This is a genomic window from Thermomonas sp. (genome assembly GCF_020850895.1).
Taxonomy (GTDB): domain Bacteria; phylum Pseudomonadota; class Gammaproteobacteria; order Xanthomonadales; family Xanthomonadaceae; genus Thermomonas.
This window is the reverse complement of sequence record NZ_JADZDS010000144.1, coordinates 1-43,556: the sequence shown is the minus strand read 5'-3', so window position 1 is coordinate 43,556 and position 43,556 is coordinate 1. Positions and strand designations below refer to the sequence as shown.

Here is a 43,556-nt window from a genome sequence, read left to right as displayed (position 1 = left end):
GTGCGCGATGCGCTGCGCCCGATCGGCCCGCTGCCGCTGCGGACCTGGGGCGAGCGCAACACCGCCGCGATCTGCCATCCGCTGGCCGCCGCCATTCCGCTGGTCGGCAAGCGCTGGCTGTGCATGCCGCACCAGCCACTGGCCGGCGACGACAACATGCCGCGCGTGGTTGGCCCGGACTTCGGTGCCTCCGAACGCATGGTGGTGGCACCCGGCCACGAAGCCGACGGCTATTTCCACATGCCCGGCGGCCAGAGCGACCACCCGCTGTCACCGTTCTGGGGCGCGGGTCACGAAGCCTGGGTCAACGGCACGCCGACGCCGTTCCTGCCGGGATCGACGCGGTACACGCTGCGGCTGCAACCCGCGACGCGATGAATCAGGCCAGGAGTCGTTCGATCAATGCACCATAAAGTGCAGGCAGCGCTTCCAGCTCGGCCACGCGCACATGCTCATCGACCTTGTGGATGCTGGCATTGACCGGGCCGATCTCGATGCAGTGCGCGCCCAGCGGGGCGATGAAGCGGGCGTCCGAGGTGCCGCCGCCGGTGCTTTCTTCCGGCGCTTTGCCCGCAAACTGCGTCAGCACGGCGCGCGCGGCCGCGCGCAGCGGGCCTTCGGGCGTGTAGAAGGGTTCACCGCTGCGGTGCCAATGGATGGCGTAGTCGAGCGCGTGCCGGCGCAGGATCGATTCGCACTCGGCTTCCAGTTTTTCCGCCGCCCAATGCGGGTTGTAGCGCAGGTTGAACAGCACCTGCAGCTCACCCGGGATCACGTTGTTGGCACCGGTGCCGGCGTGGATATTGCTGATTTGCAGCGAGGTTGGCGGGAAGCTCTCGAAGCCTTCATCCCACCGCCGCGCGACCAATTCCGCCAGTGCCGGTGCCGCCTGATGGATGGGATTGCAGGCCTTGTCCGGATAGGCGACGTGGCCTTGCACGCCGCGAACGATGAGCGTGGCCGACAGGCTGCCACGACGGCCGACCCGCAACAGGTCGCCCAGCAGGTGTTTCGATGACGGCTCGCCGGTGATGCACCAGTCGATGCGCTGGCCGCGCTGACGGAATACGTCCGCGACCTTGCGCACGCCGTCGATGGCATCGCCTTCTTCGTCCGAGGTCAGCAGCAGGGCGACGCTGCCGGGGTGATCCGGGTGCGCGGCAACGAATCGTTCCAGTGCAATGACGAACGCCGCCACGCCGGCCTTCATGTCGGCCGCGCCGCGCCCGTACAGCACGCCATCGCGGAGCGTGGGCGTGAACGGATCGCTGGCCCAGGCCTCGCACGGCCCCGGCGGCACCACGTCGGTGTGGCCAAGCAGGACCAGCACCGGACCATCGCCGGAACCGTGGGTGGCCCACAGGTTGTCGACCTCACCAAAGCGCAGGTGTTCGCAGGCAAAGCCCGCCGCCTGCAGGCGCTGCGCGATCAACGGCTGGCAGCCGGCATCGTCGGGTGTGATCGACGGCAGGGCGATCAGGTCGCAGGTCAGTTGCAGGACATCATTGGTCATCGGCACGCTTTGTTGCAGTGGATCGGGGCATTGTAGGGACGCGGGAGGGGAATAACGCCAGGACCTGGGCCGTGTCCGTTCATGGTTCGACAAGCTCACCACGAACGGGGAGTTCGACAGGCTCACCACGAACGGGGGAAATTGGCTCGCAGTGGATGACCTGATAGCTGCCCAGCTTGCATCGCAAATTGCAGCGACGACTTACGGCACCCCGAACAGCTTCTTGAATCCGTTGTCGGAAAATCCCTGCGTCACCGTGCCATCGCCTTGCACCACCACCGGGCGACGGATCAGCTGCGGGTATTCCTTCAGCAGCAGCGTCCACTCGGCGTCGCTGCCCGGCGTCTTGCGATTGGGCGGCAGTTGCCGCCAGGTGGTCGAGGACTTGTTGATCAGCGCGTCCCAGCCGCCCGCTGCGGCCTTCCACGCCAGCAGGATGTCGGGCGGTTGCCGCACATCGCGGTAATCGATGAAAACGTGTTCGATGCCGAAGCGTCGCAGCCAGTTGCGCGCTTTCTTGCAGGTGTCGCAGTTGTTGAGCCCGTAGAGGGTGGTCATGCGCAACTACTCCAAAGGGATGGCCTGCGGATGGTGTTCGCGACCATCGGCGACAGGGACGTCGCCGATGAGCCTACAGGGATGTATTCACGGCGTGTCGCGAACACCGTTCGCAGGCCATCCCCACGTCGAAATCCAAACTCAACCCGCCAACCCGCGCAACAGTTCATTCACGCTGGTCTTGCTGCGGGTTTTCTCGTCCACCTGCTTGACGATCACCGCGCAATACAGCGAATGGCTGCCGTCGGCCGCGGGCAAGGACCCGGACACCACCACGCTGCCGGGTGGCACGCTGCCGTAGCTGACTTCACCGGTCATCCGGTTGTAGACGCGGGTGCTCTGGCCGAGGAACACCCCCATGCCGATCACGCTGTGATGACCGACCACGAAGCCTTCCACCACTTCCGAACGCGCACCGACGAAGCAGTGATCCTCGATGATGGTCGGGCTGGCCTGCAGCGGCTCCAGCACGCCGCCGATGCCGACGCCACCGGAGAGGTGGCAGCCCTTGCCGATCTGCGCGCAGGAGCCGACCGTGGCCCAGGTATCGACCATGGTGCCAGCCCCGACATGGGCACCGATGTTGACGAAGCTCGGCATCAGCACCACGTCCTTGCCGATGTGGCTGCCGGCGCGCACCACCGCACCCGGCACGACGCGTGCGCCCAGCTTGCGGAAATCGTTCTCGCCAAAGCCATTGAATCGTGCCGGGACCTTGTCCCAGAACGGAGCAGGGTAGGCTTCCACCAACTCCATCTCCTGGGTGCGGAAATACAGCAGCACCGCCTTCTTCAGCCATTCGTTGACCTGCCAGCCACCCGTGCCGTCCGGTTCGGCCACGCGCAGCCAGCCCTGTTCCAGCGCTTCGATTGCGCGATCCACCGCCGGCTTGGTGGAACCGTCGATTTCCTCGGGCGTCAGCGTGGCGCGCCGTTCCCAGGCGCTGTCGATGACGAACCGAAGTTCATCGGCCTGTGCAGCACGGGCGGGTGTCAGGGTCTTCTTTGCAGCAGGCTTGGCGGGCATCTCAATCTCCGTCGAGTACGGCCAGCAGCGCCTCGCGCAACTGCGCGCAACGCTCCGGCGAAAGCAGGGCATCGTGTTCATCGCTGACCAGCAGCAGGTCTTCGGCACGCTCGCCGAAGGTCGCGATGCGCGCATCATGCACGCGCAGTCGCTGTTCGCGCAGCACGCCTGCGATATCGGCCAGCAAACCGGGGCGGTCATTGCAAACCAGGCCGATCCGAGTGCCGCCCTCGATGTCGGTGAAATCGAGTTGGGGCGCGACGCGGAAATGGCGCAGGTGGCTGGGGCGGCTGCGGCGCGCAGGGCGCAAGGCGGCCAGGTCACCGCTCAACGCCTGCACCAGTCGCGCCTCCACGCGTTCGGGTTCCAGCACGCTGCGAGCGTCGCCGGGCTGCACCTGGAAGGTATCGAACACGGTGTCATCCGGCCCATCCAGCACGCGCGCATGCAGGATGCCGAGGCCCATCCGGTCCAATGTGATCACGATCGCCGCGAACACGCCGTCGCGGTCATGGGTGTGCACGAACAGTTCCAGCCGGTCACGCCCGGCCGGAGCGCGTGCCGCGACCACGGGCATCCGGCCCTTCGCATCGGCCAGCGCCGTGGCCTGCCAGGCGATCTGCTCGGGACGACCACGCAGGAAGCCCTCCTCCGGCATCCGTGCAAACAGCGCGTCGATCGCTTCTGCAGGAAGCCCGTCCTCCTGCAACAGCGCGCGTGCTGCCGCACAGTTCTCGGCAATGCGCTCGTCGGCCGCAACCGGATGCCCAAGCCCGCGCCGCAGCGCAAGCCGGGTGGCGGTGTGCAGGTCGGCCAGCAGGCGATCCTTCCAGCTGTTCCACAGCTTGGGCGAAGTGCCGGCGATATCGGCGCAGGTCAGCAGGTACAGGTAATCCAAACGCTGGCGGTCGGCCACCTCTTCGGCGAAACGCTGGATCACCGCAGGATCGGTGATGTCGTGTTTCTGCGCCGTCACCGACATCAGCAGGTGCTGTTGCACCAACCATTCCACCAGCGCGGTGTCCGCGTCCGACAAGCCATGCGCTTCGCAGAACGCGCGTGCATCGACCGCACCGAGTTTCGAATGGTCACCACCGCGCCCCTTGCCGATGTCGTGGAACAGCCCGGCCAGCAGCAACAACTCGGGCTTGCGCAGCGACGGCCAGACCTGGTGCGCAATCGCGAAACGTTCGTCCGGTTCCGGTGCGGCGAACGCCGCCATGTTGCGCAATACCGCGAGCGTGTGCTGGTCGACCGTGAACACATGGAACAGGTCGAACTGCATCCGCCCCGAGACCCGAGCAAACGCCGGAATCCAGCGCGCCAGCACGCCCAGCCGCGCCATCCGTTCCAGCGTGGCCACCGGCTGCGGGCCGCGCAGGAGATCGAGGAAGGCCTGCCGCATCGCCGGCGACGCCGCGGCGTAGTCGGGAAATCCATCCAGCGCCTCGGCCAGCGCGCGCGCCGTTTGTGAGTGCAAGCCGCGCAGGCTGGGATCCTCTGCCCATGCCGAGAACAGCGCGAAAACGTGGGCAGGATCCTCGCCCAGCCAATCGTTGCGACGAGCCGCAAGGTAGGCCCCGCGCCGTTCCAGCGCCGCATTGATCGCCTGCGGTTCGGTGGCGCCTTCGAAATATTCCTCGAAGCGCTGCAGCACCCGCTCGTTGATCCGCTGCACCACCGCCGCGCTGCGATAGAAGCCCTGCATCAGCTTCTCGACGCCGAGCGCGTCGGCATCGTCCCGTTCGTGCAAGCGCGCCGCCAAGGTCTTCTGGTGATCGAAACGCAGCCGTTCCTCGCGTCGGACGGCCACCAGATGCAGGCCAAAACGCAGGCGCGACAACGCGCCAAGTTCGCGCGCCAGCGCCGCCGCCTCATCCACGCCAAGGTGGCCAAGCGGGACCAGTCCGGCGACATCGCCCACGCCGAAACAACGCCGCGCCAGCCAGCCCAGCTGCTGCAAGTCACGCAAACCTCCCGGGCCTTCCTTGAGATTGGGTTCGAGGTTGTCCGCGGTATCGCCGAAACGCGCATGGCGCCGTTGCTGTTCCTCGCGCTTGACCGCGTAGTAGGCACGCGGCGGCCACACCCGATCGGGTGAAATCGCATCAGCCAATGCGCGTGACGTCGATTCATTCGCGACCAAGGGACGCGCTTCCATGATCGCGGTCAGCACGGTCGGGTCTTCGCTTGCCGCGGCCGTGCATTCGGCAAGTGCGCGCACCGACTGGCTGGCCGCCACGCCCGCATCCCACAACAGGGCCACGAACCGCGACAGCGCGGGGTGCAGGCGCACCTGCGCGTCCGGTTCAACCAGCGCCAGCAGGTCGACATCCGACTGCGGAAACAACTCGCCGCGCCCGTAACCACCGACCGCGAACAAGGCCACCTCGGCGGCATCCTGCGCGTCCGGGAAACAGCGCTGCCACGTCTTGCGCACCAGGAAATCGACCGCCCGCGCGCGCAACCGGACCAACTGTCGTGCCGCATCCCCCGCATCGAAGCGCTGCGCCAGGCGCGCATCGTTGCGCGCCAGCAGTGCGCGCACCAGCACACTCCACTCGGGATCGCCTTCGGGTCCGGCAGGCAGTCCGGCCAGCACCGCGCGCGGATCGGCCGGAAGCTCGGTATTCACAGGTCGTTGTCGTCGCCTGGCACCCGGGTCAGGATTTCCACACCATCGCGGGTGACGAGCACGGTGTGCTCCCACTGCGCCGACAGCTTGCGGTCCTTGGTGACCACGGTCCAGCCATCCGGCAGCACGCGGGTATGGCGGGCGCCTTCATTGATCATCGGCTCGATGGTGAAGGTCATGCCCTCGCGCAGCACCAGGCCGTCACCGGCGCGGCCGTAATGCAACACCTGCGGCTCGTCGTGGTAGACCTTGCCGATGCCATGCCCGCAGTATTCGCGCACCACCGAGAAGCGATGGCTCTCGGCGTATTCCTGGATCGCGTGGCCAATGTCACCCAGAGTCGCCCCCGGCCGCACCACCCGGATGCCGCGGAACATCGCCTCGCGGGTCACGTCGACCAAGCGCTGCGCCATCACCGACGGCGTGCCGACCACATACATGCGACTGGTGTCACCGTGCCAGCCGTCCTTGATCACGGTGACGTCGATGTTGACGATGTCTCCGTCCTTCAGCACCTTGGCCTCGCTGGGGATGCCGTGGCAGATCACGTTGTTGACCGAAGTGCACACGGTCTTGGGGAAACCGCGGTAACCGACGTTCGCCGGAATCGCCTTCTGCACCTTGACGATGTGGTCGTGGCAGATCCGATCCAGTTCCTCGGTGGTCACGCCCGCCTTCACATGCGGTGCGACAACCTGCAATACCTCGGCGGCAAGGCGACCGGCCACGCGCATCTTCTCGATCTCGGCCGGGGTTTTCAGATTGATAGTCATTTGCGGATTATCGCCCATTCCCGCGTGCCCCACGCGTCGCGGCATTCGAGCGTATCCGGAACGCCCGCAGCGGCTCAGCGACGCGGCGGCACCAACACACTCAGGCAGGTGACGCAGCCTTCGAGTTTTTCGAATTCGCTGATGTCCACCACGCGCGGGTCGAAACCGAGATCGGCCAATGCATCGGCGGTGCGCGGCGCCGAGGCCGCAATCAGGATGGCATCGCCGCCCAAGGGGACGACGTGGCAACCGCCCTCCTCGGCCACTGGCCGCACCACCGGGAACACGCCCGGCTCGAACAGTTCGGGCAGGGCGAGGAAGGTGCCGTCCGGCAACGCGGTCACCGCCGACTTCAGGTGCAGCACCGCGTTCAGGCGCACCGGCACCACCCGCCGCCCCAGCGGCGACACCGCCGCCCGCAACTGGCGAATGCCTTCGGCATTGGTGCGCCCGCTGCGACCGACATACAGGGTATCGCCGACCTGCAACACATCGCCGCCGTCCAGGGTGGCGGGCGCCGCAAGCCTGACGATGTCCAGTCCAGCCGTGCGCGCGGCTGCTTCCGCGCCCTCGGTTTCCGGGCGACGTGCCTCGGCGCCGGGCCGGGTGATGATCGCGGCATGCCCCACCACCACCATCGCATCCTCGATGAACACCGCATCCGGGCAGGCCGGCGCCGGTGCCACGTCGCGCAACTGCCAGCCGGCCTCCGCCAGTGCCCGGCAATAGGCCGCATGCTGCACCATCGCACGACCCACATCGACCACGCTGCGTTGCAGATGGGTCACGATGCCTTCGGCCAGATTGGCCGTTGGTGTGCGGACAAACGCAATCCCCGTCGCTCCCGCCATTTCACGCCCCCCGGATCGCATTCCGAGCCTTCACGATAGCGCAGGATCGATTCGAGCCACCGCGGTGGCGCCAGATCATCGCGGCCACCCAAGCCATGACGCCGCATGCGCAGCCTGACTGGGCGGGGGAAACCAGCGCATTGATCGCAGGCCTCCCGCAGCCCCAGGCAAGGGCCCGGGTGCAGAATCCGCACAGGCGGTTGAACGGGCCGCGCACCCGTGACGACGGGTGGATCGGAACGCCGACAGCCAGTCGCACGGAACGCATCGCACGGCACGCAGATTGCCTTTGCGCTGCCGATGCCGCATAATTGCAGGGCTTAGTTGCCGCCACGACGAGCGTATCGTCGAATCCACACCTGTCGACAACCCCTGCGCCGGGGTGTCCGATGCCGCAAGGCGGAGGATCTGGCCGCAGTGACGGCAGGGAGGCCCAACCCCGGAGCATTCGCGCGTCCCTGCGCAAGAGCCCGCACATCCCTGTGCGGACTTTTCACAGGAAAGCACCGCAACCCCAACCGGGTGCGACGCTGCCGATGTTCCATCACACAGGAAAACTCGCAATGCCCCAGATCACCATGCGCCAGATGCTGGAAGCCGGCGTCCATTTCGGCCACCAGACCCGCTACTGGAACCCCAAGATGGCCCCGTACATCTTCGGTGCCCGCGGCAAGATCCACATCATCAACCTGGAAAAAACCGTCCCGCTGTTCAACGACGCGATGAACTTCATCAGCGGCGTGGCACAGAAGCGCGGCACCATCCTGTTCGTCGGGACCAAACGCAGCGCGCGCGACGCGATCAAGGAAGAAGCCGAGCGTTGCGGCATGCCGTTCATGACCCAGCGCTGGCTGGGCGGCTCATTGACCAACTTCGCCACGGTGAAGAAGTCGGTCGCCCGCCTGAAGGAACTGGAGTCCGCGGAAACCGACGGCACCTTCCAGAAGCTGGTCAAGCACGAAGTGATGGGCCTGCGCCGCGAGCGCGACAAGCTGGAAGCCTCGCTCGGCGGCATCAAGGAAATGAACCGCCTGCCCGACGCCCTGTTCGTGATCGACATCGGCCATGAAGACATCGCCATCAAGGAAGCCAAGAAGCTCGGCATCCCGGTGATCGCGGTGGTCGATTCCAACTACGATCCGGCGCTGGTCGATTACCCCATTCCGGGCAACGACGACGCCATCCGCGCGGTGCAACTGTACGCCCGCGCCGCCGCCGACGCGGTGCTGGAAGGCAAGGCCGCCTCCCCGAACGCCGCCTCGGTGCGCGAAGAAGACTTCGCCGCTGCGGTCGACGGTGGCGAGGAAGCCGCCAAGCCGGCGCGTCGCAGCAGCAAGCCGAAGGCTGAGTAATCGCCCCGTCACGCGGCTGCGCCAAGCTGCGCAGTCGCAATTCATAGCTCGTCATTCCCGCGAAAGCGGGAATCCAGTGACATTGGGCTCGATCGAACAGGGCCCATGGATCCCCGCTTTCGCGGGGATGACGCTTCCACATTTCGAGAGGCAATTCATATGGCAGAAATCACCGCATCCCTGGTCAAGGAACTGCGCGAGCGCACCGGCGCCGGCATGATGGAGTGCAAGAAGGCGCTCACCGAAACCGCCGGCGACATCGAAGCCGCCGCCGAAGCCCTGCGCAAGTCGGGCCTGGCCAAGGCCGACAAGAAAGCCGACCGCGTCGCCGCCGAAGGCCGCGTGGCCATCGCCCACGACGGCGGCAAGGCCGCCCTGGTCGAGGTCAATTCGGAAACCGACTTCGTCGCCAACGACACCAATTTCAAGGCCTTCGTCGATGCCGTCGCCACCGCCGCGCTGGCCTCCGGCAGCGCCGATGTGGATACACTCAAGACCGCCAAGACCAGCGCCGGCAACACCGTCGAGGAAGCCCGCGCCGCCATCGTGCATACGCTGGGCGAGAACATCCAGGTGCGCCGACTGGTTCGTTTCGACACTGCCAACCACGTCGGCACCTACGTCCACACCAATGGCAAGATCGGCGTGCTGGTCGAACTGGCCGGCGGCAACGACGAACTCGCGCGTGGCCTCGCCATGCACGTGGCGGCAATGAACCCGCCCTACAACAAGGCCGCCGACGTGCCGGCCGACTTCATCGCCAAGGAAAAGGAAATCGAACTGGCGAAGATGAGCGAGAAGGACCGCGCCAAGCCGGCCGAGATCCTCGAGAAGATCATCAGCGGCAAGATGAACAAGATCGTCAGCGAAGTGACCTTGACCGGCCAGAGCTATGTGCTGGACGGCGACAAGACCGTCGAAGCGGTGCTCAAGGGCGCCGGCGCCGACGTGATTCGCTTCCAGCGCCTGGTGGTCGGCGAAGGCATCGAGAAGGTGCAGGAAGACTATCTGGCCGAAGTCGCCAAGGCGATGCAGGTCTGAGTCATCGCGTCAATCGATTGACGAAAAACCCGCCGGCAACGGCGGGTTTTTTTCATGCCCGCGATCAAGCGCGGTGGTAGGGATGATTGGCCAACAGCGCCGCCGCCCGATACAGCTGCTCCGCCAGCACCAGCCGCACCAGCATGTGCGGCAGGGTCAGCGGACCGAGCGACCAGCATTCGTCGGCGCGCGCCAACACCTCGGCCGCGTGGCCTTCCGGGCCACCGATGAGAAAGGCGAGGTCACGGCCCTGCCCGCGCCAGTGTTCGAGGCGAACCGCCAACTGCTCGGACGAATGCATCCTGCCGCGACCGTCCAGCACGATAACGTGCGCCTGCTTCGGCAGTGCGGCGAGCACGCGCGCGCCTTCATCGGCAATGGCCCTCGCAGTATCGCGACCCTTGCCGCGCACGCCAGGCGCGACTTCGACCAGTTCCAGCGGCAGCCAGTGCGAGAGGCGTTTCTGGTATTCGCCAAAACCCTGCGCCACCCAACTGGGTGCATGTTCACCGACGGCGATCAGGCGGGCTTTCACGTCAAGTCGGAAATTTCACGTGGACGTCGATCAAGCACCGTCGCGAGCGAAGGCAGTTCGAGCGTGTGTTCATCCCTGCGACCCTAGTGATCGAATTCGAGTTGTAGCCGTCGCGAGCGCAGGCGATTCGAAGCCGCCCGCAGCGCAGCAACCGCAATGGACATTGTGGCCCATGAGGATTGCGAGCAGCGGACGGCGATGAAGCGTCGAGCGCAGCAGGCTACGACTCGAATTCAGGCGGTTGGTCGCCCACCGTCCACAGCCGCTCCAGCGCATAGAACTCGCGCACCCGCGGCAGCATCACATGGACCACGACATCGCCCAGGTCCACCAGCACCCATTCGGCCTCGCGCTCGCCTTCCACGCCGAGCGGTGCCACCCCGAGCTTTTTCGAGAACTGCACCACTTCTTCCGCCGACGCCTTGACGTGGCGGGTCGAGGTGCCCGAGGCAATCACCATGAAATCGCAGACGCTGCTCCTGCCGCGGACATCGATTTCCACCACATCCTTGGCCTTGAGTTCTGCAAGCCCGGCGTGCACGGCTTCCAGCAGGGCATCCACCGGCGGCGGTGGAACGGGCAGGGTCGGTTTGAGGACTTGGGCAGCAGTGGTCAAGGGCGAGCGCTCGATGGGTCGTTAGGGATGGTCTGAACAACTCCTTCCTGGAGTTGTCAGCCCACGCCGAGTCCGGTACAGGCCCGGACCCGGCTCACACGAATCAATCACTTGCGTGATCGATTCGTGGTCGGCCATCCGTGGCCGACGGGAACCTCTGAATTGTTCAGAGGTTCCTCGGCAGTATACCGGCGGAAACGCCGTACAGGCCTTGCATGACGATATGGGCGGCGACCGCCGGCGGCACCCAGTCACGCCAGCGGGCGTCCCCACGGGCGATCCGAAGGCGCAATGCGCTGGAGGATTCCGGGCGCAACTGCGCCAGCGGCAACACGCAACACCCGCCCGAAGGCCGCGCGGCCAGGGTGGAAGGTGCGCACAGCCGCGGCGTGATTTCGTCCAGCACCTCAGGCGCGTCGCGGTGCAAGGCGGCCGCGTCCAATGCGGCATCGGGACGTTCAACGACGAGCAGGTGGGCCAGATCGAACAGCCGCCGCCAGCGATGCCATGTCTGCAGTTGCCGCAGCGAATCCGCACCGACCAGCCAGGCGATCGCGGCTGCCGCGCCCAAGTCCGCACGCAGTTCGCGCAGGGTATCGACCGTATAGGACGGCCCCGGGCGCAACAATTCACGCCCATCCACGGCCAGCCCCGGTTCGCCCTCGATGGCGAGGTCCAGCATTCGTGCGCGTTGTTCGGCGCTGGCGCAGGTGTCGGATTTGTGCGGCGGATCGCCTGCAGGCACCAAGAACACACGCGCATCCAAGGCATCGCGGGCCGCACGCGCAATCGCCAGATGGCCGTTGTGCACGGGGTCGAAACTGCCTCCGTAAAACACCCGCAGCGGCGCGTTCACGCCGCCAGCAGGCGCAATGCGCCCTTGTCCGCGACTGCCAGCAGCAACCGTTCCAGTTGCAGCCAGCCATCGTGGGATTCCTGCCCGACGCGTACCCGTCCCTTGGAGATGCGATCCACCGCGCCGGCTTCACGCAACAGCCACTGCCAGCGCTCGGGCGTATGCCGCGACAGTGCACGCTTGTACACCGCCTGCCGGGAATCCCAGATGCGCAGCGCCTTGCATTCCTCGGTGAAGTTGCGTGCGCGTGACAGCGCGATGATGGTGGTCAACTCCTTGACCACCATGCCCATCAGCGCGGGGATCGCTTCGCCCTCGGCACGCAATCCGGCAAGGATGCGTGACACCTGCGCCGGCTCCCCATTGAGCGCAGCCGCGGTCAAGCGGAACACATCGAAGCGTGCGGAATCGGCCACCAGCGCTTCCATGCGCGCACCATCGATCACCTCATCCTTGCCCTGCTGCAGGAGCACGAGCTTATCGATTTCCTGCGCGGCCGCCAGCAGGTTGCCCTCGACCCGCAGGGCAAGTTGGGCAATGGCTTCCTGGGTCGCCTTCAGGCCGCGACTGCGCATGCGCTGGGTCACCCAGCCGGGAAGTTCGTGCGGCTTGATCGGCCAGACCACGACGATGTGCCCGGCTTTCGCGATCGCATCACTCCATTTGCCAGCGTGCGCCTTCGACCATTCGCCTGCCACCACCAGCAGGACGACGTCGGGTGGTGGCGCAGTGCAAAACGCCACAATCCGCTTGGCACCCTCCTGGCCAGGCTTGCCGGTGGGCAAACGCACCTCGATCAGTCGACGACTGGAAAACAGGCTGGGCGCGTGGATCGAGGCGTCGAGGGCGTCCCAATCGGCATCGCGACCCTCCATGTCATGCACCTCGCGCTCGCCGATGCCCTGCGCACGGGCGGTTGCGCGCACCGCATCGCAGGCTTCCTGCACCAGCAGGGGTTCACCGCCAGCCACCAAGTAGACCGTTCGCAGCGACTCAGTCTGCAGTTGCGAAGCAAGGCGCTCTGCGTTCAGCTCCATGCCACAACGCCCTCCCAAAGGGCTCGACAGGGATTCATTGCACGACGTCCGCCGGCGGCGCCGAAGCCGCATCCACGCGTCGCAGAATCGCGGTGGCCATGTCCCGCTGCAGTTCGGCCACCAACCGCTCGCGTTCACTCAGCTTGCCAACCGAATCGAACACCGGCGTGAGGTAATCGCGCGAAAGTTCGACCGCCTGCTGCGGCACTGCCACGCTGCCATCGGCACGCCGCAGGGTGAACACGACGGCGTAGCGCAACATGTATTCCTGTGCGCGTCCCAACGCATCATGGCTGACAGGGGTATCGGCCCAATATTCGGAAATGACCTGCAGGGTCGCCACGTGTTCGCCGTCCTGCACCGTCGCTGGCTGGGCGCCAGCGCGACGCAGTTCCCGTGCGAGCAGATCCCCCAGCGGACTATGGGAATCGGAGGCAAGCACCCGCACCGGGCCTAGATGCTCGGGCAGGTTCAAGGCCCCGCGCAGGTGGAAACCGCAGCCGGTGAGCAAGCCGGCGATCAGGGCAAGGACAGCGAAGCGTGGTTTCATCCGCGTAGTCTAGGGCAAGTCCGGGTCAACCAGACGCCGGCGGGATGAGGTGCTGCGGCGCCCAAGGGCTGCAGATGGGCACGCGCATTGCAGCACGGCTGGATCGAGGGGATGGATTGGCGGGACGGCAACAGGGCCGGCCGATGCTGCTTGGACGGGTGTCCTGAAAGCAGGGACGAGATCAGGGCGTCCTTCGTGCTTCTCCGGCAACAGTTCACACCACGATATTGACGATCTTCCCCGGCACCACGATCAGCTTCTTCGGCGTCTGTCCGGCCAGTTGCGTCACCACCAACGGCAGCGCCAGCGCAGCGGCCTCGATCGCCTCGCGGCTTGCATCCACGGCCACCTCCAGGGTGCCGCGCAGCTTGCCGTTGACCTGCACCGCCAGCGTCACCGCGTCGCGAACCAGTGCGGCCGGGTCGGCCTGCGGGAACGGCACGTCTTCGAGCAGGGTTTCCGGATGCCCCAGCGCCTGCCACAGCGCATGGCTGACGTGCGGGGTGATCGGGTTGAGCAGCAGCACGATCGCCTCGAAGGCCTCGTGACGCACCGCGCGACCCTGTCCACTGGCGTCGTTGAACTTGCCGACAGCGTTCAACAATTCCATCAGTGCCGCGATCGCGGTGTTGAAGGCATGCCGGCGACCATAGTCGTCGCCGACCTTCTGGATGGTTTCGTGCAGTTGCCGGCGCAGGGTTTTCTGCGCGGCGTCGAGCGCCGCCGCATCGACCTTGGGATGATCCGGCTGCGCTGCATGGGCGTGCACGTCGCGCCACAGCCGGCGCAGGAAGCGGGACATGCCCTCGACGCCGGCATCGCTCCATTCCAGCGATTGCTCCGGCGGCGCCGCGAACATCGAGAACAGCCGCACGGTGTCGGCACCGTACTTGTCCACCAGCAGCTGCGGATCGACGCCGTTGTTCTTCGATTTCGACATCTTCTCGGTGCCGCCGATCGACACCGGCTCACCGTCGATCCGCGAGATCGCACCGATCACCCGCATGCGTTCGTCGACGCGCAGATCGACGTCGGCCGGATTGATCCAGGTCTTGGCGCCAAGCGCGTCCTCGCGATAGAACGTATCGGCAATCACCATGCCCTGGGTCAGCAGGCGGGTGGCCGGCTCGTCGCTGTGCACCAGCCCGGCGTCGCGCAGCAGCTTGTGGTAGAAGCGGAAATACATCAGGTGCAGGATCGCGTGCTCGATCCCGCCGATGTACTGGTCCACCGGCAGCCAGTAATTGGCGCGCTCGTCGACCATGTCGGCGGCGCCCGGCGCGGTGTAGCGCGCGTAGTACCAGCTCGATTCCATGAAGGTGTCGAAGGTGTCGGTTTCGCGCTCGGCCGCGCCCCCGCAGCTTGGGCAGGTGGTCTTGCGCCACTCGGGATTCGACTTGATCGGTGAATGCACATCGCCGCTGGCAAACGCATCGGCCACGTCTTCGGGCAGCAGTACCGGCAGCTGGTCTTCCGGCACCGGCACCGCGCCGCAGCCGTTGCAATAAATCACCGGGATCGGGCAGCCCCAGTAGCGCTGGCGCGACACACCCCAGTCGCGCAGGCGGAAATTGACCCGGCGCTGGCCCTTGCCCAGCGCCTCCAGCTTGGCTGCGATCGCGTCGAAAGCGGCATCGAAATCGAGACCGTTGAACTCGTCGGAATTGATCAGCCAGCCGCGTTCGGTCATCGCCGAATCGTCCTCGATCCGACGCAGGTAGTCCTTCACCACGTCGACCGCTGCCTCGACTTCGAACACGTCGATCGACGCGTGCCCACCCAGCGCCACCGCCATCGGGTCATCGTGTTCGCTGACGTGGGAGGACAGCTCCTCCAGCGCATCGCGGGTGGCGGCATCGGCGATCACCGGCTTCACCGGCAGGCCGTAGGCCTTGGAGAATTCCCAATCGCGCTGGTCATGCGCAGGCACCGCCATCACCGCGCCGGTGCCGTAGCCCATCAGTACGAAGTTGGCGACATAGATCGGCAGGTCGTCGCCGGTCAGCGGATGCTTGGCCCACAGCCCGGTGGCCATGCCGCGCTTTTCCTGGGTCTCGAGCTCGGCTTCGGACACACCGCCATGCTTGAGCTCGGCAAGAAACGCCGCCAGCTCCGGATTGCCCTGCGCGGCCTTCAGTGCCAGCGGATGTTCGCCGGCGATGCTGATGTAGGTGACGCCCAGCAGGGTGTCGGGACGGGTCGTGAAGACCGTCAGCGGCGCATCCTCGCCATCGACGTCGAAGCTGATCTCCAGCCCCTCGCTGCGCCCGATCCAGTTGCGCTGCATGGTCTTGACCGACTCCGGCCAGCCGTCCAACCGGTCGAGCGCATCCAGCAATTCCTGCGCGTAATCGGTGATGCGCAGGAACCATTGCGGAATCTCGCGCTTCTCGACCACCGCGCCGGTGCGCCAGCCGCGGCCGTCGATCACCTGCTCATTGGCCAGCACGGTCTGGTCGACCGGGTCCCAGTTGACCACCGAGTTCTTGCGGTAGGCCACACCCTTCTTCAGCAGGCGCACGAACATGCGCTGCTCGTGGGCGTAGTAGTCGGGCTTGCAGGTGGCGAACTCGCGGCTCCAGTCGATCGCATACCCCATCGTCTTGAGCTGGCCGCGCATGTGTTCGATATTGGAATACGTCCACTTGGCCGGCGCGGTCTTGTTCTTGATCGCGGCGTTCTCGGCCGGCAGGCCAAACGCGTCCCAACCCATCGGCTGCAGCACGTTGTGGCCGGTCATGCGCTTGTGCCGGGAAATCACGTCGCCGATCGTGTAATTGCGCACATGGCCGACGTGCAGCGCGCCGGACGGGTACGGCAACATCGACAGGCAGTAGTACTTGGGCTTGTCGCCGCCCTCCTTCACCTCGAAGGCGCGGGTGTCGGACCAGAAGCGCTGGGCGGCGGCCTCGACGGTGCGCGGATCGTATACGGAGGGCTCGAGTTCGGACACGGCGGCAACTACGGATTCGGGAAGAATCGGGAAGCCTACCGCAGCGCAGCAAAACCCGCCATGATCTACCGGAAACCGAACCGGCATCGCCCATGACCCTGGAATGGCTCGGCTACCTGGCCGCCACCTGCACCACCCTGTCGTTCATTCCGCAGGCAATCAAGACCATCCGCAGCCGCGACACCCACGGCATCTCGCTGTGGATGTACCTGATCTTCACCTTCGGCATCGTCTGCTGGTTCGGTTACGGCATCTTCCTGCACTCGTGGCCGATGATCGTCTCCAACGCCATTACCTTCCTGCTGGCGACGACGATCCTGGCGCTGAAGCTGAAGTACCGCTGAGGCTGCGCGCCGCCAGCAGCCACCAGCAAAACCAGAGCGCCAGCGCCAAGCGCTGCTCGAACCCCACCCAGCCATCGACAGGGGCCAACACGCCAAATAGCGGCAGCAGCACGGCCACTGCCAGGCAGGCGGCGGCAAAGCCCAGCCCACGCTTCGCGGACAGTGCCAGCAGCAGGGTCCCGGGAACGAAGGCGATCCACCACAGCGCCCACGCCACCGCGTGCAAGCGGCTGGCCCCCGTATCCAGATGCTCCGGATCCAGCGGCAGCGCGCCTTGCAGCGCGAACGCCAACGCCGACAATTGCACCAGGGTCAGGCCGATGCGTACGCCCCAACGCCCCTCGCGCAAGGCCGCGCCCAGACTCTGGCCCGCCCATGCCAGTAAGAGGCCGGGCAGGACGAAGGCCGCGACATTGAACAGCCACGCATCCGGCACGCCTGTCGCTCCGCGCAAGGCCACGGGGTGCAGGCGATGCGAATACTCGGGCAGGCCAACACCGGCCAGCACCAGCGCCGTCGCGCATAGCGCGAATGCCACGGCAGCCAGCAGGACCGGCTTTTTCATCGGCAGGCTCCAGTGACATGCGTTTGCAGGATTGTGCTACCTGCCAGAGAGATATTCATCCCTGCTTGCTCCATTGAAACACCTCCTCGATCCGCACACCGAGTGCATCGGCGATGCGAAACCCCAATTCCAGCGACGGCGCGTAGCGCCCTGCTTCCAGCGCGATGATGGTTTGCCGCGTCACCCCGCAGGCATCGGCCAAGGCCTGCTGGGTCATCTCGCCGCGCTCGAAGCGGAGGCGGCGGATCTGGTTGCTGACAAGCGTGCCGCTCATGCGGCCGCCCGGCGGTCACGCCAGTACAGGAGTGCGGCCACCAGTTGGTCGAACCACAGCCCCCACAGCACGGTGAACATCAGCATCTGGGCGATGAACGGATAACTGAACTCGCGCAACCGTTCGATGTCGCTGAAGCCGAGCACCAAGGCAATCCCGATCACGCAAGACACAGTCGCCCAGCGCCCCCATTCCCCGGCGATGCGATCGATCTGCAGGTCGCGCTCGTCGGCCAGCACCTTGCCGGCCCAGCGCTGCTTGAGCACATGCACAAGCACCAGCCAGGCCACGAACAGGGTGCCGATCTTCTCGCCGACCTGGCCGGCTTCGGGGTTGTGCCTGATCGGCACATGCGCACGGAACACATCGGCATGGAGCAGGCTGGTGACGATCACCACGCCTACGAAGGCCACCCCGATCCACGCCTGCCATTCGCCCGGCGCAACCCGGGCTTCGGCGTCGTTGGCGGGGAATTTGTACAGGCGGTCGACGGAAAACCACACCGCCGCCACGAACAAGACGGTCCCCATCCAGCCCAAGGGGATCGGGAGGTCCCGGTATTCGCCGGTGAAGAACAGCGTGAGCCCGATCCCGGCCAGCAGCAACCAGGCGAGGAAGGGGACTTTCGAGGACTTACTGTGCATGGATGTAATCTAAACTCAACTTTATGTAATTCATAAATTACATTATCGGATTGCAATGTCAACAATTTTTTACATCATCTTGCACTGAAGGCCATCGACACCATCTACTGGGGCATGCCCCTCGACGACAACGCCATGAACCCGACACCAACCCCGACGCCGAATGTTTTCGACGCCACCGCCGACAACTTCGAGACCGAGGTCATCCAGAAATCCCTGCAAACGCCTGTTCTGGTGGACTTCTGGGCCACCTGGTGTGGGCCCTGCAAGGCCCTCGGGCCGATCCTCGAAAAACTCGCCGCCGAGTACAACGGCGCATTCCTGCTGGCCAAGGTGGACGTCGACCAGGAACAGGAACTGGCGGCGGCGTTCCAGATCCGCTCGATCCCGACCATCGCGGTGATCAAGGACGGGCAAGTGCTCGGCGTGATGCCCGGCGCTCCGGAAGGGCAGCTGCGCGAGATGCTGGCACAGCTGGGCGTGCAGCCCGCGCCGGCGCCAGCGGACGAAACTGCGGCTGAGGTGGCCGCGCCGTTGGACCCGCACGCCGAGGTGCTGCGCCTGCGCAAGGCCATCGAAGCCGAGCCGAACACGGCCGAACTCAAGCTCGATCTCGCCTTGGCCCTGCTGCAGATCGGCGCCACTGGCGAAGCGGAGCAGTTGCTCGACGCGCTGCCCGCCAACCTCGCCACCGACGAGCGCACCGTGAAGGCACGCGCGCGGCTGGGCTTTGCCGCGCTGCTGCGCGACGCGCCTCCGGCAGAGGTGCTGGAGGCGGCAATCGCTATCGATCCTGCCGACCTGCGCGCACGTCACCTGCTCGGGGTGCGCCAATTGGTGTCCGGCGATGCCGAGGCGGGCTTGGCCCAGTTCATGGAAATGCTGCGCCGCAACCGCACCTATGAAGACGGATTGGCACGCCGGTCGCTGATCGATGCGTTCCGCGTGCTGGACGATGATGACCTGGTGACCCGCTACCGCCGGCAGATGTCGGCTTTGCTGCTGGCGTAATGCACCAAGGGCAACGCTGATTGAGTCGGCGTTGCCTGCCGACCATGGATGGTCGGCCGCGGATCGATCACCGAAGTGATTGATCCGCGTGAGCTGCGTCCGGGCATGCACCGGACGCAGCGTGCGCTGTCACGTCCAGGACGGACTTGGCCAGCATTGCCCATGGCCGCAAACCGGCCACACGCATGCCGGAACAGCCAGAGTGTGCTTCCTGCATGCCCACATTCCGCGTTCAAGCGTTCACAGCGGGCCGGGTCCATCGTATCCTCGCACTGATTCGCGGAGACACCGAACCTTGGCCAGTCAGGATTTCCCCAACATCTCCGGGTACACCATCCTCCGGGTTCTCGGACAGGGAGGCATGTCCACCGTCTACCTGGCAGAGCAGAACTCGCTGGGCCGCAAGGTCGCCCTGAAGGTGATGCTTGCCGACGCACTGGCCGATGAAGTCAGCCGCGCGCGCTTCGAAAACGAGGCCCGCACGATTGCCCGGCTCGAGCACCCGCACATCGTGGCCATCCACGAAGTCGGACGCAGTTCCGATGGCCTGCCGTTCTACACGATGTCCCATCTGGCCCGCGGGCACCTCGCCCAGCGGAAGCTGGTGGGCGAACAGCAGAAAGTCGCCGCGATCCTGCGTGCCCTGCTCGGCGCGCTCGATTATGCCCACGTCCGCGGTGTCGTCCACCGCGACGTCAAGGCCGAGAATGTCCTGTTCGACGACACCGACCGGCCGATGCTGGCGGATTTCGGCATCGCCCAGCAGCGCGGCAGCAACCCACGCCTGACCAGCGAGCGCATGGCCGTCGGCAGCACTGCCTACATGGCGCCGGAACAGGCGCGCGGCAAGGACGTGGACCGCCGCGCCGACCTCTACAGCATGGGCGTGCTGGCCTGGGAAATGCTGACCGGGCAATTGCCCTACAGCGCCGGGGATGCGCTGTCGATGGCAGTCAAGCATGCACAGGAGCCGGTGCCGCGCCTGCCGCCAAGCCTGAAGCACTGGCAACCGCTGATCGACAGGTCGATGGCGAAGAAGCCGGAAGACCGCTACGCCAGCGCCAACGACATGCTGGCGGCGCTGAACGCCGTCGAGCAGCGGGCCGGAAAAGCCTTCGGAGACGTCACGGTTCCAGCCGGCTATGTCCCGGAACCGGCGGCCACGCCCCGCGCTCAACCGGCCGGCCGCAAGATCGGCTTGGCACTGGCCGGCATCGCGGTGGCTGCCGTTGGAGCCTATTTCGGCATCCAGTCTTGGCTCGACAGCCGCACGCCGGATGCCAACGACGCCTCCACTGACATGGTCGCCAGTTCATCAACGGCAGCCTCGGCAGCGCCCGCACCAGCCCCCCCCGCAGCCTCGCCGGAGACGTTCCCGGGACAGGGCATCGGGGTCTTCTTGGCCAATGCGGACCAGCAACTGCGCGAAGGCGCCTTGCTGACACCCGCGAATGCAAATGCATGGGATAGCCTGGACGCCGCCTGGAGGATCAATCCCACCAATCCCATCGTCCAGCACCTGACTGCGCAGCTGTTTGATGCCTTGTCGGCCCTGTCCGAAAACGCACTGCGCAGTGGAGACATGGCCACCGCGCGCGTCGCGTTCGAGCATGCCAAGACCTTGGACCAGCGCCGGGGCGGCACCGGCGATGCCATCACCCTGTTGCAGGCGCGCCTGAGTGGAATGCTGGAGGCGCGCATCACTTTTCTGCTGGCCAAGCCCGATCCGCAGGCCGCCACCGCACTGCTGGCAGACAGCGGCTGGCTGGGACTCAGCCCCCTGCAGCTAACCGGGCTCAAGGCGCGGATCACCGCAACCGCGACCACCACTGCCAGCGCTGGATCGCGCAGTGGGCGGAGTGGCGCCACCGCCCCCACCGCGCCCATTCAGGCCACGCCGAGATCGGTGGACTTGGTCACCATCAGCCGTTCCGAGTACGCGCGTTTCGTTGCCGCCAGCGGCCGTGCGCCAGCCGATTGTGGCAAAAGACTGTTCGGCCGCCGGCCACGCTGGGACACCTCCGGCAGTGATGCACGCCCCGTCGTGTGCGTGTCCGCAGGCGACGCCCAGGCATTCGCAAGCTGGCGCAGCGCGCAGGAAGGCAAACGCTACCGTCTGCCCTCTGCCGGCGAGCTGCGCGAACAGCCGCGCACGCCGATTTCAGGCTGGGTGAGCCTGTGCGCAGACGCTGCCTGCAGCAAGCGCATGGCCAGCGGCAAGCCGCAGCCGCTGGACGCCGGTCGTGGCTACGACGACGTCGGCATCCGGCTGGTTCGCGCAAACTGACGATCCGTCCACTCCTGCACACCCCATGCCCACCCCCCTCACCACCGGCCAGCGCCTGCAGCGGCTGTTCCTGACCGGCCTGTTGACCCTGTTGCCACTGTGGCTGACCTGGATCGTGCTCAAGTTCGTTTTCGTCGGACTGGGCAGCCTGAGCCAGCCACTGATCGAACCCACGCTGCAGAATCTGGCCGCCACCAGTCCGCGTGCGCTGGGCTGGCTGATCCAGCCGTGGGTCAAGAGTGCCATTGCCCTGACCGCCACCGTCGCCACGATCCTGGCGGTCGGCTGGCTGGCCCGTCGCGTGATTGGCCAGCGTCTGCTGGGCTGGTTCGAGGGGATGATTGCGCACATCCCGTTGGCCAGCACGATCTACGGAAGTGCGCGCAAACTGCTCGATATCCTGCAAAAAAAACCCGACGGCACCCAGCGCGTGGTGTTGATCGATTTTCCGCACCGGGACATGAAAACGTTGGGATTCGTCACCCGGGTGATTCGTGAAAACGGAACCGGGCGTGAATTGGCCGCGGTCTACGTGCCCACCACGCCCAACCCGACCTCCGGCTACCTGGAAATCGTACCGGTCGAGTTGATCACGCCCACGGACTGGACCGTGGATCAGGCCATGGGCTTCATCATCAGTGGCGGCGCAGTGGCGCCCGATTCGATTCCATTCACGCCACCGGCCCCGGTCACGAACACCGTTCCACCTCAACCGACCTGACCAGCGTCAAGGCATCCGCATCACACAGCCGCGATCATGTGCGGCCACCCACCAAGGAGTCCCCCCCATGTTGTTCGATGTCATTGGCTTGGTCGACGAAGCCTCCGCACGCTCCATCGCCTTCGCCGTGCACGCACTCGACCCGCACGCCAGGATCACCGCCAACATCGACCGTGGCCGTCTGCTGGTGGACAGCAGTGCCAGTGAAAGAGACATCGGTGACGCCCTGCGTGCCGCCGGCTTTCATGCCAGCGCGGCGCCCGAACACCCCGAAGGCACGACCTGCTGCGGCAGCTGCAGCTGAGCCCGACGAACCAGCGCGGCGCACTTTCAAACGCGCGTTTGGTGCAAACACTCGAACCTGAGTCATGCCGGCGCGTTGCCCATCGCCTCGGCAAGGGCGACAATGCCGGGATGATCGATTCGACCCGCTACCCGCTGCTGTCACGCATCGACGGCCCTGCCGACCTGCGCCGTCTCCAGGAATCCGAGCTGCCTGCGGTGTGCGACGAACTGCGCGCATTCCTGATCGAATCGGTCGGTCGGTCCGGCGGGCATTTCGCGGCCGGGCTGGGCGTGGTCGAACTGACCACCGTACTGCATTACCTGTACGACACGCCGGAAGACCGGCTGGTCTGGGATGTCGGCCACCAGGCCTATCCGCACAAGATCCTCACCGGCCGCCGCGACCGCATCCACACCGTCAAGCAACAGGACGGCGTGGCACCGTTCCCGGCCCGCGAGGAAAGCCCCTACGACACTTTCGGCGTCGGCCATTCCTCGACCTCGATCTCGGCCGCACTGGGCATGGCGATTGCCGATGCCCGGGCAGGCCACGAACGCCGCATCGTGGCCATCATCGGCGACGGCGCGATGACCGCCGGCATGGCTTGGGAAGCGCTCGGCCACGCCGGTGGCATGGACAGTGACCCGAATCTGCTGGTCATCCTCAACGACAACCGGATGTCGATCAGCGAAGCGGTCGGCGGGCTGACCAAAATGCTCGGCCGGATGACCGGCAACAAGACCCTCAACGCCCTGCGCGAAGGCGGCAAGAAGCTGCTGGGCGACAAGCGCAAGAGCCCGCCGGCGCGCTTCGTCAAGCGTTGGGAGGAGCACTGGAAGGGCATGTTCGTGCCCTCCACCCTGTTCGAGCAGATGGGTTTCCACTACACCGGCCCGATCGACGGCCACGACGTCGCCGCACTGGCCGAAGTCCTCAAGACGCTCAAGGGCCTCAAGGGACCGCAGTTGCTGCACGTCATCACCACCAAGGGCAAGGGCTACGAGCCGGCCGAAGGCGATCAGATCGGCTACCACGCGGTGACGCCGTTCGATCCGTCGGTCGGGTTGCTCGGCAAGGCTGGCGCCCGCAAACCCACCTACACCGACGTGTTCAGCGACTGGCTGTGCGACATGGCGGCGGTCGAACCAGGCTTGATGGGCATCACCCCGGCGATGCGCGAAGGCTCCGGGTTGGTGCGCTTCAGCCAGGAATACCCGGAGCGCTATTTCGACGTCGCCATCGCCGAACAGCACGCGGTGACGCTGGCGGCGGGCATGGCTTGTGAAGGGGCAAAGCCCGTCGTCGCGATTTATTCGACCTTCCTGCAGCGCGCCTATGACCAACTGATCCACGACGTCGCCATCCAGAACCTCGACGTGTTGTTTGCCATCGACCGCGCCGGCGTGGTCGGGCCCGACGGCGCCACCCACGCCGGCAGCTTCGACCTGACTTACCTGCGCTGCCTGCCAAACGTGGTGGTGATGGCACCGGCCGACGAGAACGAATGCCGGAAAATGCTGAGCACGGGCTTCCGCCACCGCGGGCCGGCGGCGGTGCGCTATCCACGCGATGTCGGCCCCGGCGTGGCCGTGCAGCCGGCGCTGGATACCTTGCCGATCGGCAAGGCCGAGCTGCGTCAGCGCGGCAGCCGGTTGGCGCTCATGGCGTTTGGTGCCATGGTTCCGGCCGCGGAATCGGTCGGCCGCGAGTTTGGGTTGACCGTGGTCAACATGCGCTTCGTCAAACCACTGGATCAGGCCTTGATCCTCGAACTGGCGCGCAGCCACGAGGGTTTCGTGACGCTGGAGGACAATGCCATCGCCGGCGGCGCCGGCAGCGCGGTGGCGGAACTGCTGGCGACCGAAGGCATCACCCTGCCGATCCAGCACCTCGGCCTGTCCGACGCGTTTCTGCCGCACGCGTCCCGCGCGCAATTGCTGGCGCAGGCCGGGCTCGACCTCGACGGCGTGCGCGCGGCGATTCTGCGTCGCTGGCCGCAGATTCTCGGCAATCCTGCCACCACGCGTGCAGCCGGCTGATCGGCCTCACTCGGAGGCAGCAGCCTCGGCGTCGTCCTCAACCGTATCCGGCGCGATCACGGTGTAGCCACGCGCCTGCATCTGCGCCAGATAGCCATTCGCGCCCAGCATCCGATCCAGCGGCAAGGACGCGAAGGTGACCGCATTGCGCCCCAATGCGGTCTCGGCGGCGGCCAGCCATTTGGCGTCGATGCTGCGACGGGCATCGCCATAGCCCAGACGCTTGCCGATCCCCGCCTCGCTGATCGCGTCGTTGCAGGCATCCCAACGCGCCACCGGCGGCAGCCTGCGCAAAGCCGCAATATCACCGGTTGACCACGCATTGGCGCGTGCGCGCATCGCATCCAGATCGGTTTCGATGTAGTGCATCGTGTTGTCGAAGCAGGCGAGATCATCCAGCGTCGTCTTCGACCATTCCACCAGCAGCGGCTTGGGATCGGTGATGACGATCGGCTCGCCGACCACGGTCACGACCGGATGGTGTTCCTCGATGGCCTTCTCCACCACCGGCCAGACCACGTCGCGCATCTCCAAGCCATTTTTCTTCATCGCCTGCAGATACAGTTCCTGGGCGGCAAACAGCGGACGCCAGCGCTCGATGCCGCGATCCGAGCCGATGTAGCGTGCCTTCATGGCCAGCCAACGCGCATAGGCATTGGGTGCCACCAGATCCTTCAGTTCCTTGCCGTCGGGACTCTTGCGCGCACCCAGCAATTTCGGCAGCAGGAACAGGCCCTTGAAGAACCCGACCTTGACCTCGAAACTGACGCCACGCAGGCGGATCACTTCCTGTGCCTGCGCCAGCACGGCCTTCAATTGTTTTGCCTGCCACTGCATGCGCATCGGCAACGGCGTCAGCGTGCCGAACAGGTAGAGATCATGGCCACCCTTGCGCACGATCCACATGCCGGGGCCGGGTTGTTCGCCCACCACCACCACCGGCGCTTCCACCCGGATGCGTTCGCCGTTCACCACCGTCGTCTCGCCTGCCGCAGGCGGCCGCGCGGCATCCTGCGCCATCAGCGGGGCCACCCACACGAGTGCGATCATCGCAACACACCATATCGCTCGCAGCATCCACAGCTCCTTGTGTTCCATTTCGCGATCCAACTCCGACAAGCACGCGGCATCAAGGTTCCACGCCCGCTGAACCACATGTTCATGTCCTCGGCAGCCTGCCGGCCATCCAAAGCAACGCTGGTTCAGTCGGCGTTGCCTGCCGACCATGGATGGTCGGCCGCGGATCGATCACCGAAGTGATTGTTCCGCGTGAACTGCGTGTGCTGACACGTCCAGGAGGGACTTCTTCAGCATTGCCCAAAGGCACTCTCCGGGAAGATCGACGCGCCATCAATCCTGCGAACGTGCCACCTGCTGCTTCGCGCCGGCCGCCGCATCGGCGATGCGCCACAGATAGAAACTCGCGTAACTGCGGTACGGGCCCCAGCGTTCGCCGCGCTCCGCGAGCGCCTTGGGTGCCAACATCGCGTCTGCCTTGTCCACGACCTGCGCGCCCTTGCGGATGCCGAGGTCGTCGATCGGCAATACATCGGGCCGGCCGAGCCGGAACATCAGCATCATCTCCACTGTCCAGCGGCCGATGCCGCGCACCGGCATCAGGGCAGCGACGATGGCATCGTCGTCCATGCCCGTCATCTTGCGCAGGCTTGGAAGTTCCCCGACTGCTTCGCGGCGTGCGAGGTCACGCAGGGCCAGCGTCTTGTTGCCCGAAACGCCGCAAGCGCGCAGCGTGGCATCGTCGATCCGCGCCAGTGTGTCGCAATGGAAGCGGTCACTGTCGATCGCAGCCTCGACACGACCCACAATCGTCGCCGCCGCCTTGCCGCTGAGTTGCTGGTAGAGGATCGCGCGCGCCAGCGCATCGACCGGATCGAAGGGTTTTCTCCAGCGCGGGTCGGCGGGAATCGGGCCGAGCCTGCGCATCCACGCCCCCAGTTTGCGATCACGCCGGCACAAATGCGCGAACGCGGCATCGGTATCGAACCCGCGGGCTTGCTTCGTCATCACCGATCCCTCGTCATCCACGCAGGCGGTCGTAGGCGTGCAACAGCCAACCTGCGATCAACAGTGAGCCACCGAACGGCGCCAGTGCAGGCTCCAAGCCCATCAGTGCCGCCGCCAGCAAGCTGCCGCTGAACAGGAACACGCCACCCAACAACATCGCCAATGCCAGCAAGCCGGTCGGTCGCTGCGCCAGCGGGGCCAGCGCGGTCAGCGCCAGCCCATGCAGGAAGGCGAAGATCGCCGCCTGCAGCAGGCGTGCTTGATCGGACGCTGCCGCCGCGTGCATGGCATAGGCCGAGAGCGCCACCGACAAGCCAGCCAGCAGGCTGCCGATGGCAGCGAGGTAGCGTCGATACACAACGAAGACAGGCGTGTCATGGGCAGGCATCGCAGCATTGTCCGGAAGCATGCGCCACACATGCAAACGCCGCGTCGAAACGCGGCGTCTGCTTGTGCGAAATGAAACGGGCCGTTATTTGATTGGCCAGTAGACGTCGAACTTGCCGCTTTCGGTGAACGAACCGGCGATACCCGCCTTGTAGTCTTCGTAAGCGCGGTCCTTGATCTCGTACCCATGTGCTGCCGCCCACGCGCGCACTGCGTTGCGCACGTTTTCCAGTCCGGCCATGTAACCGGTGTAGGAGGTCATCACCGCACGCGTGGGCTGGGTGTGCTCGTACTTCACCGGCGCGCCCGCGGGGATCGAGACCCGACCCACCGCACCACCCCCCTTGCGACGCACGACCTGCGCCACGTCGAAGGTGTAGGTGTCGCGCCCAAGCTCGGTGGTCACGATGCGCACCGGGCCAACGGCCTCGAGGCCATTGGCTTCGATCACCCGCTTCAGCCACTCGGCGTCGCTGGTGATCGCGGCTTGGATCTGGGCATTGCCACGGTCGATCGCACCGGCACTCACGTAGAGCACGTCCTCTTCCGGCCGGTCGACGATCCTTGGCTTGTCCATCCCGCTTCCCTGCACGTTGTAATCAACGTTCGGGATCGTCGCCAGCACCGACACCAGTCGCGACAGGTTCAGCTTCATGTCGTCACCCATGTGGCGGGTGACGTACAGGCCGGCATAACGGCCCAGGATGTCCCAACCGTAATCCACGTCGTAGGTCTGGATGATTTCGACGTTGCGGTTGTTGCGGCCGGTTGGACGCATGAAGAACGCGGCGCGTTTGTTACTGCCGCGTGACGGATCCTCGATCCTGATGCCGACCATCTTGTTGGACTCGGACTGGACGATTTCCCAGCTTCCGCTGCCCAAGCTCTTTTCCTGCGAGACGTAGTCGATCTTGGCACCCACGCCTTCTTCCGGCCCGGACAGGGTCAGTTGCATGCGCGGATCGCGCTGGGCAAGCGCGTTCCAGTCCTTGAAGCGCCGGAAGCTGTTGATCATGTCGAAGACGATCGTGGGCTTGCGGTTGGTTTCGATTCGCTCGGTCAAGTGGCGCGACGACGGCAATGCGATGCCGAGGGCCAGGTACAGCCCGGCGACGATCGCCAATGAAATCAGGATCTCGATCACACGAGTCATTCAGGAGTCTCCGGGAAAATCGGCAAGTCGACTGCGTCGCACGGACCCGTCATCCTATCAAACAACGGCGAGTGCAGGCGAGCACCGCGAGCATGAAACCGTGACCCGTCCCGCAGCCACGGCGCGAAAGGTCCGGCTCATCCACGGAACTCCACCCCGGCATGTCCATACCGACCCGTATCCCGCCACCCGGTTTCGACCGCCCGACGCGCATCCGGCGGTCCGTCCCGGCTGCCCCGGTTACACCAGTTTCAGTTCGAACGCCTTGAGCACCGCGCGGGTGCGGTCGCGCACACCCAGCTTGCTCAGGATGTTGGACACATGGTTCTTGATGGTGCCTTCCGCAACGTGCAGGGAATTGGCGATTTCCTTGTTGGAGAAGCCCGAGGCCATCAGCCGCAGGATTTCGGTTTCACGGTCGGTCAGCGGATCCGGGCGGTCGAGGCTGATGAACTCGTTGCGCATCTGCTCCAGCCCTGACAGCAGGCGTTGGGTCACGGCCGGTTGCACCAGCGAGCCACCCCGGGCGACGGTCTGGATCGCACCCACCAATTGTTCCAGCGACACGTCCTTGAGCAGATAGCCCTTGGCACCGGCTTTGATCCCGGCCAGCACCAGTGCATCGTCGTCGAAGGTGGTCAGGATGATGGTCGGTGGCAGGGCTCCAGCCGCACCCAAGGCCTGCAACGCTTCCAGTCCGGACATTTCCGGCATCCGCATGTCCATCAGCACGACGTCCGGGCGCACCTGCGGGATCCGCTCGACCGCCTGTCGCCCATCGCTGGCTTCGGCAACGACCTCGATGCCATCGGCAAGGCCCAACAGGGATTGGATGCCCTGCCGGACCAAGGTTTGGTCATCGACCAGGAAGATGCGGATCGGGTTGGATTCACTCATGCGTCGATACCTCCGTGCAGTCGGATGCCGGCGTGGGCGGCCACCGGCAAGCCCATTGTGAGCTGGAAACCCTGGCCATGCCGGGTGTCGACCTCCAGGCGACCGCCGTACTGGCGCAGGCGTTCCTCCAACCCTCGCAAGCCATTGCCCGGGATCAGTTTGTCTCTGCCATGACCATCATCTCGCACCCGCAGCAGCACGCGATCCCCCTCACGTCGTGCAGTCAGCCACAGGTGGTTCGCGCCGGAATGCCGGACTGCGTTGGTGATGGCTTCCTGGGTGCAGCGCAGGAGGACGTGCGCGCGCTCCGGGTCATCCACGGTCAATGGTTCTTCGATGTCCATGTCGATTTCGAGGCTGGGAACGTTCTCGGCAAGCGGTCGCAGCGCCGCGGCAAGGTCGATCGCCCCGCCCTCGCGCAGTTGGCTGACTGCCTCGCGGACGTCGGTCAACAGCAGGCGGGCCAACGCATGCGCCTGCTGGACATGCTCACGCACCCGTCCTTCCGACAGGTGCCCGGCAACCTCCAGATTCAGGCTGAGTGCGGTCAGGTGATGGCCCAGCAGGTCATGCAGTTCGCGGGAAATGCGGGTGCGCTCATTGACCCGCGCGCTGTCGGCCAGCAACGCACGGGTGGCGCGCAGTTCGGCATTGAGGCGGCGCTGTTCCTCCCGAGCCTGTGTTTGCTGCAGGGCAACAAGACTGACCACGAACACGAAGCCGGAAAAGCCGGCGTACAGCATCGACTGCATCAGCGCTTCCAGCGGCGGGAAGTCCAGCCAACGGATGAACACCGGGGCCACGGCCAACTGGCTGGCCAACAGCCAGGCCACGCCCAGCTTCAACGGCAACAACCACGGCAGGACACAGGCTGCCACCATCAACAGCACGCTGCCCAAGCCGGTACCGGTGAAATAGCTGACGCCCAATGCGGCCAGGGTCAGGACCACCACCAGCAGGTAATCGAATCCACTGCGATCGCGGCGTCCCAGCCCGCGCGTCAGCCAGGCATAGCTGAAGCCAAATACCAGATAGGCGGCCCAGCCCTGCCAAGGCATCGGCCGCAAGGCCAGGTCCTCACCGGAGGCATCCGCAATGTACGGGGCCGCCCAGGAATACAGCAGCGGCAGGCCCACCACGGCCCAAGTGAACAGACCGGCGTAACGCAACAGTCGGGTGTGGGAAAATTGCGAAAGCATGGCGTCTTATACAGTTTCCGGTTGTGCGTCGCAGCACCCCAATGGTCATGGTCGCGACAGGTCGGTGCATGCGATAATCCACCGGCACCCGCTGCGGCACGGTCGCGGCAAGAGATGATGGAGCTTCTCGGAATGTCGATCGCGATCCGCGACGTGCGTGAGCAGGACCTGGATTCCGTCCTCGCCTTGAACAACGCCGCCGGGCCCACGATCCTGCCATTGGACGCATCTCGCCTGCGCCACCTGTTCGACGGCGCCGAATACTTCCGCGTTGCCGAACGCGACGGCACGCTGGCCGGCTTCCTGCTCGGGTTTGGCTCCCATGCGGAACATACGAGCAGCAACTTTGCCTGGTTCCGCGAGCGCTATCCGGAGTTCTTCTACATCGACCGCGTGGTCGTCGCCAGCCGCCGCCGTGGTGGTGGTGTGGGTCGCGCGTTGTATGCCGACGTGCAAAGCTACGCCGAGCTGCGCTATCCGCAACTGGCCTGCGAAGTGTTTCTTGAGCACGGCGCCGATCACGCACTGCTGTTCCATGGCAGCTTCGGTTTCCGCGAAGTCGGCCAGAACGTGATGCCCGGTGACGGCCCGCGGGCGGCGATGCTGATGAAGGCCCTGTGCAGCTACCCATGGGTGCACGCGACCTACGGGGATGCCCTCCCCGACGCCCCTTGGCTGCTGCAACCCAGGCGGATTGCGGCCGTCGTGCCCGCGACCGGCACCCACGCATGAGTGCGACGCCGGATTATGCACAGGCCGGGGAACTGAAGTTCGGTCAGGTCGGCATCGCCAACCTGCGCGTGCGTACCCTCGATGTCGAACGCCTCGCCGCGGAAATGCGCGAGCGGGTGGAACGTGCGCCGAAACTGTTTGAACGTGCGGCGGTGGTGCTGGATTTCGGCGGTCTGGCCAAACTGCCGTCGGAAGCCGAGACCCGCGCACTGATCGACGGCCTGCGCAATGCCGGGGTGCTGCCGGTCGCGCTGGCCTACGGCACCAAGGAGATCGACGCGCTGTCGCAGCAGATCGGCCTGCCGCTGCTGGCGAAGTTCCGCGCCAGCTACGAACGCAGCGCCGCCGAGCCGGCCTCGGCAGCGGCACCCGAACCCGCCCCGGCATCGACTGCGACACAGTCCACGGCACAGCCCGCCCCGGAATCACCGCAGTCCAGCACCCCGCTTGCAGTTGCAAGCCCCGGCTTGGTCCAGACCACGCCGGTACGCTCCGGCCAGCAGGTCTACGCCGAACACCGCGATCTGACCGTATTGGCCACGGTCGGCGCTGGCGCGGAAGTCCTCGCCGATGGCAACATCCACATCTACGGTGCGCTGCGCGGCCGTGCGTTGGCCGGTGCACAAGGCAACGAAGACGCGCGCATCTTCTGCCGCGAGTTCCATGCGGAACTGGTGGCGGTGGCCGGTCGCTACAAGGTACTGGAAGACATCCCGCAGTCACTGCTCGGCAAGCCGGTGCAGGTCTGGCTGGAAGCGGGTCAACTCAAACTCGCGGCGCTCGACTGAAGCCGCAATCAATTTCATGGAGGACGCCAGCTTGGCCGAAATCATCGTAGTCACCTCGGGCAAGGGCGGCGTGGGCAAGACCACGACCAGCGCCAGTCTCGCCACCGGCCTCGCGCGGCGCGGCAAGAAGGTTGCCGTCATCGACTTCGACGTCGGACTGCGCAACCTCGACCTGATCATGGGCTGCGAACGCCGGGTCGTCTACGACTTCGTCAACGTCATCCACGGCGAAGCCACGCTGCGGCAGGCGCTGATCAAGGACAAGCGCTTCGAAAACCTGTTCGTGCTGGCCGCTTCGCAAACCCGCGACAAGGACGCGCTGTCGCGCGACGGCGTCGAGAAGGTGCTCAAGGACCTCGCCGCCGACGGCTTCGACTACATCGTCTGCGACTCCCCGGCCGGGATCGAGAAAGGCGCCTTCCTCGCCATGTACTTCGCCGACCGCGCGGTCGTCGTGGTCAATCCTGAAATATCCTCGGTGCGCGATTCCGATCGCGTGCTCGGCCTGCTCTCCTCCAAGACCCACCGCGCCGAGCGCGGCGACGGCGAGGTCAAGGCGCACCTGCTGCTGACCCGCTACAGCCCGCAGCGGGTCGAGAGCGGCGAGATGCTGTCGATCAAGGATGTCGAGGACGTGCTGGCGCTGAAGACCATTGGCGTGATTCCGGAATCCGGCGACGTGCTCAACGCCTCCAACAAGGGCGAGCCGGTGATCACGGACCCCGAATCGATGGCAGGCCAGGCCTACGACGATGCGGTGGCGCGCCTGCTCGGCGAGGATCGGCCGATGCGATTCACCACGGTCGAGAAGAAAGGCTTCTTCAGCAAGTTGTTCGGAGGCTGAGCCATGTCCATCTTCGACTTCCTCAAGCCCAAGAAGAACACCGCCGAGACCGCCAAGTCCCGTCTGCAGATCCTGATCGCGCAGGAACGCAGCTCGGCCAGCGCACCGGACTACCTGCCGCTGATGCGACGCGAGATCCTCGAAGTCATCCGCAAGTACGTCGTCAACGTGGACATCGACGAGGTCAAGGTCGACCTGGTCAAGAACGGCGACCAGGACGTGCTCGACATCTCGGTCTCTCTGCCCGACCGCGGGTCGGCCGCCACGGGCGACTGATCCACGCGCGCTCTCCGAGGCACGGGAGGGCGGACCGCACGCACCATGCAGGAACGATCAGGCCATCCCGTCCCTGCTCCGACCGCGGCCGTGGCCACGTCCACCGTGCTGACCATGCAGGACATCGGCTTCGATGCCGCCACCGCCCTGCTCGCACGTTATGGCCTGCGACTGCAGCGCGTTGCCGACGACACACCCATTCCCGGCAGCTATTGGGGCGAACGCGAAGCCGGCATCATCGGCTGCACGGTGTACGCACGCGCCGACACGCCGGTGCACTCACTGCTGCACGAATCCGGCCACCTGATCGTGCTGCCGCCGGAACGCCGCGCACAGGTGCACACCGACGCCACCGATTCGGTGCCGGAAGAAGACGCCGTTTGCGTGTTGCAGGGCCTGCTGGGCGACGCCCTGCCCGGCGTGGGCCGCGAGCGAATCTGGGCCGATATGGATGCCTGGGGCTACACCTTCCGGCTGGGCTCGGCGCAGGCCTATGTCGAACGGGACGCGGAAGACGCGTGGTGCTGGTTGCAGGCACGCGGCTTGATCGACGGAGATCGGGGTTTGATCCTGCGATAAGGATCAATAACTACAGCGTCATTGGTTTGCGATTGATCTCGAGCGCCGCGTCGAACCGCAGGCAGTAAAACCGCTACGATCCACGCAGGAGCCCAATTCGAGCCTTCGAGCAAGGCCGGGTGCCCGCGCGTACCTCTGGCCACGCAAACACCAAGGAGCCTGCCTTGCCCAAGCTTGACTGTCTGCACTGGTGCCGCCGACTGCTGTTCGGCCTCATGTTTCCGATCGCCTTGTCGCCCGGCGCCGCACAGGAGCATCCGGGACTGCGGATTTCAACCCCGGCGGAGATCGCGAGCGAATTCGCATCCGTCCCTTGCGACAACGCAGGCCGCCTCCCCGCCGTGCGGGCTATGCTGACTCGTCTGGGCGCGCAGGATTCGGATTTCCGGATCGACCGTTTCGATGCCTACGACGGGGTCGAGAACCTGGTCCTGATCCTGCCTGGAGAATCGCCGGAAAAAATCGTCATCGGGGCGCACTACGACAAGATCGGCGATGGCTGCGGTGCCGTGGACAACTGGACGGGCCAAGTCGCACTCGCACATCTATACCGGACGCTCCACGGCATGCAGCTGAAGAAGACCTTGGTCTTCGTGGCGTTTGGCCGCGAGGAAAATGGCCTGGTGGGGTCCCGCGCCATGGTGAGCGCCATCCCGCACGAACAGCTGGCCAGCTATTGCGCCATGATCAATATCGACAGCCTCGGCCTGGCCCGACCACAGGTCGCCGACAACATGTCGAGCAGGACACTGGAACGACTGGCGGTGGATGTGGCCAATAGCATGGACATCCCGTTCTCACATGTCACGATCGGTGGATCGGCTTCCGATTCAAACGCATTCACGGCGAAGAAAATTCCAGCGATAACCCTTCATGGACTGGACCGCAACTGGATGCACGTCCTGCACCGCCGGGAAGACCAGGCCTCGAAGGTGAACCCGATGAGCGTCTACCTGGGCTACCGCTTGGCGCTGTCGATGGTTGCACGCATGGACCAAACGCCTTGTGACGCCTACCGGTGACGAACGCCCGGAATTTCGACGAATCCTGGACGACCAGTCGATGCAGTTGCCGGTCGCCGCCCAACTGCTAGTCTTCTGCTTCCCCTGCCCATTTCGCACAGGATCCCTCAGGCCATGCCGCGCACCCATCTCCTCGCCCTCGCCGTTGCTGCCTCCCTCGCCTTCACCTTGGCGTCCTGCGGCGGCGGCAACCGCCCGACAGCAGGCACCAGCACCAACGCCGCACCCGCCAACGAAACCCCCGAGCAGTTCGTGGCGCGCGTCAACAAGGAAATGCGCGAGGTCAGCACCGAGCTCAATTCGGCGCAATGGCTATCCAATACCTACATCAACAGCGACAGCGAGCTGATCGCAGCCAAGGCGAACGAACGCTGGCTGACCCGGCTGAACGAATGGATCGCGCAGGCGAAGCGATTCGAGGGCCGACAGATGTCGCCCGAAGCAGCACGCTCGATCAAGCTGCTCAAGTTGATGACCGCCATGCCGGCGCCGCGCGACCCGAAGGAACTGGCCCAGCTCGCGCAGATCGCCAGCAAGCTGGAAGGCATGTACGGCAGCGGCAGCTATTGCACCGGCAGCGGTGCCGACAAGACCTGCCGCGACATCGGCCAGCTTTCCGACGTGCTGGCCAGCAGCCGCGACTACGCCGCCCAGCTCGATGCCTGGCAGGGCTGGCATACGGTGGGCGCTCCGATGCGTGGCGACTACACCCGCTTCGTCACCCTGGTGAACAAGGGCGCCAAGGAAATGGGCTTCGCCAACGCCGGCGAAATGTGGCGCTCCGGCTACGACATGACGCCGGCCGAGTTCGCGCACGAGACCGATCGCCTGTGGGACGAGGTCAAGCCGCTGTACGAACAACTGCACTGCTACACGCGCGGCAAGCTCGACGCCAAGTACGGCAAGGACAAGGGCGAGGTGGCCGGCGGCATGCTGCCCGCGCATTTGATGGGCAACCAATGGCAACAGGACTGGAGCAACCTCTGGGACATCCTCGCGCCCTATCCGAATGCCGGCAGCCTCGACGTGAATGCCGCCCTGCAACGCGCGCAGGAAGCCAACTTCGGGCGCGCGCTGTTCAGTGCCAACACGCCGGGCCTGTCCGCATCGGATCGCGGCTTCCAGGCCCAGCGTGCGGCCGAGCTCGCCACCGCCACCCAGATGATGCAGCGCGCCCAGGATTTCTATACCTCGCTGGGCATGCGCACGCTGCCGGAGAGCTTCTGGCAGAAGACCCAGTTCATCAAGCCGCTGGACCGCGAGGTGATGTGCCACGCCAGCGCCTGGGACATGAACATGCAGGGCGACGTGCGCATCAAGATGTGCATCAAGCCGACCGAGGAAGACCTGACCACCATCTACCACGAGTTGGGCCACATCTATTACGACCTCGCCTACAACAGTCAGCCGCCGCTGCTTCAGGGCGGCGCCAATGACGGCTTCCATGAAGCCATCGGCGACACCATCGTGTTGTCGATGACACCGCAATACCTCGCCTCGGTGGGCCTGGTGGCGAAGCCGCAGCAGACTCAGGAAGCGCTGGTCAACGCGCAGATGCGGATGGCGCTGAGCAAGGTCGCATTCCTGCCGTTCGGTCTGATGATCGACCGCTGGCGCTGGGGCGTGTTCGACGGCTCGATCACGCCCGATCATTACAACCAGGCGTGGTGGGCACTGAAGGCGAAGTACCAGGGCGTCGCCCCGATCACGCCGCGCGGCGAGGATTTCTTCGATCCGGGCGCGAAGTACCACGTTCCCGCCAACACACCCTACACGCGCTATTTCCTCGCCAACATCCTGCAATTCCAGTTCTACAAGGCGCTGTGCGACGCCTCCGGCCACAAGGGCCCGCTGTACGAATGCAGCTTCTACGGCAACAAGGAAGCGGGCCGCAGGTACTGGGCGATGCTGTCGCGTGGTGCCAGCCAACCCTGGCAGGCGACCCTGAAAGAACTCACCGGCAGCGACCGGATCGACGCCAAGCCGCTGCTGGAATATTTTGCCCCGCTGCAGGACTGGCTGAAACAGCAGAACGCGGGGCAGACCTGCGGCTGGAGTGCCGAAGGCGCGACGGCGGCGGCGGCTGCAACGCCTGCACCCCCCGGCTGAGGCGGCGAAGGTGATGTTCGGTGGCGCGGGCAACTCCGTGAATCGGAGGCCCGCACGCCGAAGGGCGCTTGCGCGATACTGCCGCCATGCACGAGGACCTTGCCCCGCAGTCTGCCGCCACGGCGACCGCATTGCCGGCCGGATTCTATGTCGATGCGTCGACCATCCAACTCGACCGTCGCGCGGTATTCGATCGCGCGTGGCACCTGGTCGCGCATGTCTCTCAATTGCACGATGCCGGTGACCACGTGGTCGCGGACCTCGCCAGCCTGCCGGTGCTGGCGGTGCGCGGCGCGGATGGCGAGATCCGCGTCCTGCACAACGTGTGCCGCCACCGTGCCGGGCCGATCGCAGTCTGCGACGGCAAGGGCGCACGGTCGCTGAGTTGCCGCTACCACGGCTGGACCTACGCCTTGGATGGCCAGCTCTGCGCGGCACCGGAGATGCGCGGAGCGCAGGACTTCAACCTCGCCGACATCCGCCTGCCGCAACTGGCGGTGCAGGTCTGGCAGGGGCTGGTGTTCGCTGCGGTGGATGCAGACAGCGCGCCACCGTTCGAACAATTCGTCGCCGGCATCGCGCAACGCCTCGGCAGCGCGCGTGGGCTGGCGCACTACGCGAACCATCATCGCGTCAGCTACGACATCGCCTGCAACTGGAAGGTGTATGTCGACAATTATCTCGAGGGCTACCACGTCCCGCATGTGCATCCCGGCCTGAACAGACTGCTCGACTACCGCAGCTACAAGACCGAATTATCGGCGTGGCATTCGCTGCAATGGAGCCCGCTGGAAAGCGCTGACACCCTGTACGGCAATGGCGACGCGCTGTACTACTGGCTGTGGCCGAACACGATGCTGAACATCCTGCCCGGCCGCTTGCAGACCAATGCCGTGGTGCCACTGGGCGTGGATCGCTGCCGGGTCGTATTCGACAGTTATTACGCGGAGACAGGTGACACGGCCAAACGCGACGCCGACCTCAGCTTCAGCGACTCCGTGCAACACGAGGACATCGGCATCTGCGAGGCCGTGCAACGCGGGCTTGCGTCCGGCAGTTACCTGCCGGGAAGGTTGAACCCTCTGCGCGAAACCGGGGTCCATCATTTCCACGAACTGTTGCGGGCGGCGTATCGAGAACGCGCCGACTGAGTGCCTGCCCGTCGCTGCCGCACATCGGAGACCTTCAAGGCTTGCATGCCAAGGGAAGCGCACAAAGCACTGGGCCTGTGGTCAGCGACGGCGCTCGTCGTTGGCACGATCATTGGTAGCGGCGTGTTCCTGTTGCCGGCAGCGCTTGCGCCATACGGCGGCATCAGCCTGTTCGGCTGGGCGATCACGCTGACCGGCGCGCTTGCATTGGCAGCGACCCTCGCGCGGCTGGCGATACGCTGGCCACAAACCGGCGGACCCTATGCCTTTGCGCGCAATGCGTTTGGCGACCTACCCGGGTTCTTGGTGGCGTGGAGCTACTGGATCTGCAACTGGACCGGTTGTGCGGCGATCTCCGTCGCCTTTGCCGGCAGCCTCGGCGCGATCTTTCCCGGACTGGTAGCAACGCCGCTGCGGTCTGCAGCCTGTGCACTGGCAGCGCTCTGGTTCTGCATCGGGATCAACCTCGCCGGCATGCGCGAATTCGGACGCGTGCAGATCATCCTGACCGTGCTCAAATTTCTGCCCTTGCTGCTGTTTGGTGGAATCGCCATTTGGCTCATCGACGGCAGCCACTACCGACCACTGAACCCCAGCACCGAGCCACTCCCGCAGGCGATCAATGCCACTGTCGCGCTGACCGTGTGGTCCTTGCTGGGGCTGGAGACGGCAACGGTGCCGGCAGGCTCGATAGAACGGCCCGAGCGCACCATTCCGCGCGCCACGGTGCTCGGCACCCTGCTCGCCGGCATCGCCACGGTCCTCACGGTGAGCGCGGTGATCGGCATCGTGCCGTTGGCGCAGTTGCAGGTATCCACCGCCCCGATGGCCGATGCGGCACGCCTGCTGTGGGGTTCCCGGGCCGGCCTGGGGATTGCGCTTGTCGCCGCGATCTCCTGCCTCGGCGCGCTCAACAGTTCGGTGATGGCGGCCGCACAGGTGGCGCTGGCGGCAGCGGACGACCGCCTGCTGCCGGCATTCTTCGCGCGCAAGGATACGCGTGGCACGCTTGCGCCGAGCATCCTGCTGGTGGGTGTGCTGGCGACGGTGCTGGTCTACAGCAACTTCAGCAGATCGCTGGTGCAGATGTTCACCTTCGTGATCCTGCTTTCAACCGCTGCCACCCTGTTGCCCTACATCGCCAGCTGTGCCGCTTGGCTGCGCCGCGGCCAAGGCGGCAAGCCCGCGGCGTTGCTGGCGCTGGCCTTCAGCCTGTACGCATTGATCGGCACCGGGACGGAAGCGCTGCTCTGGGGCGGGGTCCTGCTGCTGGCGGGCCTGCCGGTGTATGCGTGGATGCGGTGCAAGGCTTGACGCCAACGTCGTCAAACCCGGCAAACGAGACCTGCGTTACATCTGGTCGGTCGGCTCCAGTACCGTGGGCGACGGCGGCACCCGCAGTGGCTGCGGAGCACCACGGGTTTCCCACCACCAGAACATCCAGCCGATCAGCGCAAACGCGGATGCGCCGATCGCCAGGGCCAGTCCGCTGCCGCTCAGCATCGAGGAGAGTGAGCCTGCGATCACTGCATTCACCAGCAGACCCAGGAAGGCTTGCAGCGAGGACGCGCTGCCGCGTTGCTGCGGATACATGTCGAGGATGGCAAGGGTGATGATCGGAAAGGCCAGCGCGATGCCGAACGCGTTGAGGCTGGCCGGCAGCACGGCCCAGGGCAAGGTCGGCTGACTGGCCAGCAGGTTGTAGCCGACGTTCAATACCATTGCGATGCCACAACAGGCGAAACCCCAGGTGGCCATGCGCTGCCCGTCGATGCGACCGGCTGCACGCCCTGACGCGAACGCACCCAGCATCATGCCGCTGATCATCGGGATGAAGAACCAGCCGAATTGATCTTCGTCCAGCGTCAACAAGTCCAGAACAAAGGCCGGTGCCGAACTGATATACAGGAACAGCGCGCCGAAGTTCATTGCCGCCGCCGCGGACAAGCGCAGGAACCGCGGATTGCGCGCAATGCCAAGGTAGCTGCGCGACAGCGGGCCCGCCCGCAAGGGCAGCCGCGCCTCCGGCGGATGCGTTTCCGGCAAGCCACGCCATACCGCCACGGCCAGCAGTGCGGCGAAACTCGCGAGGAACAGGAAGATCGCCGGCCAGCGGTGCCAGCCCAACAGCCAGCCGCCCAACACCGGCGCCACCGCCGGCGCGATGCCGAAGATCATCGACACCTGGCTCATCAGCCGCTGCGCATCATCGCCGTGCAGCACGTCGCGGATCACCGCACGGCCAACGATCAATCCGACACCCGCACTCAAGCCTTGCAGGGCGCGGAACGCCAGCAGTTCCGACAGCGTGGTCGACAGCGCACAGCCGACCGAAGCCAGGGTGAACACCGCCAGCCCCACCAGAATCACCCGCTTGCGCCCCAGCGCATCGGACAGCGGCCCGTGCACCAGGCTCATCGCCGCATAGGCCAGCAGGTAGACGCTGATGGTCTGCTGCATCGCCAGCTTGTCTGCGCCCAAATGCGCGCCAATCTGCGGAAACGCGGGGAAGATGGTGTCGATCGAGAACGGGCCGAACATGGCCAAGCCGCCCAAAAGCAAGGCCAGGTGCCGCGTCGAAGGTGGATCACCGGGGGACATGGACGGATTGTACGGACCCGGCGGCCCCGGCCTTGTATAATTCCTTGGCACGGTGGGAGAAGCGCGCGTGTCACCGGTCACGCGAGGCTGCCGAAGGCGCAACTGCCCGGAATCGCTCAGGCCAATGACCGCCGTGTGAACACACTCTGGAGAGACCCGCACGCGTCTGAACCGCGCGAGCTGGCGCCGAAGGGGCAAGACCGCTGCGTTCGCCACCCTCCCCTCGGCGATGCGGTTCAAACTCTCAGGCAGAAGGACAGAGCGGGCATCCCATCAACGCGCCACGCGCCCGGATGCCACCATGACCCAGCCTTCGCTCCACTCGCTCGAACAACACGACGCCTTCGTTGCCCGCCACATCGGCCCGAATGATGCCGAGATCGCGGAGATGCTCGCGGCCCTTGGCTTCGACTCGCTGGACGCGTTCACCCAGGCCATCGTCCCGGATTCGATCAAGGCCAGCGGCACGCTTTCGCTGCCGGATGCGGTGAGCGAAGTCGATGCGCTGGCGCGCATCCGTGACATCGCGTCCCGCAACCAGGCCTACCGCAGCTTCATCGGACAGGGGTATTACGGCACGCATACCCCGAACGTGATCCTGCGCAACATCCTCGAGAATCCGGCGTGGTACACCGCCTACACGCCGTACCAAGCGGAAATCTCGCAAGGGCGAATGGAAGCCCTGATCAACTTCCAGACCATGGTCGCCGATCTCACGGCAATGGACATCGCCAATGCCTCGCTGCTGGACGAAGCCAGCGCCGCAGCCGAAGCGATGACCTTGGCCAAGCGCTCGTCGAAATCGAAGTCCAATACCCTGCTGGTCTCCGGCGACACCCATCCGCAAACACTCGATGTGCTGCGCACCCGCGCCGAGCCACTGGGCCTGGACGTCGATGTGGTGCATTCAACAGACGAATTCCATGCCAAACTCGCCACTGGCGACTATTTCGGCGTGCTGGTGTCCTATCCCGCTTCCAGCGGTTGGATCGCCGACTGGATGCACGATGCCGAGGTCATCCATGGGCACGGCGCGCTGCTCGTGGTCGCCAGTGACCTGCTTGCATTGACCCTGCTCAAGCCGCCGGGCGAAATGGGCGCCGACATCGTGGTCGGCAGCAGCCAGCGCTTCGGCGTACCCATGGGCTTTGGTGGCCCGCATGCTGCCTTCATGGCCTGCCGCGATGCCTACAAGCGATCGATGCCGGGCCGACTGATCGGCGTATCGATCGATGCCGCAGGCAACCCTGCCTACCGCTTGACCCTGCAGACTCGCGAACAGCACATCCGCCGCGAGAAGGCCACCTCCAATATCTGCACCGCGCAGGTGCTGCTGGCGGTGATGGCATCCATGTATGCGGTCTACCACGGTCCCCGTGGACTCAAGCGGATTGCCCAGCGCATCGCCCGTTATACATCCATCCTCAAGGTCGGGTTGGAACAGCTCGGCCATGCCACGGTGCACGCCAATGCGTTCGATACCCTGTGCATCGATACCGGCGACCAGGGCGCTGCGCTCTCCGCACGCGCACGCGCACACGGCATCAACCTGCGCACGCGTGGCAACGGCTCCCTGTGCATCTCGCTGGACGAAACCACCACCCGCAGCGACATCGAGTTGCTGTGGGAAGTGTTCGGTGAAAGCAAACCGCTCCCCTCGGTGGACGCGCTGGAATCGGATGCACCGAACCTGATCCCGGAAGCACTGCGCCGCACCAGTCGCTACCTCACCCATCCGGTGTTCAACACCCACCATAGCGAACATGAACTGTTGCGCTACCTGCGCCAACTTGCCGACAAGGATCTGGCGATGGATCGCACCATGATCCCGCTGGGTTCGTGCACGATGAAGCTCAACGCCACTGCGGAGATGGTCCCTGTCACCTGGCCCGAATTCGCCAACCTCCACCCCTTGGCGCCTGCTGCGCAGGCACGCGGCTACGGCGAGCTGATCGCAGGCCTGGAAGCGATGCTGGAGGAGATCACCGGCTACGATGCGGTCAGCCTTCAGCCCAACTCCGGTGCACAGGGCGAATACGCCGGCCTGCTGGCGATCCGCGCATTCCACGCATCGCGCGGCGAGGGCCATCGCAATATCTGCCTGATTCCATCCTCGGCCCATGGAACCAACCCTGCCAGTGCGCAAATGGCCGGAATGCACGTGGTGGTGACCCAGTGCGATGGCAACGGCAATGTCGACGTCGAAGACATCCGCCGACAAGCCGAGAAGCACTCGGCCAACCTGGCCGCGATCATGCTGACCTACCCATCCACCCACGGCGTGTTCGAGGAAGACGTGGTCGAAATCTGCGACATAGTCCACAGTCACGGTGGCCAGGTCTACACCGACGGCGCCAACATGAACGCATTGGTTGGGTTGGCCAAGCCCGGCAAGTGGGGTTCGGATGTGTCGCACCTGAACCTGCACAAGACCTTCTGCATTCCACACGGCGGCGGCGGCCCGGGTGTCGGTCCGTGCGCGGTGAAGGCTCACCTCGCGCCGTTCCTCCCCGATGCACTCAGCCGCGACGGACTGCGCACGCCCGGGGTCGGTGGAGGAGCGATGGTCGCCGCCGCAACCTTCGGCAGTGCCTCGATCCTGCCGATCAGCTGGATGTACATCACCCTGATGGGTGCCAGCGGCCTGCGCAAGGCGACCCAGGTGGCGATGCTCAATGCCAACTACATCGCCAAGCGACTGGAATCCTGCTTCCCCACCTTGTACACCGGCCGCAACAGCCTGGTCGCGCACGAATGCATCCTCGATCTGCGTCCGCTGGAGAAGCTCTCCGGGATCAGCGCCGAAGACGTGGCCAAGCGACTGATCGATTTCGGCTTCCACGCCCCGACGCTGAGCTTCCCGGTTGCCGGAACCTTGATGGTGGAACCGACCGAGTCGGAATCGCTGCACGAACTCGACCGCTTCATCGACGCGATGATCCAGATCCGCGCGGAAATCCAGGATGTGATCGATGGCAAGCTCGACCGTGCCGACAACCCGCTCAAGCACGCCCCGCACACGGCGGTGCAGGTCAGCGCCAGCGAGTGGACGCACGCCTACCCGCGCGAACTGGCGGCGTTCCCGCTGGCCAGCCTCAAGCAGGTCAAGTACTGGCCGCCGGTGGCACGCGTCGACAACGTGCACGGCGACAAGAACGTGATGTGCGCTTGCATTCCGGTGGATGCGTACAAGGACGAAGCGTAGCCGTCGGCGCGCCAAGGCTCACGCAGAAGGCCCCGCATCGCGGGGCCTGTCCGTTGCCCTCGATCGCACGGCTTACACGCCGTGCTGCTTCAGCCAGGCATCGATCTGCGGCAGGCGGCGC

Annotated in this window: 41 protein-coding genes and 1 riboswitch; of the genes, 19 read left to right on the top strand and 22 right to left on the bottom strand. The window is 65.4% G+C overall.

Going from position 1 to position 43,556, the window contains the following annotated elements; translation table 11 throughout:
- Positions 1-378 (top strand): penicillin acylase family protein (locus IT472_RS12250; protein ID WP_297181950.1); only part of this gene is annotated, 378 nt, incomplete at its 5' end.
- A 1-nt stretch (position 379) separates the two neighbouring features.
- Here IT472_RS12250 and dapE read toward each other — a convergent pair.
- The 6 genes from dapE to ddaH form a co-directional block, all read right to left on the bottom strand.
- Positions 380-1,513 (bottom strand): succinyl-diaminopimelate desuccinylase, encoded by a 1,134-nt coding sequence (gene dapE / locus IT472_RS12245; protein ID WP_297181947.1) that lies wholly within the window; start codon positions 1,511-1,513, stop codon positions 380-382.
- A gap of 201 nt (positions 1,514-1,714) precedes the next feature.
- The gene (locus IT472_RS12240; RefSeq protein ID WP_297181945.1) at positions 1,715-2,071 is read right to left on the bottom strand and encodes a Spx/MgsR family RNA polymerase-binding regulatory protein; all 357 of its coding nucleotides are present in this window, start codon (positions 2,069-2,071) and stop codon (positions 1,715-1,717) included.
- Between the two features lie 141 nt (positions 2,072-2,212).
- Entirely contained in the window at positions 2,213-3,169 is a 957-nt protein-coding gene (dapD, locus tag IT472_RS12235) for a 2,3,4,5-tetrahydropyridine-2,6-dicarboxylate N-succinyltransferase (RefSeq protein WP_297181959.1), read from the bottom strand.
- Complete coding sequence (gene glnD, locus IT472_RS12230; protein ID WP_297181956.1) at positions 3,099-5,696, bottom strand: [protein-PII] uridylyltransferase; 2,598 nt, start codon at positions 5,694-5,696, stop codon at positions 3,099-3,101. The genes dapD and glnD overlap by 71 nt, the downstream gene beginning before the upstream one ends.
- Before the next feature lie 32 nt (positions 5,697-5,728).
- Positions 5,729-6,505, bottom strand: coding sequence for a type I methionyl aminopeptidase (gene map, locus IT472_RS12225; protein ID WP_297181938.1), 777 nt, complete (start codon positions 6,503-6,505; stop codon positions 5,729-5,731).
- 74 nt (positions 6,506-6,579) lie between these two features.
- The gene (gene ddaH, locus IT472_RS12220) at positions 6,580-7,356 is read right to left on the bottom strand and encodes a dimethylargininase (protein WP_297181936.1); all 777 of its coding nucleotides are present in this window, start codon (positions 7,354-7,356) and stop codon (positions 6,580-6,582) included.
- Between the two features lie 563 nt (positions 7,357-7,919).
- Between ddaH and rpsB the strand changes: the two genes are divergently transcribed.
- Together rpsB and tsf are read left to right on the top strand one after the other, a co-directional pair.
- Positions 7,920-8,708: a 30S ribosomal protein S2 gene (gene rpsB, locus IT472_RS12215; RefSeq protein ID WP_297181934.1), complete on the top strand. Its 789-nt coding sequence runs from the start codon at positions 7,920-7,922 to the stop codon at positions 8,706-8,708.
- A gap of 159 nt (positions 8,709-8,867) precedes the next feature.
- Positions 8,868-9,749 carry a translation elongation factor Ts gene (gene tsf / locus IT472_RS12210; RefSeq protein ID WP_297181932.1) on the top strand — a complete coding sequence of 294 codons (882 nt, stop codon included), beginning with the start codon at positions 8,868-8,870 and terminating at the stop codon, positions 9,747-9,749.
- 64 nt (positions 9,750-9,813) lie between these two features.
- Here tsf and rlmH read toward each other — a convergent pair whose 3' ends face one another.
- The 6 genes from rlmH to leuS form a co-directional block, all read right to left on the bottom strand.
- Complete coding sequence (gene rlmH, locus IT472_RS12205) at positions 9,814-10,284, bottom strand: 23S rRNA (pseudouridine(1915)-N(3))-methyltransferase RlmH (RefSeq protein ID WP_297181930.1); 471 nt, start codon at positions 10,282-10,284, stop codon at positions 9,814-9,816.
- Between the two features lie 220 nt (positions 10,285-10,504).
- Positions 10,505-10,900 (bottom strand): ribosome silencing factor, encoded by a 396-nt coding sequence (gene rsfS / locus IT472_RS12200; RefSeq protein WP_297181927.1) that lies wholly within the window; start codon positions 10,898-10,900, stop codon positions 10,505-10,507.
- Between the two features lie 166 nt (positions 10,901-11,066).
- Entirely contained in the window at positions 11,067-11,756 is a 690-nt protein-coding gene (nadD, locus tag IT472_RS12195) for a nicotinate-nucleotide adenylyltransferase (protein ID WP_297181923.1), read from the bottom strand.
- Positions 11,753-12,793: a DNA polymerase III subunit delta gene (holA, locus tag IT472_RS12190; RefSeq protein WP_297181922.1), complete on the bottom strand. Its 1,041-nt coding sequence runs from the start codon at positions 12,791-12,793 to the stop codon at positions 11,753-11,755. Before holA ends, nadD begins: the two co-directional genes overlap by 4 nt.
- 34 nt (positions 12,794-12,827) lie before the next feature.
- A complete protein-coding gene (gene lptE / locus IT472_RS12185) occupies positions 12,828-13,343 on the bottom strand; it encodes an LPS assembly lipoprotein LptE (protein WP_297181920.1) in 516 nt (171 codons plus the stop codon).
- A 214-nt stretch (positions 13,344-13,557) separates the two neighbouring features.
- A complete protein-coding gene (gene leuS / locus IT472_RS12180) occupies positions 13,558-16,296 on the bottom strand; it encodes a leucine--tRNA ligase (protein WP_297181917.1) in 2,739 nt (912 codons plus the stop codon).
- Positions 16,297-16,388: 92 nt separating this feature from the next.
- On the opposite strand from leuS, the gene IT472_RS12175 reads away from it, so the two are divergent.
- The gene (locus IT472_RS12175; RefSeq protein WP_297181915.1) at positions 16,389-16,640 is read left to right on the top strand and encodes a SemiSWEET transporter; all 252 of its coding nucleotides are present in this window, start codon (positions 16,389-16,391) and stop codon (positions 16,638-16,640) included.
- Here IT472_RS12175 and IT472_RS12170 read toward each other — a convergent pair.
- From IT472_RS12170 to IT472_RS12160, 3 genes are read right to left on the bottom strand one after another with little or no spacing between them, the layout of a single operon-like run.
- Positions 16,588-17,205 (bottom strand): DUF998 domain-containing protein, encoded by a 618-nt coding sequence (locus IT472_RS12170; protein ID WP_297181913.1) that lies wholly within the window; start codon positions 17,203-17,205, stop codon positions 16,588-16,590. The two genes, IT472_RS12175 and IT472_RS12170, sit on opposite strands and share 53 nt — an antisense overlap.
- A gap of 55 nt (positions 17,206-17,260) precedes the next feature.
- Positions 17,261-17,479 (bottom strand): helix-turn-helix transcriptional regulator, encoded by a 219-nt coding sequence (locus IT472_RS12165; protein WP_297181910.1) that lies wholly within the window; start codon positions 17,477-17,479, stop codon positions 17,261-17,263.
- Complete coding sequence (locus tag IT472_RS12160) at positions 17,476-18,123, bottom strand: hypothetical protein (protein ID WP_297181908.1); 648 nt, start codon at positions 18,121-18,123, stop codon at positions 17,476-17,478. Before IT472_RS12160 ends, IT472_RS12165 begins: the two co-directional genes overlap by 4 nt.
- Before the next feature lie 114 nt (positions 18,124-18,237).
- Between IT472_RS12160 and trxA the strand changes: the two genes are divergently transcribed.
- The 5 genes from trxA (at position 18,238) to dxs (ending at position 24,467) form a co-directional block, all read left to right on the top strand.
- Positions 18,238-19,134: a thioredoxin gene (trxA, locus tag IT472_RS12155; protein ID WP_297181905.1), complete on the top strand. Its 897-nt coding sequence runs from the start codon at positions 18,238-18,240 to the stop codon at positions 19,132-19,134.
- 88 nt (positions 19,135-19,222) lie between these two features.
- Positions 19,223-21,421 carry a bifunctional serine/threonine-protein kinase/formylglycine-generating enzyme family protein gene (locus IT472_RS12150; RefSeq protein ID WP_343231835.1) on the top strand — a complete coding sequence of 733 codons (2,199 nt, stop codon included), beginning with the start codon at positions 19,223-19,225 and terminating at the stop codon, positions 21,419-21,421.
- Positions 21,422-21,446: 25 nt separating this feature from the next.
- Positions 21,447-22,142, top strand: coding sequence for a DUF502 domain-containing protein (locus tag IT472_RS12145; RefSeq protein WP_297181900.1), 696 nt, complete (start codon positions 21,447-21,449; stop codon positions 22,140-22,142).
- Positions 22,143-22,209: 67 nt separating this feature from the next.
- A complete protein-coding gene (locus tag IT472_RS12140) occupies positions 22,210-22,446 on the top strand; it encodes a hypothetical protein (RefSeq protein ID WP_297181896.1) in 237 nt (78 codons plus the stop codon).
- Between the two features lie 110 nt (positions 22,447-22,556).
- Positions 22,557-24,467 (top strand): 1-deoxy-D-xylulose-5-phosphate synthase, encoded by a 1,911-nt coding sequence (gene dxs / locus IT472_RS12135; RefSeq protein WP_297181893.1) that lies wholly within the window; start codon positions 22,557-22,559, stop codon positions 24,465-24,467.
- Positions 24,468-24,473: 6 nt separating this feature from the next.
- Here dxs and IT472_RS12130 read toward each other — a convergent pair whose 3' ends face one another.
- From IT472_RS12130 to IT472_RS12105, 6 genes are all read right to left on the bottom strand, one after another.
- Positions 24,474-25,517, bottom strand: coding sequence for a TraB/GumN family protein (locus IT472_RS12130; RefSeq protein ID WP_297181890.1), 1,044 nt, complete (start codon positions 25,515-25,517; stop codon positions 24,474-24,476).
- Between the two features lie 300 nt (positions 25,518-25,817).
- Positions 25,818-26,492, bottom strand: coding sequence for a DNA-3-methyladenine glycosylase (locus IT472_RS12125; RefSeq protein ID WP_297181887.1), 675 nt, complete (start codon positions 26,490-26,492; stop codon positions 25,818-25,820).
- A 13-nt stretch (positions 26,493-26,505) separates the two neighbouring features.
- On the bottom strand, positions 26,506-26,880 hold the full coding sequence (locus IT472_RS12120) for a DUF423 domain-containing protein (protein WP_297181886.1): 375 nt from the start codon (positions 26,878-26,880) through the stop codon (positions 26,506-26,508).
- An 84-nt stretch (positions 26,881-26,964) separates the two neighbouring features.
- Positions 26,965-28,032 (bottom strand): polyketide cyclase, encoded by a 1,068-nt coding sequence (locus tag IT472_RS12115; RefSeq protein WP_297181885.1) that lies wholly within the window; start codon positions 28,030-28,032, stop codon positions 26,965-26,967.
- Positions 28,033-28,272: 240 nt separating this feature from the next.
- Entirely contained in the window at positions 28,273-28,929 is a 657-nt protein-coding gene (locus IT472_RS12110) for a response regulator transcription factor (protein ID WP_297181883.1), read from the bottom strand.
- Positions 28,926-30,128 (bottom strand): sensor histidine kinase, encoded by a 1,203-nt coding sequence (locus IT472_RS12105; RefSeq protein WP_297181882.1) that lies wholly within the window; start codon positions 30,126-30,128, stop codon positions 28,926-28,928. The genes IT472_RS12110 and IT472_RS12105 overlap by 4 nt, the downstream gene beginning before the upstream one ends.
- Positions 30,129-30,260: 132 nt before the next feature.
- On the opposite strand from IT472_RS12105, the gene IT472_RS12100 reads away from it, so the two are divergent.
- The 9 genes from IT472_RS12100 (at position 30,261) to IT472_RS12060 (ending at position 38,943) form a co-directional block, all read left to right on the top strand.
- Positions 30,261-30,860, top strand: coding sequence for a GNAT family N-acetyltransferase (locus IT472_RS12100; RefSeq protein ID WP_297181880.1), 600 nt, complete (start codon positions 30,261-30,263; stop codon positions 30,858-30,860).
- Positions 30,857-31,648 carry a septum site-determining protein MinC gene (gene minC, locus IT472_RS12095; RefSeq protein WP_297181878.1) on the top strand — a complete coding sequence of 264 codons (792 nt, stop codon included), beginning with the start codon at positions 30,857-30,859 and terminating at the stop codon, positions 31,646-31,648. Before IT472_RS12100 ends, minC begins: the two co-directional genes overlap by 4 nt.
- A gap of 31 nt (positions 31,649-31,679) precedes the next feature.
- Entirely contained in the window at positions 31,680-32,492 is an 813-nt protein-coding gene (gene minD, locus IT472_RS12090) for a septum site-determining protein MinD (RefSeq protein WP_297181953.1), read from the top strand.
- A 3-nt stretch (positions 32,493-32,495) separates the two neighbouring features.
- Positions 32,496-32,768, top strand: coding sequence for a cell division topological specificity factor MinE (gene minE / locus IT472_RS12085; RefSeq protein WP_297181875.1), 273 nt, complete (start codon positions 32,496-32,498; stop codon positions 32,766-32,768).
- Positions 32,769-32,813: 45 nt separating this feature from the next.
- Positions 32,814-33,347: a hypothetical protein gene (locus IT472_RS12080; RefSeq protein WP_297181873.1), complete on the top strand. Its 534-nt coding sequence runs from the start codon at positions 32,814-32,816 to the stop codon at positions 33,345-33,347.
- Between the two features lie 350 nt (positions 33,348-33,697).
- The gene (locus tag IT472_RS12075; RefSeq protein WP_297181871.1) at positions 33,698-34,369 is read left to right on the top strand and encodes a M20/M25/M40 family metallo-hydrolase; all 672 of its coding nucleotides are present in this window, start codon (positions 33,698-33,700) and stop codon (positions 34,367-34,369) included.
- Between the two features lie 114 nt (positions 34,370-34,483).
- A complete protein-coding gene (locus IT472_RS12070; protein ID WP_297181869.1) occupies positions 34,484-36,478 on the top strand; it encodes a M2 family metallopeptidase in 1,995 nt (664 codons plus the stop codon).
- 86 nt (positions 36,479-36,564) lie between these two features.
- Positions 36,565-37,629, top strand: a complete 1,065-nt coding sequence (locus IT472_RS12065; RefSeq protein ID WP_297181867.1) for an SRPBCC family protein — start codon at positions 36,565-36,567, stop codon at positions 37,627-37,629.
- 45 nt (positions 37,630-37,674) lie between these two features.
- Positions 37,675-38,943: an amino acid permease gene (locus IT472_RS12060; protein ID WP_297181865.1), complete on the top strand. Its 1,269-nt coding sequence runs from the start codon at positions 37,675-37,677 to the stop codon at positions 38,941-38,943.
- 36 nt (positions 38,944-38,979) lie between these two features.
- On the opposite strand, the gene IT472_RS12055 is transcribed toward IT472_RS12060, so the two are convergent.
- Entirely contained in the window at positions 38,980-40,230 is a 1,251-nt protein-coding gene (locus tag IT472_RS12055) for a multidrug effflux MFS transporter (RefSeq protein WP_297181864.1), read from the bottom strand.
- Between the two features lie 136 nt (positions 40,231-40,366).
- A riboswitch (glycine riboswitch) is annotated at positions 40,367-40,500 on the top strand.
- A gap of 31 nt (positions 40,501-40,531) precedes the next feature.
- On the opposite strand from IT472_RS12055, the gene gcvP reads away from it, so the two are divergent.
- Positions 40,532-43,435, top strand: coding sequence for an aminomethyl-transferring glycine dehydrogenase (gcvP, locus tag IT472_RS12050; protein ID WP_297181862.1), 2,904 nt, complete (start codon positions 40,532-40,534; stop codon positions 43,433-43,435).
- The last annotated feature ends 121 nt before the right edge of the window (positions 43,436-43,556 follow it).

Coding starts and splice junctions, on each gene's coding strand:
- dapE (WP_297181947.1), bottom strand. CDS start 1,513: ATGACCAATGATGTCCTGCAACTGACCTGCGACCTGATCGCCCTGCCG.
- IT472_RS12240 (WP_297181945.1), bottom strand. CDS start 2,071: ATGACCACCCTCTACGGGCTCAACAACTGCGACACCTGCAAGAAAGCG.
- dapD (WP_297181959.1), bottom strand. CDS start 3,169: ATGCCCTGCTTTCGCCGGAGCGTTGCGCGCAGTTGCGCGAGGCGCTGC.
- map (WP_297181938.1), bottom strand. CDS start 6,505: ATGACTATCAATCTGAAAACCCCGGCCGAGATCGAGAAGATGCGCGTG.
- ddaH (WP_297181936.1), bottom strand. CDS start 7,356: ATGGCGGGAGCGACGGGGATTGCGTTTGTCCGCACACCAACGGCCAAT.
- rpsB (WP_297181934.1), top strand. CDS start 7,920: ATGCCCCAGATCACCATGCGCCAGATGCTGGAAGCCGGCGTCCATTTC.
- tsf (WP_297181932.1), top strand. CDS start 8,868: ATGGCAGAAATCACCGCATCCCTGGTCAAGGAACTGCGCGAGCGCACC.
- holA (WP_297181922.1), bottom strand. CDS start 12,793: ATGGAGCTGAACGCAGAGCGCCTTGCTTCGCAACTGCAGACTGAGTCG.
- lptE (WP_297181920.1), bottom strand. CDS start 13,343: ATGAAACCACGCTTCGCTGTCCTTGCCCTGATCGCCGGCTTGCTCACC.
- IT472_RS12175 (WP_297181915.1), top strand. CDS start 16,389: ATGACCCTGGAATGGCTCGGCTACCTGGCCGCCACCTGCACCACCCTG.
- IT472_RS12170 (WP_297181913.1), bottom strand. CDS start 17,205: ATGAAAAAGCCGGTCCTGCTGGCTGCCGTGGCATTCGCGCTATGCGCG.
- IT472_RS12165 (WP_297181910.1), bottom strand. CDS start 17,479: ATGAGCGGCACGCTTGTCAGCAACCAGATCCGCCGCCTCCGCTTCGAG.
- IT472_RS12160 (WP_297181908.1), bottom strand. CDS start 18,123: ATGCACAGTAAGTCCTCGAAAGTCCCCTTCCTCGCCTGGTTGCTGCTG.
- trxA (WP_297181905.1), top strand. CDS start 18,238: ATGCCCCTCGACGACAACGCCATGAACCCGACACCAACCCCGACGCCG.
- IT472_RS12145 (WP_297181900.1), top strand. CDS start 21,447: ATGCCCACCCCCCTCACCACCGGCCAGCGCCTGCAGCGGCTGTTCCTG.
- IT472_RS12140 (WP_297181896.1), top strand. CDS start 22,210: ATGTTGTTCGATGTCATTGGCTTGGTCGACGAAGCCTCCGCACGCTCC.
- dxs (WP_297181893.1), top strand. CDS start 22,557: ATGATCGATTCGACCCGCTACCCGCTGCTGTCACGCATCGACGGCCCT.
- IT472_RS12130 (WP_297181890.1), bottom strand. CDS start 25,517: ATGATCGCACTCGTGTGGGTGGCCCCGCTGATGGCGCAGGATGCCGCG.
- IT472_RS12125 (WP_297181887.1), bottom strand. CDS start 26,492: ATGACGAAGCAAGCCCGCGGGTTCGATACCGATGCCGCGTTCGCGCAT.
- IT472_RS12120 (WP_297181886.1), bottom strand. CDS start 26,880: ATGCCTGCCCATGACACGCCTGTCTTCGTTGTGTATCGACGCTACCTC.
- IT472_RS12115 (WP_297181885.1), bottom strand. CDS start 28,032: ATGACTCGTGTGATCGAGATCCTGATTTCATTGGCGATCGTCGCCGGG.
- IT472_RS12110 (WP_297181883.1), bottom strand. CDS start 28,929: ATGAGTGAATCCAACCCGATCCGCATCTTCCTGGTCGATGACCAAACC.
- IT472_RS12105 (WP_297181882.1), bottom strand. CDS start 30,128: ATGCTTTCGCAATTTTCCCACACCCGACTGTTGCGTTACGCCGGTCTG.
- IT472_RS12100 (WP_297181880.1), top strand. CDS start 30,261: ATGTCGATCGCGATCCGCGACGTGCGTGAGCAGGACCTGGATTCCGTC.
- minC (WP_297181878.1), top strand. CDS start 30,857: ATGAGTGCGACGCCGGATTATGCACAGGCCGGGGAACTGAAGTTCGGT.
- minE (WP_297181875.1), top strand. CDS start 32,496: ATGTCCATCTTCGACTTCCTCAAGCCCAAGAAGAACACCGCCGAGACC.
- IT472_RS12080 (WP_297181873.1), top strand. CDS start 32,814: ATGCAGGAACGATCAGGCCATCCCGTCCCTGCTCCGACCGCGGCCGTG.
- IT472_RS12075 (WP_297181871.1), top strand. CDS start 33,698: ATGCTGACTCGTCTGGGCGCGCAGGATTCGGATTTCCGGATCGACCGT.
- IT472_RS12070 (WP_297181869.1), top strand. CDS start 34,484: ATGCCGCGCACCCATCTCCTCGCCCTCGCCGTTGCTGCCTCCCTCGCC.
- IT472_RS12065 (WP_297181867.1), top strand. CDS start 36,565: ATGCACGAGGACCTTGCCCCGCAGTCTGCCGCCACGGCGACCGCATTG.
- IT472_RS12060 (WP_297181865.1), top strand. CDS start 37,675: ATGCCAAGGGAAGCGCACAAAGCACTGGGCCTGTGGTCAGCGACGGCG.
- IT472_RS12055 (WP_297181864.1), bottom strand. CDS start 40,230: ATGTCCCCCGGTGATCCACCTTCGACGCGGCACCTGGCCTTGCTTTTG.
- gcvP (WP_297181862.1), top strand. CDS start 40,532: ATGACCCAGCCTTCGCTCCACTCGCTCGAACAACACGACGCCTTCGTT.